This window comes from Micromonospora sp. NPDC049374, from assembly GCF_040677165.1.
Classification (GTDB): domain Bacteria; phylum Actinomycetota; class Actinomycetes; order Mycobacteriales; family Micromonosporaceae; genus Micromonospora.
On the sequence record NZ_JBFAQH010000001.1, the window covers coordinates 225844 to 282376 of the forward strand.

Genomic DNA, 56533 nt, shown 5'->3' on the forward strand with positions numbered 1-56533 from the left:
CTGCCCGGGGTGACCGGGTCGGTGCCCTCGGCGGCCCGGCTCGCGCTGGACGGCGTGATCGTGGGCACCGCGCTGTGGTTCGTCGGCTGGGTGTTGTTCTCCGAGCCGACCCGGCTGCTCGGCGACGCGACGCCGACGGCCTGCCCGTCGATCCTGCTCGCCTCGGTCAGCGCGGCGTTGAGCGCCGGCCTCTCCGCGATCATGGTGCTCCGGGCACCGGCGCCCCGAGGCTGCCTGGCCGTGCTGGGCACCGGCATCACCGCCGTGTCGGTGGGTGGGTTGGGTGTCGCGGCCGGGCTCTGCCAGGCCGGGCCGGCACTGGCGCTGACCGGCGCGGTCGTGATCGCCGTGGGGCTGCTGATCTCCGCGGTGGCGGCCTACCGCATCGACCCGCCGGGCCAGCTCGCCATCGACGTGATCCGCCACGACGGCGAGTACGCCTTCGTGCCGATGGGCGCCATGGCCGCCTCGGCGATGTACCACCTCTTCCAGGACGGCCGGTTCGACGGGTTGGCCATCGCGGCCGGCAGCGTCGAGGGGTTCGCCCTGGTCGCCCGGCAGTACCTCACCCTGCACGACGTGCGGGCCTACGCCCGCCGGCTGGCCGACCGCGAGGCGCATTTCCGGCAGCTCGCGCACACCGACGCACTCACCGGCCTGGCCAACCGTCGCGGCCTGCTCCGGGCCCTGCACCGCTGCGCCGAGGAGCGGGTGCCGTGCGTGCTGCTCGGGCTGGACCTGGACGGCTTCAAGAACGTCAACGACATGCGGGGCCACGACGTCGGCGACGCCGTGCTGGCCGAGGTGGGGCGGCGACTGCGTGGCAATCTGCGTCCCGGTGATCTCGCCGCCCGGCTCGGTGGTGACGAGTTCGCGGTGCTCATGCACGGCGGCCCGGCCGGGGCGGGGGTGGTCGCGGAGCGGCTGCTGAGGGTGCTCGGTGGCGCCTACGAGCAGCCCGAGGCTCCCGTCTTCCTCTCGGTCAGCATCGGCCTGGCCGGCTGGGCCGACGAACCCGACGTCGAGCTGCTGCTGCGGCACGCGGACCTGGCGCTGCGCTACGCCAAGCAACGCGGCAAGAACCGGATCGAGCGCTACGACGGTGCGTACGACCGGCTGCTGCGCCGGCGCACCACGCTGGAGCACGAGCTGCGCGGCGCGATCGAGCGCGACGAGTTGCGGCTGGTGTTCCAGCCGGTGGCCTCCCTGCCGTCGGTACGCCCGGTCGGCGCGGAGGCGCTGCTGCGGTGGCGTCACCCCGACCTGGGCAACGTCCGGCCGGACGAGTTCATCCCCCTCGCCGAGGAGAGCGGGATGATCGCCAAGCTCGGTGCCTGGGTGCTGCACCAGGCCTGCTATCAGCTGTCCCGCTGGCTGGCCGAGGGCCACGACGTCTGGGTGTCGGTAAACGTCTCCCCGCGTGAGCTGCACGCCCCCGAGTACGTCGTACAGGTCGCCGAGGCGCTGCGCGCCCATCACGTGCCGCCGCAGCGGCTGGTGCTGGAGGTCACCGAGCACGCGGTCGCCACCGACCTCGACGAGCTGATCCGGCGGCTGACCGCGCTGCGGCTGACCGGTGTGCGGATCGCCCTGGACGACTTCGGTGCCGGCTACTCCTCGCTCAACCAGCTCCGGCGGCTCCCGATCGACATCCTCAAGATCGATCATGGGCTGGTCGCCGAGCACGAACCGGTCCAGCCGGAAGGACGCGATGGCCCGGCCTTCGCCCCGATGGTCGACATCGTGATGCGGTTGGGCCACCAGTTCGGCCTGGAGGTGATCGCCGAGGGGGTCACCACGCCCACGGAGCTGGCCGCGGTGGTGGCCGCCGGTTGCCGGTTCGGTCAGGGCGCGTTGTTCGGCTGGGGCGTACCGGCCGAGCACCTGGAGGCGATGCTGGACGCGGCCACGTCGCCGGGTGCCCGTCCGGCCCGTCCAGCGGCTGCGGCCAGCCCAGCCCCGCGGCCCGTCGGGCCACCCGCCCAGCGTCGGGGCGAGGGCGTCCCCGGGCAGGTCACGCCCGGTCCGATCGGCGCGCCGGGTGGCGACGCGCCGACGTCCGTGAACCAAAATGTGGGATCAGTTGACTCATCGCATGAGATGCGTCAGTCTTGAGCCCATGTCGTCGTACCGGTCGCTGCGAGTACTTACCTGAGCGCACTCTCCCTGACTGAGAGTGCGCTGGCCCCGTGCATCTGGCACGTGGGCCTTTTTCTTGCCGTCGAACCAATCGAACGCCGGCCGCGCCCGCGTTCCACAGTGTGAGCAGCCCCACCCACTCCAGCCGAAGGCCAACCGCCATGACGAGACCCACGCCCGAGACGCTCGCCCACTCCGCCCGGCGCGCCCGCACCACCGCCGAGACGCCGGGTGACGCCGACCACACCCGCGCCGCCTCGCCGGCCGTCCCGGCGGCACGTCCCGCCCCGGCCCAGGTGTCCGGTGCCGGCTCGCTGGTGCGTTCCCTGGAGGCACTCGGCGTAGACGTCGTCTTCGGTATCCCGGGCGGCGCGATCCTGCCGGCGTACGACCCGCTCTACGACTCGACCGTGCGGCACATCCTGGTCCGGCACGAGCAGGGTGCCGGTCACGCCGCCACCGGCTACGCCCAGGCCACCGGCCGGGTCGGGGTGTGCATCGCCACCTCCGGTCCGGGCGCGACGAACCTGGTCACCCCGATCGCCGACGCGTACATGGACTCGGTGCCGCTGGTGGCGATCACCGGTCAGGTGGCCAGCCCGTCGATCGGCACCGACGCCTTCCAGGAGGCGGACATCCAGGGCATCACGCTGCCGATCACCAAGCACAACTTCCTGGTGCAGGAGGCCAGCGAGATTCCCCGGGTGCTGGCCGAGGCGTTCCACCTGGCCTCGACCGGGCGTCCCGGGCCGGTCCTGGTGGACATCCCCAAGGACATCCTCCAGGCGCCGACCACCTTCGCCTGGCCGCCCACCCTGGACCTGCCCGGTTACCGGCCGACGCTGCACCCGCACGGCAAGCAGATCCGCGAGGCGGCACGGCTGATCAGCGCCGCCCGCCGGCCGGTGCTCTACGTCGGCGGTGGCGTGCTGAAGGCCGGCGCCACCGAGGGGCTACGCAAGCTGGCCGAGCTGACCGGCATCCCGGTGATCACCACGCTGATGGCGCTCGGCGCGTTCCCCGACTCGCACCGGCAGCACCTGGGCATGCCCGGCATGCACGGCACCGTCGCCGCGGTCTACGGGCTGCAGAAGGCCGACCTGATCGTGGCGCTGGGTGCCCGGTTCGACGACCGGGTCACCGGAAAGCTGGACTCCTTCGCGCCGGACGCCACCGTCGTGCACGCCGACATCGACCCGGCGGAGATCGGCAAGAACCGGCACGCGGACGTGCCGATCGTCGGCGACGCCCGGCACGTCATCGACGAGTTGCTGGCCGCGGTCACCGCCGAACGCGCGGCGGGGCGGGGCGCCGACATCGCCGACTGGTGGACGCAGCTGGACGACCTGCGCGAGCGTTACCCGCTGGGCTACGAGGAGCCGTCCGACGGCACCCTCTCCCCGCAGTACGTGATCAAGCGACTGGGTGAGATCGCCGGTCCGGACACGATCTACGTCGCCGGTGTCGGCCAGCACCAGATGTGGGCCTCGCAGTTCATCTCGTACGAGAAGCCGCAGACCTGGCTCAACTCCGGCGGCCTCGGCACCATGGGCTACGCGGTGCCGGCGGCGATGGGCGCCAAGGTGGGCCGGCCGGACACGGTGGTCTGGGCCATCGACGGTGACGGCTGCTTCCAGATGACCAACCAGGAGCTGGCCACCTGCGCGTTGGAGGGCATCCCGGTCAAGATCGCCGTCATCAACAACGGCAACCTCGGCATGGTCCGCCAGTGGCAGACGCTCTTCTACGGCGAGCGGTACTCCAACACCGACCTCGGCACCCACAAGCACCGCATCCCCGATTTCGTCAAGCTGGCCGAGGCGCTCGGCTGCGTCGGGCTGCGCTGCGAGACCGCCGAGGAGGTGGACCGGACCATCGAGATGGCCATGTCCATCAACGACGCGCCGGTGGTCATCGACTTCGTGGTCGGCAAGGACGCCATGGTGTGGCCGATGGTTCCTGCCGGCACCAGCAACGACGAGATCATGTTCGCCCGCGGCGTCCGCCCGGCCTTCGACGAGGACGACATTTAATGACCATTCACACCCTCTCCGTTCTGGTGGAGAACAAGCCCGGCGTGCTGGCCCGGGTCTCCGGGCTGTTCTCCCGGCGCGGGTTCAACATCGACAGCCTCGCGGTCGGCGAGACCGAGAACCCGGACGTCTCGCGGATCACCATCGTGGTCAACGCGGAGTCCTCGCCGCTGGAACAGGTCACCAAGCAGCTCAACAAGCTGGTCAACGTACTCAAGATCGTCGAGCTGGATCCGAGCACCTCGGTGGCCCGCGAGCTGCTGCTGGTGAAGGTGCGGGCGGACCGGAACGCCCGCGGCCAGGTCCTGGAGACGGTGAACCTGTTCCGGGCCCGGGTGGTCGATGTGGCCGCCGACACCCTCACCGTCGAGGCGACCGGCACTCCGGACAAGCTCGACGCGCTGCTGCGCGACCTTGAGCCCTTCGGCATCAAGGAGATGGTCCAGTCGGGCCTGGTGGCGATCGGGCGCGGCTCGCGTGCGATCACCGCCGGTCCGGCCCTGCGGGCCGCCTGACCCCATTCCCGGCCCGGGTCCGCGTGACCGGGGCCGGCCACCAGCCACGACGGGCCGCTGCGGCCGCCGTACGAAAGGGAAGTCATGAGCGTTGAGGTGTACTACGACGACGACGCCGACCTGGGCCTGATCCAGGCGAAGAAGGTCGCCGTGATCGGTTACGGCAGCCAGGGGCACGCGCACGCGTTGTCGCTGCGTGATTCTGGTGTCGACGTGGTGATCGGTCTGCCGGAGGGCTCGAAGAGCCGGCCGAAGGCCGAGGAGCAGGGGCTGCGGGTGCTCACCCCGGCCGAGGCGGCGGCCGAGGCCGACGTGATCATGATCCTCGCCCCGGACACCGCGCAGCGCCACATCTACGCCGAGTCGATCGCGCCGAACCTGGCTCCCGGCAAGGCACTGTTCTTCGGGCACGGCTTCAACATCCGGTACGGGCTGATCAAGCCCCCGGCCGAGGTGGACGTGGCGATGGTCGCCCCGAAGGGCCCCGGTCACCTGGTTCGCCGGCAGTACGTCGACGGCAAGGGCGTGCCCTGCCTGGTCGCCGTCGAGCAGGACGGTAGCGGCAGCGCGTTCGCGCTGGCCCTGTCGTACGCCAAGGGCATCGGCGGCACCCGGGCCGGCGCGATCAAGACCACCTTCACCGAGGAGACCGAGACCGACCTCTTCGGTGAGCAGGCGGTGCTCTGCGGCGGTGCGGCTGCGCTTGTGCAGACCGGTTTCGAGGTGCTCACCGAGGCGGGCTACGCGCCCGAGGTGGCCTACTTCGAGTGCCTGCACGAGCTGAAGCTGATCGTGGACCTGATGTACGAGGGCGGCATCGCCCGGATGCGCTACAGCGTCTCCGACACCGCGGAGTACGGCGACCTCTCCCGTGGACCTCGGGTCATCGACGGCCGGGTCAAGGAGGAGATGCGCAAGATCCTCGGTGAGATCCAGAACGGCGAGTTCGCCCGCGAGTGGGTGGCCGAGGACGAGGCCGGCCGCCCCAACTACAACAAGTGGCGGACCGAGGGCGCGGCGCACCCGATCGAGGAGACCGGCGCGAAGCTGCGCGGCATGATGAGCTGGGTGGACCGGCCGATCACCGAGACCGCCTGAGCGCTTTCCCCAGCGGCACCCGGACCCGGCGTTCTCCCCGACGCCGGGTCCGGGTGCCGTGCTGTATCCGCGCGGCTAACGATCGTTAACACGCACGTCACGTCCGGTTTGTGAGGGCACTCACCCCACACTCCGGGGCACGCCGGGCGGCCCGCCCCCTACGATCGCGGGTAGGTGCTCCAGGCGGCACCTGACGGCCATGGCCCGGGAGCGCGCCGGGCGCAGCGCAGCGCCCAGCCTCCGGCCGACCGCTCTGACGACATCTACGAGGACCAATGACTCCTGTCGTACTGATCGCCGAAGAACTCGCCCCCGCCGCCATCGAGGTGCTCGCCCACGACTTCGACGTCCGGCACGTGGACGGCACCGACCGCCCGGCCCTGCTCTCGGCGCTCTCCGAGGCCGACGCCGTCATCGTCCGCAGCGCCACCCAGATCGACGCCGAGGCGATCGCCGCCGCCCCCCGACTCAAGGTCGTGGCCCGGGCCGGTGTCGGCCTGGACAACGTCGAGGTGCCGGCCGCCACCGCACGGGGCGTCATGGTCGTTAACGCACCCACCTCCAACATCGTCTCCGCCGCCGAGCAGGCCGTCGCGCTGCTGCTCGCGGTCGCCCGCAACACCGCCAGCGCCAGCGCAGCGCTCAAGGCGGGGGAGTGGAAGCGGTCGAAGTACACCGGGGTGGAGCTCCAGGGCAAGACCGTCGGCGTGGTCGGTCTCGGTCGCATCGGCGTGCTCTTCGCCTCCCGGATCGCCGCGTTCGGCACCCGGCTCATCGCGTACGACCCGTACATCCAGCCGGCCCGGGCCGCGCAGCTCGGCGTACGTCTGGTCGGTCTGGAGGAGCTGCTGCGGGAGAGCGACTTCATCTCGATCCACCTGCCGAAGACCCCCGAGACGGTGGGCCTGATCGGCGAGAAGGAGCTGTCCATCGTCAAGCCGGGCGTACGGATCGTCAACGCCGCCCGGGGTGGGCTGATCGACGAGCAGGCCCTCGCCGACGCGCTCGCCGAGGGCCGGGTCGCCGGTGCCGGGGTGGACGTCTACGCCAAGGAGCCGTGCACCTCCTCGCCGCTGTTCGCCTTCGACAACGTCGTGGCCACCCCGCACCTGGGCGCCTCCACCGCCGAGGCGCAGGACAAGGCCGGTTTGGCGGTCGCCAAGAGCGTGAAGCTCGCCCTGCAGGGTGAGTTCGTGCCGGACGCGGTAAACGTGCAGGCCGGTGGCGTGGTCGCCGAGGACGTCCGGCCGTTGCTGCCGCTGGCCGAGAAGCTCGGCCGCGCCTTCACCGCGGTGGCCGGTGGGGTCGCCGCCAGCGTCACCGTCGAGGTACGCGGTGAGATCGTCGACCACGACGTGACGGTGCTCAAGCTCGCCGCCACCAAGGGTCTGTTCAGCTCGGTGGTCGAGGAGCAGGTGACCTACGTCAACGCGCCGCACCTGGCCGCGCAGCGCGGGGTGGAGGTGTCGCTGGCCACCCAGACCGAGACCGTCGACCACCCGGTCCTGGTCACCGTACGTGGCGCGCTGCCGGACGGCCGCACGGTCAGTGTCTCCGGCACCGTCACCCAGGCCGGCGCCCGCGACGTCATCAAGTTGACCGAGGTGGACGGCTTCGACGTGGAGATCGGCGCCGAGGGCATCCTGCTCTTCCTCCGCTACGCCGACCGCCCGGGCGTGGTGGGCATCGTCGGCACCCTGCTCGGTCAGGCCGGCATCAACATCGCGGCGATGCAGGTGGCCCGCCGGGAGGCCGGCGGTGAGACGCTGATGACCCTCACCGTGGACCAGGCGCTCGGTGCCGATCTGCTCACCTCGGCCGCCGACTCGATCGGCGCCGTCTCGGCCAGCGCCGCCGACCTGCGCGACGAGTAGCCCGCGCGAACGCTCCAGGCACGCCACGACGGGGCCCGACCTATGGTCGGGCCCCTCGTCATCCGATCGCCGAGCAGGCGGCGGTCGGGTCACCGCGTCCGCCGTGGCGGCGAATTGCCGGACAGACCGGAAGCCGTCCGACCCGCGGCCAACCCGGCGACGCCGTCGCGGACCCGCCGCCCGCACCGGTGGATCGGTCAGCCGGGCAGCCGTACCCCGGGCGGCGGGTAGACCGAGCCGTCCTGGGCGTCGAACAGCATCAGCCGATGCTCGCCGGCCAGCCGCTCGATGTCGAGCAGCACCTGGTCGGGGCAGGCAGGGTCCAGGTTCAGCTCGATGTGATCGGCCGCCTTGTGCAGCGGCGCGACCGCCCAGGGAGTGTTCGGGCCGGCCGGCTGCTCGGGGTAGCTGGCGGTGATCGCCCGGTAAAAGGCCACACATCGTGGGTCCGGTTGACGCTCGTGGTGCCGGCCGCTGCGGCACTGCTGCACCGCCGCTCGTACATCCTCGGGCGTCGCCCCGTCCGCCAGGGCCCACACGCTCAGATCGAAACTCACGGCGGACAGCGTGCCATCTGCGGTTCACCTTGTCGAAAGGGCCCTGCGGGCGAGCCGTCGGGATATCGGGATTGCGCAGATGCTCCCCTGTGGAACCCTTGCCGCGAAACGCGTCAATTCGATAACGTACGGGTGCGGTCACCTGCCGAGCACGTGGCGCCGGCCCGTCTTCGGGTGGCGAGGTCGACGTCCGGCCGAGCGGCCCGCACCCCTCGATTGCGCGAGCCACGCGCACTCGTCGTCGACCGGCCTCCACGGTCGTTGCCGCGACCGTGGAGGCCGATCGCTGTTCCTGCCACGCGCGGCCCCCGACCCCTCCGCGAGTTCCGCCGGCGCGCGGGTCAGCGGGGTGCGGCGAAGAGCACCCGGTAGTCCGACCCGGAGCGGAACCAGGCCAACCCGGCCGGCCCGGCGGCGTACAAGGCGGTGGCGTAGGCGTCGGCGACGGCGAGGTCGGGCCCGATCACGGTCGCGGCGACCAGATGCCCGGCCGGCTCGCCCGTGTGCGGGTCCACCACGTGGCCCTGCCGTCCGGTCACCCCCGAGGTGCCGAGCGCGCCGGCCGTCATCTCCAGCAGCAGCGGTGCCCGGCCCCGGTCGGTGGGGTGGTGCACCGCGACCCGCCACGGGCCACCGTGTGCGGCCTGGCCGCGTACCACCAGGTCGGCGCCGGTGAGCACGGCGTAGTCGTGGATGCCGGCGTCGCGCAACCGGGCCGCGGCCCGCTCGACCGCCCACCCGCCGAGCAGACCGCCCGGGTCGAAGCCGCCGGGTACCGCCCAGGCGTCGAACCAGCCGTCCGTGGCCGCGCGCATCGCGGCGCACCGGTCCACCAGGTCGGTCAACGGTGGGTACGACTCGGGGCTGATCTCTCCCCGGCGCAGCCGGGACACCAGGCTGTCCGGGCGGTTCGGGCCGTACGTCAGGTCGATCGCCCGCAACTCGGCCACGGCGTCGCGCAGCGCTTCGCCGGTGCCGCGCCGGCCCAGCCACTCGGGGGCGTTCAGCAGCAGGGTGTACGCGGCAGTCGAGGTGCGGACGGTGTGCCGAACGGCGATCCGGTCCCCGGCTACCAGGTCGGCGCGGTCCGGCCGCTGCTCCCGGGCACCGAGTCGCAGGTCGGGCCGGCGGAAGCGAAAGACCGTTGGGTCCACCCAGCGGGTTCGTGGTTGCTCATCGGTCCACATCGCGTCCGTCCCCTCCTCGGCGTGTGCCGCCCCGTCGCGGCGCTCGCCCGGGCCCACGGCCCGTCCCGCTCAGGCTCACGCTAGGCAGCGGAGATGACCGAGCCATGAATGCCGCCTGGGAAGCTGCTGTGCGTCACTGAATTCCCGAAAAGTGGAACACTCGTACCGGGGGGCGGGACGGCGGCGTACCGTCGAGCCATTCGAGCGAAGGAGCTGACGGACGTGGCACGGATCGCGGTGGTGGCCGGGGACGGGATCGGCCCCGAGGTGGTCGCGGAGGCTCGCAAGGTCGTCGACGCGGTGCTGCCCGGTGTCGAAGTGACCGAGTACGACCTCGGTGCGGCACGTTACCACCGCACCGGCGAGGTCCTGCCCGACGCGGTGCTCAACGAGCTGGCCGGGCACGACGCGATCCTGCTCGGCGCGGTGGGTGACCCGACGGTGCCGCCCGGCGTGCTGGAACGCGGTCTGCTGCTGAAGCTGCGCTTCGCCTTCGACCAGTACGTCAACCTGCGTCCGTCGCGGCTCTGGCCGGGCGTGACCAGCCCGCTCGCGGCGGTCAAGCCGGGCGAGGTCGACCTGGTGGTCGTCCGCGAGGGCACCGAGGGCCTGTACGCCGGTGCCGGCGGCTCGCTGCACCGGGGCACCCCGGCCGAGATCGCCACCGAGGAGAGCCTGAACACCCGGCACGGTGTCGAGCGGGTGATCCGGGACGCCTTCGCTCGCGCGGCCCGGCGCGAGCGGCGCAAGGTGACGCTGGTGCACAAGACGAACGTGCTCACCCACGCCGGCTCGCTGTGGTCGCGCACCTTCGAGGCGGTCGCCGCCGAGCACCCCGACATCGCCACCGAGTACCAGCACGTCGACGCCGCGGCGATGTTCCTGGTCACCCAGCCGCAGCGGTACGACGTGGTGGTCACGGACAACCTCTTCGGTGACATCCTCACCGACATCGCCGCCGCGGTGACCGGCGGCATCGGGTTGGCCGCCAGCGGCTGCATCAACCCCGAGGGGGCGTACCCGTCGATGTTCGAGCCGGTGCACGGCTCCGCGCCGGACATCGCCGGCCGTGGCGTGGCCGACCCGGCCGCCGCCGTACTCTCGGCGGCGCTGCTGCTCGATCAGCTCGGGCACGCCGACGCCGCCGCCCGGATCACCGCCGCGGTCAGCGCGGAGCTGGCCGCCCGGAGCCCCGAGGTAACCGTACGTACCGCCGAGGTGGGCGACCGGATCGCGGCGCAGGCCGCCGGCTGAACCGGTCGGATCCCACCGGCCGCCGATGCTGCCCCGGTCCGGCCGGGCAGGGGCGGCGCGGCGGCCACGCACCGGTGGCGTGCCACCTGTCCACCGGTGGACCTATCCGCTGAACGACCGTTCGGGGTAGGTTTCTGGCACAAACATGTTTCCGGCGTGCGGTCGGCGCATGCCGTCGTCCCCCAGGGAGGTCAGCGCGATGAGCGGTGGTGACAAGATCGACTTCGAGATCCGTCCGAACCCCGCACCGGTATCCGCCGCCGACCGGGCTGCGCTGCTGGCAAACCCCGGGTTCGGCCGGGTGTTCACCGACCATATGGTCACCATCCGCTACGCCGACGGCAAGGGCTGGTACGACGCCCGGGTCGAGGCGCGCGCGCCGATCCCGATGGATCCCGCCAGTGCCGTGCTGCACTACGCCCAGGAGATCTTCGAGGGCATGAAGGCGTACCGCGCGGCCGACGGCGGAGTGACGATGTTCCGCCCGTACGCGAACGCGGCCCGGTTCAACACCTCGGCCGCCCGGATGGCCATGCCGGCGCTGCCGGAGCAGACCTTCGTGGACTCGCTGCACCGGCTGATCGAGATCGACCGGGAGTGGATTCCCGACGGCGACGACGGCGGCAGCCTCTACCTGCGGCCGTTCATGTTCGCCAGCGAGGTCTTCCTCGGCGTCCGTCCGGCAAACGAGTACCTCTACTCGGTGATCGCCTCACCCGTCGGGGCGTACTTCTCCGGCGGGGTCAAGCCGGTGACGGTCTGGGTTTCGCCCGACTACACCCGGGCGGCGCCCGGCGGCACCGGCGCGGCCAAGTGCGGCGGCAACTACGCCGCCTCGCTTGCCGCCCAGGCCGAGGCCCTCGAACACGGCTGCGACCAGGTGGTCTTCCTCGACGCCGTGGAGCGCCGGTTCGTCGACGAGCTGGGCGGTATGAACGTCTTCTTCGTCTACGACGACGGGTCGATCGCCACGCCGCCGCTGACCGGCACGATCCTGCCCGGCATCACCCGCGAGTCGGTGCTCACCCTGGCCGCGGCGGCCGGGCACCGGGTCGAGGAGCGGCCGGTGACCTTCGACGACTGGCGGGCGGACGCCGCCAGCGGCCGGCTGCGCGAGGTCTTCGCCTGCGGTACCGCGGCGGTGATCACCCCGATCGGGCAGGTCCGTTACCCGGACGGGGAGTTCGCTGTGGCCGGCGGGGAGCCGGGCACGGTCACCATGGCGCTGCGCCAACAGTTGGTGGATCTTCAGCGGGGCAAGGCGGAGGACCCGCACAACTGGGTCCACCGCGTGTTCTGAGGTGCGAAGGGCTCCGCGTCACGCCCGGCGTGACGCGGAGAGCCTTCAGCGCCTGGTGCGGGTCCTCGACAGGCTTCAGCCCAGCAGGTGGGTACGCAGCGCGGCGAGCTGGGCGTCGGTGACGCCCGCGTGGCGCAGGTAGTTGTCGACGGAGCCGTGACCCTCGCGGATCTCGGCGAGGAAGAGCAGCATCGTCTCGGCCGGTGAGGACAGGAACGGTGCCGGGATCTCGGGGGAGTCCGGGAAGGTGGCCGAGACCCAGGCGCTGAACCGCTGCGACGCCTCGGTGCTCAGCGCGTAGTCCGCCGCGATCTCGCCGTCGTCGACCCCGAGGACGGCGAGCGTCAGCCCGCAGACGATGCCGGTGCGATCCTTGCCGGCGACGCAGTGCACCACCACCGGCGCGTTCGCCCCGTCGGCGATCAAGCCGATCGCCTCGGCCAGCCCGGCGGTCCCGGTGCGGGCCAGGTCGGCGTACCGGTCGGCGAGGTAGCGGGCCAGGTCGCTGCCGGGCTGGTAGGGCCGCTTGCCCCATTCCGCGTGCTCCGGGTGGATGTGCCGGTAGGTCAGCCCGTCGAAGTCGGGGACCCGGCCGTCGCGTTCGACCTCCTGCGGCCGGCGCAGGTCGATGACGGTCCGTACGCCGAGTGCCGCGAAGGTGTCCCGGTCGTCGTCACCGATGCGGTGCAGCGAGTCGGATCGGTAGAGCCGGCCGGTGCGCACCGCGCGGCCGTCCTCGGTGCGGTAGCCGCCCACGTCCCGGAAATTGAAGGCGGTGGTGAACGGAATCCTGCGGTTGACCTCGATGGAATCCACCCTGACACGGTAAACGGCCGGTGGGTCGATGCCCACCGGCCGTTCAACCGGTTCGCGTTACCGCAGCCCGCCACCGGGCGGGGTGGCCGCGTACGTGTCGTTGTAGTAGCCGCCGAGCTTGTCCCGGTAGGCCGGGTCGGTGGCCGTCTCGTCGTACTCCGGCGCCGCCTTGATCTGGTCCTTGGTGCGGTCGACGAAGACCTTCTGCTCCTCGTGGTCGACGTGGTTCACCGTGCCAGCCGGCAGCATGACCTTCTTGCCGAAGATCCACGGCCCGGTGTCCACCACCAGGTAGCTGGCGTTGACCTCGCTGCTGTCACTGTCGATCTTGCCGATCGAGCCGTCGCTGGCCTCCACCTTGTAGCCGACCAGGTTTGCGCCGGCCACGCCGGCCTCGTTCCGGTAGCTCCAGGGGTCGAAGGCACCGGCGGGGGTGCCGCCCGCGACGACGCTCTGGTCGACGGCGCGCAGCTCCGGGTCGGGCGTGGCGTTAGTGGTGTTCGTGGTGTTCGGGTCGAGCCTGTCCATGGGATGTCTCCTGCCCCGGCCCCTCATCGGGCCGTCTCGGAGGAAGGTGTTTCGTTGTCCCGAAAGCTCCTACCCGTGGACCGGCGGTCTACACCAGGAAAACCATCCGGCACAGAGGTCACCGACTGTCCCGAGATGTGGATTGTGCCTCCCAAAAGCGATCCGGAGGTGGCAGAGTACCGATCGTGACCAGCACCGCCCGCATTATTGGCAACTAGCGCGCCGGCCTTCCCCTCGCCGAGCGCGCAGACCTCCCGCAGCCGCGGGGGGTCTTTTTGTTGCGCTGGCCGGTGCCTGACGAAGGGATCACCATGACGTTTCAGGTCTACGACACCACGCTGCGCGACGGCGCCCAGCGCGAGGGGCTCAGCTATTCGGTGGTCGACAAGCTCGCGGTGGCCCGGCTGCTCGACGAGTTCGGTGTCGGGTTCATCGAGGGCGGATGGCCGGGCGCGGTGCCGAAGGACACCGAGTTCTTCCGCCGGGCGCTCACCGAACTCGACCTCCGGCACGCGGTGCTTGTCGCGTTCGGCGCCACCCGCCGGGCCGGCGCGGTGGCCGCCGACGATCCGCAGGTGCGTGGTCTGCTCGACGCGCAGACCCCGGCGATCGCCCTGGTCGCCAAGGCCGACCTGCGGCACGTCGAGCGGGCGTTGCGCACCACCGCCAAGGAGAACCTGGCGATGATCCACGACACGGTGGCCCACCTGGTCGCCGAGGGTCGGCGGGTCTTCGTCGACGGCGAGCACAGCTTCGACGGCTACCGCCACGATCCGGCGTACACCGCGTCGGTGGTGGAGACCGCCCTCGCGGCGGGTGCCGAGCGGTTCGTACTCTGCGACACCAACGGCGGAATGCTGCCGTCCCAGGTGACCGCCGCCATCGTCGACCTCACCGACCGGATCGGCGTCGCGCCGGAACTGCTCGGCATGCACGCCCAGAACGACACCGCCTGCGCGGTGGCCAACACCATCGCCGCCGTCGAGGCCGGGGTCCGCCACGTGCAGGGCACCGCCAACGGGTACGGCGAGCGGCCCGGCAACGCCGACATCTTCGCGGTCGTCGCGAACCTCCAACTCAAGCTCGGGCTGCCGGTCCTACCGGATGGCTGCCTGGAGCAGATGGTGCGGGTCTCCCACGCCATCGCCGAGATCGCCAACATCGCCCCCGACACCCACCAGGCGTACGCCGGGGCTGCGGCCTTCGCCCACAAGGCGGGGCTGCACGCGAGTGCGATCAAGGTGGATCCGCTGCTCTACAACCACGTGGAGCCCGAGGTGGTCGGCAACGACATGCGGATCCTGGTCACCGAGATGGCCGGCCGGGCCAGCATCGAGCTGAAGAGCCGCGAGCTGGGGTTGGAGTTGGCCGGCCATCCGGAGACCCTGTCCCGGGTCACCAACCGGGTCAAGGAACTGGAGGCCGGCGGGTGGTCGTTCGAGGCCGCCGACGCCTCGTTCGAGCTGCTGGTCCGTTCCGAGCTGCCGGACGCCGCGCCGGTGCGGCCGTTCGCGTTGGAGTCGTACCGGGTGCTGGTCGAGCACCGCGAGGACGGCGCGGTCGTCTCCGAGGCGACCGTCAAGATCCGGGTACGCGGGGAACGGGTGATCGCCACGGCCGAGGGCAACGGGCCGGTGAACGCGTTGGACGAGGCGCTCCGCGTCGGCCTCGGCCGGCACTACCCGGAGTTGCGGGACTTCGAGTTGGCCGACTACAAGGTGCGGATCCTGGAGGGCAGTCACGGCACCGGCGCGGTGACCCGGGTACTTGTCGAGACGGCCGACGGGCGGGGCGGCGGTTGGACCACCGTCGGCGTGCACCCCAACGTGGTCGAGGCGAGCTGGCACGCCCTGGTCGACGCGCTGACCTACGGTCTGGACCGCGCCCGGGTGTAGCCGGCGCCGGAATGCAGGCCCGCGCCGGGGTGCGGGCGTGCCCTACCGGCTCTCGGCGGTGGGTAGCCGCAGCTCGGCGAGGACCATGCGGTGGTCGCTGCCGGGCAACGGGTGGACCGTCACGTCCCGCACGGCGATGCGACGGTCCACCAGCACGTGGTCGATCACCACGGGCGGGATGGGATCGCCGTCGTACGGCCCCCAGGTGCCGGTGAGCCCGGCGCCGACCGAGGCGGCGGCGTCGACATAGCCGGTGCCGAGCAGGGTGCGCAGCGGACCGTGGTCGAGGGTGGCGTTGAAGTCCCCGGCGAGGATGCTCAACGGTCCGTCGGGGGTGGCCGCCGGCTGGGCCGCCAGGTCGGCGCGCCAGAACTCCACCTGGTCGATCGCGTACGGGGCCGCCGGGTGCGCCGACTCGACGCGTACCGGGGGCGCGCCGGGCACCGCGACGGTCGCGTACGCCTGCGTGAAGCCCCAGGCGTTGCGTAGCCGGCGGATGCCGCCGTCGCTGAGCGGGTGACGGGCGTACAGCCCGGAACCGGGGGTGCCGACGACCGGGTTGAGCTGCCGGTGCGCCAGCAAGCGGTCGAGGCCGAGCCGATCCAGCTCCGCCTCGGCCGCCGGCGTGAGCTCCTGCACGAGCAGCAGGTCCACCTGCCGGGTGCGCACCAGCTCCAGCACCGCCTCCGGGTCGGCGGCACCGGCGAGCAGGTTGGCGGTGAGCACCCGCACGGTCGGCCCGGCGGCGTTCGGCTGCGGCGCGGGCAGGGCGCGGGGTGCGACAAGCGCGACCAGGGCCAGGGTGGTCAGCGCCGCGACGAACGCCGGGGCCCGGCGGCGCAGGGCGAGCGCGAGCACCAGTGGGGCCAGGCTCCCGAGCGTCACGTACGGCGTGAAGGCCAACGCCTGCACCAGCGGTCCCCGGTCCAGACCGATCGACCGCGCCAACGCCCACCCGGCACCCGGCACGACCGCCAGCCAGCAGAGCAGACCGACGCCTGACGGCCGCCATGTCCGGCGACCGATGGTGATCTCCACGGCAGGCAGGCTACTGAATCTCGCCCGGCGTGCACCGCCCGGCGTCGAAACGCCGGCCCGACCGTGCCTCGTACGACAGCCCGAAAAAGATCCGCAGCGGCTTCTCGAATCGATTTCGCGAATTGTTCACGGCTTCACTTTTCGCGATTGCTGGCGTTGATCCGACAACTCGCCGAGGGCATTTGCACTATTGACCCCCGGCATTTTTCGGTGCTAGGTTTCAGCTGCTCGGGAGGCCGCGCTCTGGCATGAATCCCCAGCTCAGGGTGCATGACAGTCGGCGAGCGGGATACGTCTGCGGGTGCGCTCCCGGACGGGGTGCGCAGGCGGTGATCGCTCATTGCCGCCCGAATCGAAAAAGGCAACAACCGCCCCGTGTGCCGCGGGCCGGCCGTATCTCCACGCCTGAAAAAGGGAGACCCGTCATGACCAGATTATTCCGACGTAAGACGGCTGCGGTGGCGATCGCGGCCCTGGCGCTGGCACTGGCCGGCGGCGGCATCGCCGCGGCGAAGCCGACCGCCGAGTCCGCCCAGCCCGCCGCCCGCACCGCCCAGCAGCCGGCCGTCACCACGGCCTCACTGAACAGCGCGAAGGCCGCCCTCGCGAAGGGCGACGGGATGAGCACCCAGGCCGTCGCCGGCTTCTACGCCACGGCCGTCAACGCCAACGGCACCAAGGCTCGCGGCGCCGGCGTCGTCATCAAGTACGGCGTCGGTGAGTACGAGGTGCAGTTCGGCAGCAACGTCACGAACGGCATCTACGTGGCGACGATCGGCCGGGCGACCTCGTGCTGCATCCCACCTGCCGGTGAGATCTCGGTCGCGCGGCGGCTGCTCACCCCGAACGCGGTCTTCATTCAGACCCGCGACTCCGCCGGCGTCCCCGCCGACCTCCCGTTCTACCTCCTCGTGCACCGCTGATCCGTCCACTGTCACCGGCCTCCGTCACGCGACGGAGGCCGGTGTCGTGCCGGGGCCGCTCCGGCAGGCCGGCGACCAGCCGCAGGTGCTGTCCGGTAACGGTGCCGATCGCGTGGTCTGGGTGGCCGAGGGTCGGAAATTCCGACGTTTGTCCGCCGGTCGCCTCGGGAAGCAAGCACCGTGACGGACATCTCGGACACCATGGCCAGCCTGCCCAGCCCGGCCGATCCGGACGCGACCGCGGCGCAGTTGGACCAGACGCTCTTCGAGGTCAAACGCGTGATCGTCGGGCAGGATCGGCTCGTCGAACGCCTCCTGGTCGCGCTGCTCGCCGACGGGCACTGCCTGCTGGAGGGCGTACCGGGGGTGGCCAAGACCCTCGCCGCGCAGACCCTCGCGACGGTGGTGGGTGGCAACTTCTCCCGCATCCAGTTCACCCCCGACCTCGTACCCTCCGACATCGTCGGCACCCGGATCTACCGTGCCTCGAAGGAGACCTTCGACGTCGAGCTGGGCCCGGTGATGGCGAACCTGGTGTTGGCGGACGAGATCAACCGCGCGCCGGCGAAGGTGCAGTCAGCGTTGCTGGAGGCGATGGCTGAGCGTCAGGTGTCGATCGGCGGGCGCAGCCACCCGGTACCGGAGCCGTTCCTGGTGCTGGCCACCCAGAACCCCATCGAATCGGAAGGGGTCTACCAGCTGCCGGAGGCGCAGCGGGACCGCTTCCTGATGAAGATCGTCGTCGACTACCCGGACGTCGCCGACGAGTTGGCCATTCTCTACCGGATGAGCGCCGACCGTCCCCGGGCCCACCGGGTGCTCGACCCGGACCGGCTGCGCGAGTTCCAGCGTCAGGCCAGGCAGGTGTTCGTTCATCACGCCATCGCCGAGTACGTGGTCCGGCTCATCCTCGCCACCCGTGATCCAGGCCGGTTCGGGTTGCCGGAGATGGCCGGGCTGCTCGCCTACGGTGCCAGTCCACGTGCCACCCTCGGCCTGGTCTCGGCCGCCCGCGCCCAGGCCCTGCTCCGGGGACGCGGCTACGTCCTGCCCGACGACGTCCGGGAACTCGCCGTGGACGTACTGGCCCACCGGCTGGTGCTCTCCTTCGACGCGGTCGCCGACGGGGTCAGCGCCGAGTGGGTCGTCCATCGGCTGGTCGACGCGGTCCCGCCGCCCCGGGTGGCCACCACCAGGCCGGAGTACGCGACCGACCTGGCGATCGCCTGATGGGCCGCCGGAACCCCACGCCGCCCGTGGCGGCCGACCCGGTGCTCGCCGACCTCACCCCCGACCAGCGGTTGCGGCGGCTGGAACTCACGGTGACCCGGCGTCTCGACGGCCTGCTGCACGGCGAGCGGCACGGCCTGCTGCCCGGTCCCGGCAGCGAACCAGCGGGCAGCCGCGAGTACCGGCCGGGTGAGGACGAGGTGCGTCGGATGGACTGGTCGGTGACGGCCCGCACCGCCGTGCCGCACGTGCGGGAGGTGGACGCCGACCGGGAGCTGACCACCTGGCTGCTTGTCGACGCCAGCCCCAGCATGGAGTACGGCACCGCCGAGTTGGACAAGCGGGAACTGGCGGTGGCTGCGGTCGCCACCATCGGTTTCCTCACCGCCGGAACGGGCAACCGGCTCGGCGCGCAGGTGCTCACGCCGTACGGGCTGCACCGGGTGCCGGCGCGCGGCGGGCGTACCCACCTGTTCGGGCTGCTGCGCGCGCTGCTGGCCGCCCCCCGGGCCGGCGACCACCCGGACACCGCGCCCCGGGCGGCGCCCGGCGCCGGGCTGGCCGACGCGCTGGCCGAGGTGCGCCGGGTCGCCCACCGGCGTGGTCTGGTGGTGGTGGTCTCCGATTTCCTCGACGGCCTGCCCGACGATCCGCGGCTGCCGGCCCTGTGGGAGCGTCCGCTACGCCGGCTCGCGGTGCGCCACCAGGTGCTCACGGTCGAGGTCACCGACCCCCGCGAGCTGGAGCTGCCAGACGTCGGACTGATCACCCTGGTCGACCCGGAGACCGGCGAACGCCGCGAGGTGTGGACCGGCGACCGCCACCTGCGCGAGCGCTACGCGGCGGCGGCGACCGCCCAACGTGAACAGGTCCGGCACGCCCTGCGCCGGGCCGGTGCGACCCACCTGGCGCTGCGTACCGACCGGGACTGGACCGTCGACATCGTCCGGCACGTGCACGCGCAGCGTCGGCTGGCGACCGCGGCGGCCCCGGCGCATCGGGGAGGTGCGGCGTGATCTGGCAGTCACCTGTCCGGCTCTGGCTGCTGCTCGGCGTGCTCGCACTGACGGCGGCGTATCTGGTGGCGCAGCGGCGGCACAGCCGGTACGCGGTCCGCTTCACCAACCTGCGGTTGCTCGACCGGGTGGCACCCCGGCGCCCGACCTGGCGCCGGCACCTGCCGGCCGGCCTCTTCCTCGCGATGCTGGCCCTGCTCGTGGTCGGTTTCGCCCGTCCCACCGCCGAGGTCCGGGTGCCCCGGGAACGCGCCACCGTGATGGTGGCGGTGGACGTCTCCACCTCGATGCTCGCCGGTGACGTCGAGCCGGACCGGCTCAGCGCGGCCAAGAGCGCCGCCCGGCGGTTCGCCGACGGACTGCCCCGGGAGTTCAACGTGGGACTTGTCGCGTTCGCCGGCAGCGCGGCGGTGCTGGTGCCACCGGGCACCGACCGGGAAGCGCTGCACGACGGGATCGAGCGGCTGGCCGAGGGGGCGACGGGTGTGCAGGGCACCGCGATCGGCGAGGCGATCAGCACCTCGCTGGGTGCCGTGAAAGCGCTCGACGACAAGGCCGCGACCGAGCCGCCACCGGCCCGGATCATCCTGCTCTCCGACGGGGCGAACACCTCGGGCATGGATCCGATGGAGGCCGCCGCCGAGGCGCTGGCCCTCGACGTACCGGTGCACAGCATCTCGTTCGGCACCCCGGGCGGCTTCGTCGATCGGGGCGGGCGGCCGATCCAGGTGCCGGTCGACGGGGAGACGCTGCGGGCCGTGGCCGAGGAGACCGGGGGCGGCTTCCACGAGGCCGGTACGAGCGCCGAACTGCGGGCCGTCTACGACGACATCGGCAGCTCGGTGGGTTGGCGCAAGGTGCGGCAGGACGTCTCGGCCCGGTTCATCGGGCTCGGGTTGGTCTTCGCGATGGGCGCGGCGGTCGGTTCGATGCGCTGGTTCTCCCGCCTGCCCTGAATCCGACCCCCCGATCCGCGACAGCGGCCGCAGCCGGCCGCACACGTGAGGAGCGTACGTATGGCAGTGCAGACCGGACTGGGCGAGCCGCGCGGGCCCTGGTTCGTCTCGCCCGATCTCGACCCGGACGGACGGGGTGGGTCGGACGCGGCGTCGCAGGCACGGGAGCGGTTGCTGGGCGGCTGGCGTCGGCGACTGCTGGCCGCGCTGGCGATGGTGTCGATCTCCGCCGGGTCGGGAGCGCTGGCCGGTGGGTGGGTGGCCGGTCGGGACGGTGTCACCGGCCCGGCCGCCGCGTCCGCGGCCGCGGTGCCGGCCGAGTTGGTGACCGCCGCCGAGAAGACCGTGCCCGGCGTGGTGTCGGTGCTGGTGGGCGGCACGCGCGGCTCGGCGAGCGGTTCGGGCTTCGCGGTCGACTCCGAGCAGCACATCATCACCAACGACCACATCATCGCCAAGGGCCGGGGCGGCCCGGTGACCGTCGAACTGCCGGACGGGCGGCGGTTCGCGGCGGAGGTGGTGGGCCGGGAGCCGGGCAGTGATCTCGCGGTGCTCAAGGTGCCGTCGTCGGCCGGTCTGGCGGCGCTGCCGTTGGCCAAGCCGGGTTCGACCCGGGTGGGCGAACCGGTGCTGGCGGTCGGGTCGCCGCTGGGGCTGCCCGGCACGGTCACCGCCGGCATCGTCAGCGCGTTGGACCGCCAGGTGCGTCTCGGTGACAACCGGCACCGGGCGGTGCAGACCGATGCCTCGATCAACCCCGGCAACTCGGGCGGACCACTTGTCAACGCCCGGGGCGAGGTGGTCGGGGTGAACACCGCGATCGCGACCATCGACGGCAACGGTTCCATCGGTATCGGATTCGCCATCCCGATCGAGCAGGTGCAGCAGACCGCCGACACGATCATTGGAAAGGGGGGCTGATCACTGAAAGTGACTGTCCGATTACGGGGAGATCGGGGCAACTGTCGGATTCCGGCGCTCGATGATCGGAGAATGGAAATATTACGCTCGGTATGAATACTGGCGTGGGTGGAGCGTCCTCTCATCGCGGCCCTCCTGCTGGTGGGCCTCATCATCGGAAGTGGCGTCGGGTCGTCGTACGCGCGCGCCCGGCGGGGCTGGAACGACTACCAGGCGGCGAAGAAGACCGTGCCCGGTGCGCGTCGCGCCGCCTGGATGCTGATCAAAGTGGTCACCACGAAGGTGGGCGTCATCGCTCTGCTCCTGATCGGAGCGGTCGCGTACGCCGCCGCCGGTGGCAGTGACGATCCGGCACCGGCGGTGCCGACGCCGAGCAGCAGCGCGGAGGAGCGACCCGCCCGCTGACACCCGGAGGTCGAGCTGGATGTGCGCTCGCGGCGTTGGTGCGAACGCGTTCCGGACGCCGCGCTAGCCTCAGGGCGTGGACGACGGACTGCGGGTGACCGACCGGTGGGTGGTTCCCGCCGGTGAACTGCGGGAGCGGTTCTCCCGGTCATCCGGACCGGGCGGGCAGGGCGTCAACACCGCCGACTCGCGGGTCGAGCTGAGCTTCGACCTGGCCGGCTCACCGAGCATCCCCGAGTCGCTGCGCACCCGGGCACTGGACCGGCTCGCCGGACGCCTGGTCGACGGCGTGCTGACGATCGCCGCCAGCGAGCACCGGGCCCAGTTGGCCAACCGTGAAGCGGCCCGGGAACGGCTGGTGTCGTTGCTGCGCGAGGCGGTCGCCCCGCCACCGCCGCCGCGCCGTCCGACCCGCCCGTCGCGGGCGGCCAAGGAGCGGCGGCTGGCCGAGAAGAAGCGTCGAGGGCAGCGCAAGCGCGACCGTCGAGTGGACGGCGAGTAGTTCGGTCTCACCGGGCGTGGCCTGGATCACGCCTCGGCTCGTGCCGCCGGTCCGGCCAGGTCCAGCAGCGTCGAGCAGACCTCGATCAGTCGGGCCCGCAGTTGGCTGGCGCGCTGCGCGAACTCGCGTTGCCGCGCCACGTACTCGGACTTGCCCTCCGGCGTCTCGATCGCCACCGGCGGTTGACCGTACGAGGAAAAGTCGTACGGCGACGCCCGCATGTCGAGCAGCCGGATGTCACCGGCCAGCTCGAAGCAGTCGAGGGCCAGCTCACCCGGGACGGCGGGGCCCAGCTTGGTGGCCCACTTGTGGCAGTCCATGGAGGCGTGCAGACAGCCCGGCTGGTCGAGGTCCACCTGACTGGCCCGGGTCGGTCGGAGGTGGTTGAGCTCGACCGCGTCGGGGGTGAAGAACCGGTACGCGTCGAAGTGTGTGCACCGGATCTGGTGCGACTCGACCACCGCGTCGGTGCCCCGCTGACCGAGTCGGAGGGGAAGCGGATGCCGGTGCTCACGCTGGCGGTACACCATCGCCCACTCGTGCAGGCCGAAACAGCCGGTGAAGGCCGGTCGGGACGCGATCGCGGTCAGCAGCCGGTGGATGAAGCGCACCGAGTCGTGCCGGTCGGTGAGGAAAGCTTCGACGTCGAGACGTACCGCGCCGTCGGCGTCCGTCGCGTACCAGCGCCACCGGTGCTGCGGTGCCGGACCGTCCGGGCCGGCTTCCAGCCGGACACCGACGCCCGGGTGCCAACGTCGTAGCACCGACGGCCGGGTGCCGTAGTAGTCGTACAGGAAATCGTCGATGGCGTGGCGTTCCCCGGTGGCCCGGCGGGCCCGGTGTCCCGCGGTGAGTGAGTCGGCGCGTCGTTCGTGACCCACCAGCAGGGGCCGCCAGGTGGCGGCGGGAAGACTGGCCACCCGCCGCCCGCCCGGCGCGCGGACCCGCCCGTCGACCCCACCGGCGACGGCGGGCGTGGCGGGGGCGGGGACGGCGGTCACGGCACCAAGGGTACGACCGCCGTCGGGCCGCCGGTCAGGGCACGTCGACCCGTACACCTGCGGAGAAGACGCCGCTGCGCAGCTCCAGCCGCTGCGGCGCCTCCCGCCCGTTGATCGTGAAGACCAGCGGCAGCACCACCCGGCTGCCGGCGGCCACCGGGTCGGCGAACACGTCGCGTCCCTGGTTCGCCTGGCGGGTGGCCGGCTCGTCGGTGGTGACCCAGTTGCCGTTCGCCAGGTACGCCCGTTGCAGCTTGCCGTGCCAGCTCTGGTGCTCCGGGGTGAGGTTGCGGACCCCGACGGTCGCCTGACACTGCCGCGCGCCCCGGCCAGGTTCGCAGGTCATCCGGTAGACGGTGAACTCGAACGCGTCCTCGCGCAGCGGCATCCCCAGCATGCCGCTGGCCCCGGTGCCCTTCCAGGCGCCGCTGGTCGGTTGGCTGTCCGTGTCGATCGCGGTGACCCGGCGGGTCGCGGACCACGCGGCGGCACCCGCCGTGCCGGCCAGCACCATCGCGGCCACCGGCACCACGATCCAGACCGGTGGCTTGCGGCGCCGGGCCGGCGGTCGGGGAGCGGCCGGGCGTGGATAGATCGTGCCCGGCCCGTCCGAGGCCAGTGCCGCGGCCACCGGCCGTCGGCGGCGTCGCCAGGTGAGCAGTCCCACCACGCCCAGCACCAGCAGCGCGGTCCCGGCGACCAGTAGCGCGGGCGTCTGGCGACGCCAGCCCGTGGACTCCGGCGACTGGGACGCCGCCATCCCCGGCGCTGTCCAGGTGGCGCTCGCGCAGTCGTACGGCTGCCGGCCGTCGCTGGCGAAGGCGCACGTCGGCGCGGTCACCGGCTGTCGGGAGGCGGTCGTGGTGAGCGAGGTGCCCAGCGTGGTGGTGCTGCCCGGCGGCAGCTTCAGTCGCCAGGTCACCTCGGTGGCCGGCGACCCGCCGGGGCGTACCACCCGACCTCCGTCACTGACCGTCGTCGCCGAGACGCCCTGGGGCAGCTCCTGGCGGACGGTGGTCTCCACCGGGGTGCGGCCGGCGTTACGGACCTCGATCCGGTACCCGGGCGCGGCGCTCTGCTCCGGCGCGACCCGTACGCTCACCTTCGGCCTGGCGGCGGGCGAGGCCACCCGGGTCGGCGTCGGTACCGCCGGTGGTGCCGCCGGCATGCTGGGATCGGGTGCGGCCGCCGCCGGCTGGAGTCGTCCGGCCGTCGGAGCGCCGGTGGCGGTGGCCGTCAGAGTGTCCGGGACGGTTGCCGCCGGCAGCACCGGCAGGGCGGTCAGCAGGCCGACGCAGTGCACGATCGCCGCGAGGGCCCTGTGGTGTCGTGTCGATGCAGGCATACGAACGAACCTCCGCAGCCGACGCTAGGTGCGGGCGCGCGTCGTGCGGGTACGAAGCGGCGAATCCGACCCCGTCGGTGGGCGGCGGGGGTAAGCTGCGGCGATCGTTCGCCGGCCGCACTACATTGGCCTGGTGCGTATCGCTCGTTTCGCTCATGCCAAGGGAATGTCGTTCGGCGTCGTCGAGGGGGAGCCGGAGGCGGGCCCGCAGGGGCTCACCATCGCCGAGATCTCCGGCCACCCGTTCGGCCAGATCACGTTCAGCGGGGTCCGCTGGGCGTTGTCCGACGTCCGGCTGCTCTCGCCGATCCTGCCCAGCAAGGTGGTCTGCGTCGGCCGCAATTACGCCGAGCACGCCGCCGAACACGGCGCGGAGGTGCCGAAGGAGCCGCTGTTGTTCCTGAAGCCCTCGACCTCGGTCATCGGCCCCCGGGACGCGATCCGGCTACCGGAGTTCAGCAAGCAGGTCGAGCACGAGGCCGAGCTGGCGGTGGTGATCGGCGCGCCGGGCGCCCGCCGGGCGGACCGGGCCGCGGCGGAACGGGCCATCTTCGGCTACACCTGCGCCAACGACGTCACGGCCCGGGACCTCCAGCGCTCCGACAGCCAGTGGACGCGAGCCAAGGGGTTCGACTCGTTCTGCCCGATCGGGCCGTGGATCACCACCGGGCTGGACGTCACCGACCTGGAGATCCGCTGCGAGGTCGGTCGCGACCCGGAGGAGATGGAGGTGCGGCAGCTGGGCCGCACCGGGGACATGGTCTTCGACGCGCCGGCTCTGGTGTCGTACGTCTCACACGTGATGACGCTACTGCCCGGTGACGTTGTGTTGACCGGTACGCCGGCGGGGGTTAGCCCACTCACGGACGGGGATACGGTGAGCGTCCGGATCGAGGGGATCGGCGAGCTGACGAACCCGGTCGTGTCAGCGACCTGATCGCCGTTTTGGCAGCTCAGGGGCGCTTTGGGGAAGTCGATTTGGCCTGTCGGTGCCGGGAGGGTAGAGTTTGTTCCCGGCGCCGCAAGGGGCCAATGGGGTATGGGGTAATTGGCAGCCCGACTGATTCTGGTTCAGTTAGTCTAGGTTCGAGTCCTGGTACCCCAGCGCAGCCGAGATTCGCCACGAATCGAGGCCGCTGGATTCTGGTGGAGTTCGGCACCGATGCACCGCGAGGGGCTCCGGTAGCGAGGTCTGGTAGAGTTCGGCGGCACCACCGTGAAGGTGGTGCCGCGATGTGTTCTGGCCCCGTCGTCTAGCGGCCCAGGACGCCGCCCTCTCAAGGCGGTAGCGCCGGTTCGAATCCGGTCGGGGCTACAGGTGTTCACGGCTCGTTCCGCTGCTGCGGAGCGGGTCGTTTCGCTTTCCCGCGGCTGCCGCCTCGGCCCGCCTGCCCCGCCACCCCTGTGCGGCACCGTGCTGCGGCGCCGCTAGACTACTGCCGCACCGCCCACAAGGGCTGGTGAATCTGGAAAGTACCTGGCCCCGTCGTCTAGCGGCCCAGGACGCCGCCCTCTCAAGGCGGTAGCGCCGGTTCGAATCCGGTCGGGGCTACACATCGAAAGGCCCGTCCCACCCCGGGACGGGCCTTTCCCCACCCACCCCAACCCACCCACCTTGTTGATCATGAGGTTAGCGGCAGTTAGAAGATCCACAACTGCCGCTAACCTCATGATCAACAAGGTGGGTGGGTTGGGGTGGGTGGGGTGGGTTAGAGGCCGGAGAGGCGTTGGCCGGCGCGGACCACGGCCATGGCGTGGCGTTCGCCGGGGCGGCGGCCGAGGCGTTCGATGGGGCCGGAGATGCTGATGGCGGCGATCACGCGACCGGTGCGGTCGCGGATGGGCGCTGAGACGCTTGCCACACCGGCCTCGCGTTCGGCAACGCTCTGCGCCCAGCCTCGGCGGCGCACCTCGGCGAGGGTGCGACCGGTGAACTTCGACCGGGGCAGCAGTGGCATCACCGCCTCAGGCGGCTCCCAGGCGAGCAGGATCTGCGCCGCCGATCCGGCGATCATCGGCAGCACCGAGCCGACCGGCACGGTGTCGCGCAGCCCGCTGGCCCGCTCGGCGGCGGCCACGCAGATCCGCTCGTCCGCCCGGCGCAGGTAGAGCTGGGCGCTCTCGCCGGTGGCGTCCCGCAGCGCGGCCAGCAGCGGCTCGGCAGCGGTCAGCAGCACATCCGGCGCCGCGTTCGCCAACTCGCCCAGGCGTGGACCGGGGCGCCAGCGACCCTGAGTGTCCCGGACCAGCATCCGGTGGATCTCCAGCGCCTGGGCCAGCCGGTGCGCGGTGGCTCGGGGCAGCTTGGTGCGTTCAACGAGTTCGGCCAGGCTGGCGCCGTCGACACAGGCGGCCAGGATGACCACCGCCTTGTCGAGAACGCCGACACCGCTCATACTGTGTCCCACAAGCCGAAATTTACCTCCCAGAATTTAGGATGTCCAGATGGTGGGAGTCACTCCTGAGCCGAGGACCCTGGCCGAGAAGGTCTGGGACGCACACGTCGTCCGGTCCGCCGATGGTGAGCCCGATCTGCTCTTCATCGACCTGCACCTGCTGCACGAGGTGACCAGCCCGCAGGCGTTCGACGGTCTGCGCATGGCTGGCCGCCGGGTGCGGCGCACCGACCTCACGCTGGCCACCGAGGATCACAACACCCCGACCGGGTACGCCGATCCCTCGTTCCAGCAGCGCCGTGGCGACCTGCTCACCATCGCCGACCCCACCTCCCGCACCCAGATCGAGACGCTGCGCCGCAACTGCGCCGAGTTCGGCGTGAAGCTCCATCCGCTGGGCGACGAGAACCAGGGGATCGTGCACGTCATCGGCCCGCAGCTCGGCCTCACCCAGCCCGGCATGACAATCGTCTGCGGCGACTCGCACACGGCCACGCACGGCGCGTTCGGTGCGCTGGCGTTCGGCATCGGCACCAGCGAGGTCGAGCACGTGCTGGCCACCCAGACGCTGCCGCAGGCCCGACCCAAGACGATGGCGGTCACCGTCGACGGCCAACTCGGCCCCGGCGTCACCGCCAAGGACCTGGTGCTCGCCCTGATCGCCAAGGTCGGCACCGGCGGCGGGCGCGGGCACATCGTGGAGTACCGGGGCGAGGCGATCCGAGCGCTGTCCATGGAAGGGCGGATGACGATCGCCAACATGTCCATCGAGTGGGGCGCCAAGGCCGGCATGATCGCGCCGGACGAGACCACCTTCGCGTACCTGAAGGGGCGCCCCAACGCTCCCAGCGGCGCCGACTGGGACACGGCCTTGGAGTACTGGCGGACGCTGCCCACCGACGAGGGGGCGACCTTCGACGCCGAGGTGACGCTGGACGCCGCTGAGATCACGCCGTTCGTCACCTGGGGCACCAACCCGGGGCAGGGTGCGCCGCTGGGCGCGGTCGTGCCGGACCCGGAGGAGTTCGTCACCGAGCCGGAGCGGGCCGCCGCCCGCCGGGCCCTGGCCTACATGGATCTCAGCCCCGGCACCGCGCTGCGTGACCTCGCCGTCGACGTGGTCTTCGTCGGTTCGTGCACCAACGGGCGCCTGGAGGATCTCCGAGCCGCCGCCGACGTGCTGCGCGGCCAGCGGGTGGCTGACGGGGTACGGATGCTCGTGGTACCCGGCTCGGCCGCGGTACGGGAGGCCGCCGAGGCGGAGGGGCTGGACAAGGTCTTCACCGACGCCGGGGCCGAATGGCGCTTCGCCGGCTGCTCCATGTGTCTGGGCATGAACCCGGACACGCTCTCCCCGGGGCAGCGTGCCGCCTCGACCTCCAACCGGAACTTCGAGGGCCGCCAGGGCCGCGGTGGGCGTACCCACCTGGTCAGCCCGCCGGTGGCCGCCGCCACCGCCGTCGTCGGCCGGCTGGCCGCTCCCGCCGACCTGTAGAAGGGCTGCGACAGATGGACAAGTTCACCGTGCACACCGGCACCGCCCTGCCGCTCCGTCGGTCCGACGTGGACACCGACCAGATCATCCCCGCCGTGTACCTCAAGCGGGTGACCCGTACCGGATTCGCCGACGGGCTCTTCAGCGCGTGGCGCGAGGATCCGGGATTCGTGCTCAACGATCAAGCTTATTCGGGGGCGTCGATTCTGGTGGCCGGCCCCGAGTTCGGCACCGGATCATCGCGGGAGCACGCCGTGTGGGCGTTGCGTGACTACGGCTTCCGAGTGGTGATCTCGCCGCGCTTCGGTGACATCTTCCGCGGGAACGCCCTCAAGGAAGGGCTGCTTCCGGTAGAGCTCGAATTGAAAGCCGTCGAAGAAATCTGGAGCCTGGTCGAGGAGAATCCGACCACCCCGGTGGTCGTCGACCTGACCGCTCGCGAGGTGCGGGTCGACACCGCCACCTGGTCGTTCCCGCTCGACGACTTCAGCCGGTGGCGGCTGATGGAGGGCTTGGACGACATTGGACTCACCCTCCGCCACGAGGACCGGATCAGCGTCTTCGAGGCCGGTCGGCCGGCCTTCCTGCCCCGGGTCGCGTAGCCGAACACCCCGATCCGCAGCCGATTTCGCCCCCACCGGTGCCACCGGTGGGGGCGAATCCGTTACGACACAAGGGCTTTTTTCCGCCGAATGTTTGTGTCCCGCCAGCACAGGGCATACCGTGCGCGCAGAATGGCTCGCGTCGAGTCAGTTGCACAATCAGGAGGAAGTCGTGAACAAGGCCGAGCTCATCGAGGCGCTCGCCGTTCGCCTGGGGGACCGGAAAACGGCGACGACCGCGCTCGACGCGGTCCTCGCTGAGGTCCAGGCGGCGGTCACCAAGGGCGAGAAAGTGGCGATCACCGGTTTCGGAGCGTTCGAGAAGCGTGTACGGGGCGCGCGAACAGCCCGCAACCCGCGTACGGGGGAGGCGGTGAAGGTCAAGAAGACCTCGGTGCCGTCGTTCCGCCCCGGCGCCGGGTTCAAGGAGATGGTGGCCAGCGGCAAGGTGCCGAAGGCCACGGCTGCGGCGAAGAAGACCGCCGGAGCCACCGCCAAGACCACCGGTGCCAAGGCGACCGCGGCGAAGAAGACGACCGCGGCGAAGAGCACCGCCGCCAAGAAGACCACGGCGAGCAAGACCGCGGCGGCCAAGAAGACCACCGCGACCAAGACGACCGCCAAGGCCGCTCCGGCCAAGAAGGCTGCCACCAAGAAGGCCGCCCCGGCGAAGAAGACCGCCGCGGCGACCAAGGCGACGGCGGCCCGGAAGACCGCGGCGGCCAAGAAGGCACCGGCGAAGAAGGCGCCGGCCAGGAAGGCTGCGACCCGGCGCTGAGCCGGTCGTACGACGAGGGCGCCCGCCGGTACGGTGGGCGCCCTCGCCATGTCCACCCTGACGGTCCACCGCCACGGCGCGCGGGGAACCGTTGACCGGCCCGGGACCCGGCCAGCAGAATCGCCGCACCACCCCTCGCCGGAAAGAGAACCGTGTTGAGTCAGCGTCGTCTCGGCACCGCCACCCTGGCCCTGGGACTCGTCGTCCTGACCGACGTGCTGCGGGTCTTCCTGCCGTCGGTCATCACCATCTTCGGTCAGGCCGCGTCGACCCCGGCCGAGCTGCTCGGCGCGTTCGCGGTCGGCTGGTTCGTGCTGGCGCTCGCCGCGCCGGCCCTCGTCGTGCGGGTCGGCCCCGCCACCGTCGGTGTCACGGCGGTGCTGGTGCTCGGCGCCGCCCGGCTCGCCCTGACCGCCGCGCCAGGTGGCCGGGCTCAACTCTGGCTGGCCAGCGCCGGCCTGCTCGCCGGTCTGGTCTGGCTGGCCGCCACCGCCGCCCGGGTCGGGAATCCGGTGCCCGGGCTGGTGCTGGGGCTGACCGCGAGCGCGCTGGGTCACGCCCTGGTCGGCACGTACGACCTGGTGTGGTGGGAGCGGTGGCCGGCGTGGGCGGCCAGCGTGGCGGTGGTGGCGGCGCTGCTGGCCGCCGAGACGGCGTTCGGTCGCCGCCGCGACGCCGCCCAGCCGGTCGACGATGCGCCGCCGGCCCGCCGGGCCTGGCTGCTCGTCGGGCCGGCGCTGCTGCTCGGCGGCATGGTGGCGCTGTCACCCGCGGTCGCGATCTCCGCCATGTCCTACTGGTACGGCGAGGCGGGCACCGCCGCGCCGCCGCCGTTCGCGCTGGCGCCGTTGGGTGTCGCGGCGCCACTGTTCCTGCTCGGTGCGTTGACCCCGTGGCACCCACGGTGGCGGGCGTTGCCGCCGGTGCTGCTGCTGGCCGGCGCCCTGCTGTTCGGCTACGGCCCGCCGACGCTGCTCACCGTCGCCATCCTGGTCAGCGCGGCGGGACTGGGCGGCTGCCTCGGCCTGGCCGGTGGCGGACCGTCACCGCAGCGGGCCGTACGGAGCACCGGTCCGGCGTACGCGGCGGTGGGCGGGATGCTCGGTTTCGCCGTCGCCGCGCTGCTGTACTACGCCGCCTACGACCTCGGCTACCCCAACGAGTGGGTGCCGGCCGTGGTGGCCGCCCTGACCGGGGTGGTCGCGATGCGCGGCGCGGCCGCGTCCGACGGGCTATCGGAGGCGGAACCCGAATCAGGGCTTCCCCGGTGGCGGCTCGCGGTGCTGGCCGCCGTCGTCGCCCTCGCCGCCGCCTGGCTGCACGGGCCGTGGCTGGTGGCCAGCAACCGGGACGGGCCGCCGGAGCGGGTGCGGCTGGTGGCGTACAACATCCGGATGGGCTTCGGCCTCGACGGCCGCTTCGACCTCACCGCCCTGGACCGGGCGGTCGGCCGGGCCGACGTGGTGGTGCTCAGCGAGGTCGACCGGGGCTGGCTGCTCAACGGTGGCCACGACACGCTGGGCCTGCTCGCCGCGCGGCTGGGGATGCCCTACGTCTTCGCGCCCGCCGCCGACCCGCTGTGGGGGGACGCGGTGCTCAGCCGCTGGCCGGTGCAACGGGCCCGTACCCGTCCGCTGCCGGCGGTGGGCGCGCCCACCGGGGCGCAGGCGCTCGGCGTCACCGTGGACCTCAGCGCCGGCGTGCGGCTGGCCGTGGTGAGCACCCACCTGCAACCGCCACCCGGAGCGGACCCGGTGGTCCAGGCCCGCGCCGTCGCGGACTTCGCCACCGGGTACGCCGACGGTGCGCCGCTGGTGGTCGCCGGTGACCTCAACACCGAGCCGGGCGATCCGGCCTTCACCGCGTTCACCAGCGCCGGCCTGGTCGATTCGCTCGCTTCCGCCCGCCCGCTGCCGACCAGCCCGGCGGACGATCCGCACGAGCAGATCGACCACGTCTTCGTCTCACCCGACCTGGTGGCCACGGATGCGGTCGCGGTGCCGGGCGTCGCCAGCGATCACCTGCCGGTGGCCGTCACCCTCACCCTGCCCAGCCGCTGAGCGACGGTCTGCGGCGGGACACCCGGTCAGAGGCGGTCGGCGGCGACGAGGCGGTCATCGGTGAAGGCCAGCAGCCAGCCGCCCCCCTTGCCGGTGGTGTAGTCGCCGCACCGTCCGGCCAGCCGCTCCAGTGCGCCCGGGATCACCTTGCCCTGGCTGCACACCGCCGCCGGTTCTCCGGCGGCGGCCAGCGCGGCCAGGCGTGCGGCGGCGGCCAACACGCACTCGTCGGGCTGCTGGCCGGCGCTCGGCTCGTCCAGGTCGCCGCAGATCTCGATCGGCAGGTCCAACGACGCGGCGGCCGGATCGAGGGTCTGCACGCACCGGCGTGCCGACGCGGAGAGCAGCCGTGCCGGGCGGATCAGCCCGATCAGCGGTGCCAACGCCTGCGCCTCGGACCACCCCCGGGCGTCCAGCGGTCGCCCGGTGTCCGGGCCGGGCCAGGCCAGCCGCTTACCCGCGTGGCCGTGCCGCACCAGCACCAGGGCCGCGGTGACCGGCGGCAGCGCCGCGAACGCAGCCAGCACCTCCACGTCGTGCGGATAGCTCACCAGGGTCATCGCGTCGTCGACAGTCAGCCAACGGACCTCGTCGACCTCGGTGTCCGGTTGGAATCCGCCGGTGCCCACCGCCCGCATCGACCAGTAGTCGACCACCTTGAGCCGGCCTTCGCTGCGGTACCGCACCGACGGCAGCCGCAGCTGCGGCGCGGCCTGTGCGTCGGCCTCCTCGGCAACCTCCCGGGCGGCGGCGAGCAGCGGATGCTCGCCCGGCTCCAACTTGCCCTTCGGCAGAGTCCAGTCCCCGTACCGGGGTCGGTGCACCAGGCACACCTCGACGTGGTCGACCCCCGCCGGACGCCACACCACGCCGCCGGCCGCCCGGATCTCGGTCATGCCAGCCACCGGGTCCGACGCCGCCGGCTGGCTCGCCGCCAGGCGTACGGGAAGTCCGCCCGCGCCCGTCGCACGGCCGCCCGCTCGCGCTCCAGCAGCCGGCCCGCGGCCACCGCCAACTGATGGTCGTCGGGCCGAGCCTCGGCCACCGCCCGCCAGGTCTCGGCGGCCACCGCCGCGTCCTGGTGCTCACCGAGCAGGTTCTGCACCTTCGTCAGCGCTCGGGCCAGCTTCGCCGCGTCCGCGCCGAGCACCGGCGCCACCGCCGTCACCGCCGAACGGGCCTGCTTGCCCTGCTTGCGTACGGTGTGCCACTGCTCGTCTGGACCGGCCGGTTGCAGCATCGCGACGCCGCCCGGCTTCTTCGTCGTACCGGCCAGCCGTCGCCACGGATGGGCCACGAGTCGAGGCAGCACCCGCCGGGCCGGCGTGTTCGCGCGGGGTGTGAGTCGCGGCGACCGGGCGGCCAGCACCAGCGCGTCGACCAGGGCGAGGTACCGCGATGAGCGCAACGCCTCGTCGACCCCGGTCAGCGCCTCCTCCTGCCAATCGGCGAGTACGGCGTCCAGCCGGTCGACCGCCGCCGGATCCACCGGGCTGACCGGGTCGGCGGCGGCGGTGCGGCGCAGCCGCTCCCGCAGCACCTCCGCGTCCCGGGCGGCACCCAGGGCGTCCGCCAGCCATTTCAACTCGGTACGCAGCGGCCGGGCCCACGCGGGGCGGACCAGTGGGCCGAAGGTCTTCAGGTCGCTACGCAACCGCCGGCAGGCCACCCGCATCTGGTGCACGGCGGTGTCGTCGTCGCCGACCGGTGCGCGCAGCCGAACCAGCGGGTCGTGTGCCAACAGCCGAGCCACCTCGCGGCGTACCGCCTCGGTGACCACCGCCGCGGCACTCGGATCGGCCGGCAGCTCGTCCGGAGCGACCAGGTCCGGTTCGGCGGTGGCCGCCCGGCCGAGCGCGCGTACGTGCTTGGGGGTGAAGTCGCCACCCTGGACACCGGCGGCACACAGCAGCTCGGTGAGCCCGTCGAGCAGTGCGACGTCACCGGCCTTGCGCTCCACCTCCACCTCGCGGAAGGTGCCGGTGGTGGCGCCCTCGGCGTCGAGCACGGTGACCTGGTCGTCGACCACCTCGGCCAACACCCGGCCGGCGTCGTCGACGATCTCCTGGGCGTGCCGGACGGTCCGCACCACCGCCGCCGGGGTCAGCGCGGCACCCCGGTGGAACACGGTGACCAGCTCGACCAGTTCCGCCGGCATCGCGTCGGCCGCGCCGGGGCGGGAGATCTCGTGGCGGAGGCCGGGGCTGCCGGTCGGCAACTTCACCGTCCACGGCACCTGGTCACCCTCGCGGTACCGCAGCGAGACACCCGCCCGGGCCAGCCGCAGGTCCACGGTGTCGTGGTAGGTGGCGACGAGGGTCGCCGGTGTCAGCGTCCGGACGCTCCCCGAGGCCGGCACGGCGGGGGAGAGATCGGGTAGCAGCCACCCGGCCGCCACCGTGAACTTCCGTTCCTCCTCGACCATCTGCTCACCCTATTCCGATCCGGTCAACCGGCCGTGCTGCCGACGCGACGCAGCAGCAGGTGCTGAAGGTGGCTCAGGGGCGCCTCCGGCCGGCCCGCGCGGCGGCTCCAGGTGCCGTCACCGGCCAGCTCGAACGCGTCCACGTCCGGGCTCATCGCGGCACCGAGCACATGGTCCAGCTCGGCCCGGGCCACCGGGTCGGTGACCTGGACCAGTGCCTCCACCCGCCGGTCCAGGTTGCGGTGCATCAGGTCGGCGGAGCCGATCCAGAACTCCGCGTCGCCGTTGTTGCCGAAGCGGAAGACCCGGGAGTGTTCCAGGAAACGGCCGAGGATCGAGTGCACCCGGATGTTCTCCGACAGCCCGGGCACCCCCGGTCGTAGCGTGCACATCCCCCGGATGATCAGATCGACGTGTACGCCGGCCTGGGAGGCCCGGTACAGCGCGTCGGTGATCTCCTCGTCGACAAGCGAGTTCACCTTGAACTGGACGAGTCCCGGCATGCCCAGCCGGACGTGGTTGATCTCCCGTTCGATCCGCTCGATCAGGCCGCTGCGGATGCCCTGCGGTGCCACCAGCAGCCGCCGGTACGCGGTCTGCCGGCTGTACCCGGTGAGCACGTTGAACAGGTCGGTCAGGTCGGCGCCGATCTCCGGGTCGGCGGTGAGCATGCCGAAGTCCTCGTAGAGCCGGGCGGTCTTCGGGTGGTAGTTGCCGGTGCCAATGTGGCAGTAGCGGCGGATCTGGTTGCCCTCCTGGCGTACCACCAGGGCGGTCTTGCAGTGGGTCTTGAGACCGACCAGGCCGTACACCACGTGGCAGCCGGCCCGTTCCAGGGTGCGGGCCCAGCCGATGTTCGCCACCTCGTCGAAGCGGGCCTTCAACTCGACAAGCACCACCACCTGCTTGCCGGCGGCGGCGGCTTCGACAAGCGCGTCCACGATCGGTGAGTCACCGCTGGTGCGGTAGAGCGTCTGCTTGATGGCCAGCACGTTCGGGTCGGCGGCGGCCTGCTCGATGAACCGTTGCACGCTTGTCGCGAAGGAGTGGTACGGGTGATGCACCAGCACGTCGCCGTCGCGCAGGGTGGCGAAGACGCTGCGCGGCACCTCGCCCTCGGCGAGCCGGGGATGGGTGGCCGGTACGAACGGCGGGTCCTTCAGGTCGGGCCGGTCGGCCTCGCCGTACAGCTGCCACAGCGCGGAGAGATCCAGCAGGCCACGGACCCGCAGCACGTCCTGGGTATCCATGTCCAGTTCCCGGACGAGCAGTTCCAGCATGTGATCGGAGATCGAGGCGGCCACCTCAAGCCGTACCGGCGGGCCGAAGCGGCGGCGGGCCAGTTCCCGCTCCAGCGCCTGGAGCAGGTCCTCGTCCCGGTCCTCGTCGACCTCCACCTCGGCGTTGCGGGTGACCCGGAACAGGTGGCACTCGACCACCTGCATGCCGGAGAAGAGTTGACCGAGGTGAACCGAGATGAGGTCTTCCACCGGCAGCATGCGGACACCGGGCTGGTCCCGGTCGACCCGGACGAACCGGGGCACGTTGTTTGGCACCTTCACCCGGGCGAAGAGCTCCGGCCCGCCGTCCGGGTCGCGTACCGCGACGGCCAGGTTGAGGGAGCGGCCCGAGATGTACGGGAAAGGGTGCGCGGGGTCGACCGCCAGCGGGGTGAGCACCGGGAAGATCTTCTCGCGGAAGTAGGTGCGCAGCCGTTCCCGCTCGGCGTCACCGAGGTCGGACCAGCGCAGCACCCGGATGTCCTCGGCGGCGAGCTTGGGCACCAGGTCGTCGACGTAGCAGGCGGCCTGCCGGGCCACCAGCGCAGCGGCCTTCTCGGAGATCAGCGCCAGTTGGGTACGCAGCGGCAGCCCGTCGCCGCCCCGCACGGGTAGGCCGGCGGAGAGCCGGCGCTGGAGCCCGGCCACCCGCACCATGTAGAACTCGTCGAGGTTGCTGGCGAAGATGGCCAGGAACTTGGCCCGTTCCAGCAGTGGGGTGTTCGGGTCCTCGGCCAGGGCGAGCACCCGGGCGTTGAAGTCGAGCCAGGACAGCTCCCGGTTGAGGAACCGGTCCTCGGGCAGCGGATTGGCGGGCGTCGGGTCGTCGGCGGGCTGAGGCAGGCCCGGCTCCGAGACCGGGTCCAGCACCTCCTCCAGGCCGGCGGAGGCCGCCGCCGGGTCTGGCTCCGGGACGTCGTCGCGGTTCGGACGGGTGCTGCGGTACCGCCCGTCGGTCCCCCGGGGGCGACCTCCGTTGCGGCTGGTGGTGTCGTCGGTGGCGGCGGGGCTGGCGGGGCGTTCGCGAGGGGTGCTCACCCGCCCATAATCACCCGAACTCGGTTAACGCAAAATGAACTTGCGGCGGGTTGTCAGGACATCGTCGGCAGCGTCACGCGTACGACGTCGCCGGAGGCGTCGGTCTCCACGCGTACCCGCTGGCCGAGGCGAAGCAGGCGCAGCCCGGAGGCGTCGAACGCCCGGGCCGGGAAGGGCAGCTCGCTGCCGTCGTCCAGCAGCAGCAGCCCGCTGCGGGTCGCCGCGTCGAAGGTCGCCACCGTGCCCTGCATGCCAGCACCGTACCGAACCCTCGGGCGCGGTGGGTGGAACGCCGGCGCCGTCAGGGCGAGAAGGATTCGGTGAGGCAGCCGGCGGTCAGCGCCGTGGTGCGCGGGCCCAGCCCGAGCCGTGCCGCGGTGGCCAGGTCGTCGGCGGTGTCCACGTCGCGCCGCAGGCTCGGCCAGTCGCCGGTGAGCGGGTGGGCGCCGCTGGCCGCGTGTGCGGCGGCCGAGTCGGGCCCGAAGCGCGGGTCCAGGGGTACGCCCGGCGGGGCCGCCAGCAGCACGGTGCCGGTGCCCGGGGCGTCGGCCACGAACCGGCGTACCCCCGCCGGCCCGGTCAGCGCCGTGTGCAGCGCCGCCGCCAGCTCAGCCGGGCGCAGGGCGGGCAGATCGGCGGTGAGCCCGGCCACCCAGCCGGCGACGCCCGCCGCGCCGTGCCGGAACGCGGCGTTGAGCCCGGCGTCCGCGACGTCCGGCACTACCCGGGCACCACCGGCCCGGGCCGTGTCGGCGACCCGGGCGTCGTCGGTGACCACGAGTATTTCGGCGACCCCCGGGCAGGCCCGCACCGCCGCCAGGGTGTCCGCGGCCAGCGCCAGGGCCAGCTCCTGATGGGGTACGCCCGGCAGCCCGCCACGCAGCCGGGTCTTCGCGGCTGCCAGGCGTTTGACCGGCACCACCACCGTCCAGGGCTGTGTCACACCTGCCATCCTGCCAGCCGGGCGGCGGTACCCTCACTGGCCGTACCCGGGGCGAGCAGGCATGATTTCGGCTGCGGACCTCACCGGGCTTCTCCGGTGGGCGGGTCGGGGCGGGCACGAGGAGGCACGGTGGGTCGGCGGAGGCTGGGATTCTGGCAATGGTTCGCCGTGGTGCTGGTGAAACCGGTGATGACCGTCTGGACCCGGCGTACCTGGCGGGGCATGGAACACCTGGACCAGGACGGTCCCGTGATCATCGTGCCGAACCACATCTCGCACGCCGATCCGTTGGTCTCCGCGCACTTCGTCTACGACGCCGGGCGGTGGCCGCAGTTCCTCGGCAAGGCGAGCGTGTTCAAGGTGCCGGTGATCGGCTGGATCCTGCACCGGTGCCGGCAGATTCCGGTCGAGCGGGGCTCGGTAGACGCGGTGAAGTCGCTGGACGCCCTGGTCCGGGCGCTCGACGAGGGCGGAGCCGTGATCATCTACCCGGAGGGGACCACCAGCCGGGAGCCGGACCTGTGGCCGATGAAGGGCAAGACCGGTGCGGCAAGGCTGGCGTTGGCCACCGGCGCCCCGGTGGTGCCGCTGGCGATGTGGGGACCGGAGCGGATCTTCGATCCGCGTCGGGCCCGGATCAACCTGCGCCCCCGGATCCCGGTGACCGTGGTCGCCGGGCCGCCGATCGACCTGAGTCGTTGGGCCGGCGCCAACCCGAGCCGCCAGGTGCTGGAGGAGATGACCGACGTGATCATGCTGTGCCTGCGGGACATGCTCGCCGACATCCGGGGCGGGACACCGCCGCCGCTGTGGCAGCGCACCCCCCGCCCGCAGCCGGACCGCCAACGCCCGGAGACGGCGGCATGAGCGCGAATCGTCGGTGCAGCGCAGTGGTGCCTGGCGACCGGGCCGACCGTAGGGGGGCGGCGGCGTGAGTGGGCAGGTGGCGGTGCTGGGGGCGGGATCGTGGGGTACGGCGTTCGCGAAGATTCTCGCCGACGCCGGCCGGGAGGTGACGCTCTGGGCGCGGCGACAGTCGATCGCCGACGTGATCCGCGCCGAGCGGCGTAATCCGGAGTACCTGCCCGGGGTGGTGCTGCCGGACCGGGTCACCGGAACCGGCGACCCCGTCGAGGCGATCAAGGGTGCCGAGATGGTGGTGCTGGCGGTGCCGTCGCAGACCCTGCGCGGCAACCTCGCCGAGTGGGTGGAGCACCTGCACCCCGAGGCGACCCTGGTGTCGCTGATGAAGGGCATCGAACTTGGCACCACCAAGCGGATGAGCGAGGTGATCGTCGAGACCGCGCAGGTCGCGGCGGACCGGGTGGTGGTGGTCTCCGGCCCCAACCTGGCACCGGAGATCGCCGCGGAGCAACCCGCCGCCACCGTGGTCGCCTGCACCGATTCCGACCGGGCCACCCTGGTGCAGCGGTCGATCACCACGCCCTACTTCCGCCCGTACACAAACGACGACGTGATCGGCTGCGAGTTGGGCGGGGCGGTCAAGAACGTGATCGCGTTGGCGTACGGCATCGCCACCGCGATGGGCTTCGGCCACAACACCCGGGCGATGCTTGTCACCCGGGGGCTGGCCGAGACCGCCCGGCTCGGGGTCGCCCTCGGCGCGGATCCGCTCACCTTCGCGGGTCTGGCCGGGATGGGTGATCTGGTGGCCTCCTGCTCGTCACCGTCGGCCCGCAACCGCACCTTCGGCGAGCACCTCGGTCGGGGTGCCACCCTGGAGGAGGCGCGGGTGGCCACCCGGCAGACCGCCGAGGGGGTCAAGAGCGCGCTGGCGATCCGGGATCTGGCCCGCGCGCACGGGGTGGAGATGCCGATCACCGAGCAGGTCGAGCTGGTCTGCCACGAGGGGGTGGACCCACGGCTGGCGGTCCAGGCCCTGATGAGCCGCACCACGAAACCGGAGTGAGCAGCACCGTGAGCGAGCGTGGCGTCGCTTCGCAGCCGCACGACCACCCGTCGCAGGGGGACGGCACCCGATGCGTGCACGCCGGCCTGCCCGACCCCACCCCCGGGGCGCCGTTCCTGCCCGGGCCGGTGTTCGCCGCGCCGTACCACCTCGACCCGTGGCAGGGCCCGTCGGCGGCCCCGAACGGGTACGGGCGTCCGGACAACCCGACCCGCCGGCTGCTGGAGGCTGCGGTCGGCGAGTTGGAGGGCGGCGACTGCCGGGTCTTCGCCACCGGGCAGGCAGCGATAACCGGGTTGCTGCTGGCGGTGCTCCGGGCAGGTGACACGGTGGTCCTCCCCGCCGACGGGTACTTCCCGGTGCGCGCGTTCGCCACCGACACCCTCGCCGGCAACGGCGTACGGGTGCTGTTCGCCCCGACCGTCGGGCCGTACCCGGACCTCGACGGGGTACGGCTGGTGCTGGTGGAGACGCCGGCGAACCCGGGGCTCGACGTCGTTGACCTGCCGGCGCTGGCCGAGCGGGCGCACGCCGCCGGTGCCCTGCTGGCCGTGGACAACACCACCGCCACCCCGCTCGGGCAGCGGCCGTTGGACCTCGGTGCCGACGTGGTCGTGGCCTCCGGCACCAAGGCGTTGACCGGGCACTCCGACCTGTTGCTCGGCTACATCGCCACCCGGTCGGCGGAACTGCTGTCGACGGTCACCGCCTGGCGTACCGCGACCGGTTCCGTGCCGGGCGCGTTCGACGCCTGGCTGGCCCACCGGTCGCTGGCCACCCTCGACCTGCGTCTGGCCCGGCAGACGGCGAACGCGGAGGCGCTGGCCCGGCTGCTGGCCGACCGCACCGACGTCTCCGGCCTGCGCTGGCCCGGCCTGCCGGAGGACCCGGCGCATCCGGTGGCGGTGCGGCAACTGCGGCGGATGCCGGGGGTGCTCTCCTTCGATCTCGGTAGCGCCGAACGGGTCGCCCGCTTCCTCGACGCGGCCCGGCTGGTCGTCGCGGCGACCTCCTTCGGTGGCCTGCACACCACCGCGGACCGCCGGGCACAGTGGGGCGACGACACCGCGCCCGGTTTCGTCCGGCTCTCCTGCGGGGTGGAGGACACCCCCGATCTGGTCGCCGATGTCACGGCCGCGCTGGACGCAGCCGTCTGATGGGAGCGCCGGTCTCCCCGGGCGCGTACGAAGTCCTGGTCGCCCGCTTGCGGCGAGCCGGCTGCGTGTGGGCCGAGGAGGAGGCCCGGCTGCTGATGGCGGCGGGCGCCGACCCGCAGTCGCTGGCGGAGCTGGTCGACCGGCGGGTCGCCGGTGAGCCGCTGGAGTACCTGCTGGGCTGGGCGGAGTTCTGCGGTGAGCGGATCGACGTCGACCCGGCCGTCTTCGTGCCCCGGGCGCGTACCGCCCTGCTGGTCTCGGCGGCGGTGCGGGTTACCGGACCGGCGGCGACCGTGGTGGAGCTGTGCTGTGGCTCCGGTGCGTTGAGTCGGGTGCTGGCGCGTCGGCTCGCCACGCCCCGGCTGCTGGCCGCGGTCGACGTGGACCCGGCGGCGGTGGCCTGCGCGCGCCGGAACCTGACCGCCGTGGGTGTGCCGGTCCTTGCCGGTGACCTCTTCGATCCGCTGCCGGCGGCGTGGCGTGGCCGCCTCGATCTGGTGGTGGCCAACGCCCCGTACGTGCCGACGGCGGCGATGGCGCTGCTACCGCCGGAGGCCCGCCGGTACGAGTCCGCCGCGGCGCTCGACGGTGGGCCGGACGGGCTGGCCGTGCTGCGCCGACTGGCCGCCGCCGCGCCGAACTGGCTCGCGCCGGGCGGGCACCTGGTGGTGGAGGTCGGCCAGGGGCAGGTCGAGCGGTTCCGGGCGGTGTTGACCGAGGTCGGACTGGTGCCGTCGGTGGTACGCGACGACGCCTACGACGCCACCGTGATGCTGGGCCGCTGCCCGGACGACGTGGCGGTCGGGCGATACGAGAACTAGCCTCACGTCAGGTGTGACGGCGGGAGGCGGAACTCGGGTGGACAGCGCAACGGTGGTCGTCGGGATCGACAACGGTGGCACGACCAACAACGCCACCGTGCTCACGCTTGACGGACGGTTCCTGGTCGACCGCCTGGTGGAGACGCCGAGCCGGGTGCAGGAGGGCCCGGTGGCGGCGGTGGCGGCGATGGCGGACGCCGTCGACGGCGTACTGGCCCTCACCGGGGTGCCTCGCGGACAGGTCGGTGCGGTCGGTCTGGACACGCCCGGTCCGGCCAGCGCCAGCGGTGTCATCTCGTCGAAGGGCTCCACGAACTTCTCCCAGCCGGCCTGGCGTGGCTACGACGTGCGGGTCGCCCTCGAACGTCGGCTGGGGCTGCCGGTGGTTTACCACAACGACGGCAACGCCGCCGCGCTCTACGCCCATCACGTCCACTTCGGGGTCGACGCGATGCAGCGCTCGTCGGTGTCGGCGATCGTCGGCACCGGACTGGGTGGCGGCCTGGTCGAGCACGGCCGGGTGATCTCCGGCGCGGCGGGGATGGCCGGCGAGCTGGGGCACGTGCACATTCCGTTGACCACCGTGTTGGCGCCGGGGCAGCCGGTACCGACCTGCGCCTGCGGCTTCGCCGGTGACGTCGAGAGCGTGGTGTCGCTGACCGCGATCGAGCACAACCTGTTGCCGTACTGGTTGACCCGTTATCCGCGGCACCCTCTGGTCGGTGAGTCGCCGGAGCGGGCGGCGAAGCTGGTACGCGGCTACGGCGAGCGGGGCGACGAACTGGCCCGGGAGATCTTCGCCCAGCAGGCGAGGGCGCTCGGCGCACTGTTCACCATCGCGTCGAACTTCACCGATCCGCACGCGTACTTCGTCGGCGGTGGGGTGGTGGAGACGGATCCGGAGTTTCGCGACTGGTTCCTGGCCGCCGTGCGGGAGCACACTCTGCTCCGGGCGGAGCAGGCCGCCCTCGCCACCTTCGCCCTGGTGCCGGACCGCGACATGGCCGGTGCGCGGGGCGTGGCGTTGGCGGCGCTGGAGGCCGTCCGGGCGCTGCCCTCGCCGCCGCCGTTGGTCGGGGAATGAGGCGACGACAGCGGAGGGGCTGACCGGGCCGGCGGTGCCCTTACCGGCCCGGTCAGCGGCTCTGGGGTGCGGTCCCTCCGGGGCTCAGGGGGTCGGCGGAGCCTGGGCGAAGGCGGTCCACGCCGACGGCCGGAAGATCAGCAACGGGCCGTGCGGGTCCTTGGAGTCGCGTACGGCGACCGTGCCGGGGACGACCGCCATCTCGACGCAGGCTCCCTCGTCACCGCTGTGGCTGCTCTTGCGCCAGCCCGTCACGGCCTCCGCGGCATTGGTCGTCGGTGTCATCGCATTACCGTCCCTTCAGAAGTTTGAAAATTGCCTCGCGACTGTCCGCCGGGCTGAGCGCGACGGTGCGCAGGTGCTCCATGATCTTGGTGCAGGTACGCAGGTCACCGGGACGGTCGAGGATCATCTGCCCGGCGACCGTCTCCACGGAGGCGATGATCGGGTCCTCCGGGTCGGCGAATTCGAGGATGTGCAGGGAGCCCCGGGTGCCCCGGTGGTAGCCGGCGACCAACGGGATCATCTGCACGGTTATGTTCGGCAGCTCGCTCATCTTGAGCAGGTGACTCAACTGGCCCTGCTGCGCGGAGTCGTCACCCACCGGACGTAGCAGCGCGGCCTCGTCGAGAATCGCGTCGAAGATCGGCGGGTCTTCCTCGAAGATCCGCTGCTGGCGGTCGAGCCGCATGCGTACCCGCTCCTCGACGTCGCTGTCGCTGAGGGTGTGCGGCCCGCCCCGCATCACGCCGCGGATGTAGTCGGCGGTCTGCAACAGCCCCGGCACCACCGACGGCTCGAAGTTCGCGATGGCGACGGCCTCGGCCTCCAGCGCGATGAAGTCGATGGTGCGTCGGTCGAGCAGGTACGAGTAGGACACCCACCAACCCGGCTTGCGCGCGTCCTTGGCGAGCTGGACGGCGGCCGCGACCTCCTCCGCGCCGACCCCGTAGAGGGTGAGCAGTGCGCGCACGGTGGCCGGGCTGACCAGGGTCTGCGCGTTCTCGTAGCGGGAGAGCGTGCTGCGGGTGCTGTTGATCTCGTCAGCCGCGGTCTCCAGGGTGAGGCCGGCGGCCTCCCGATGGTGGCGCAGAGCGATGCCCAATCGACGGGCGCGTGCGGTCTTCGGAGCCATGTATAGATGGTCGCACGTATTTGGGAAGCTGTACATGAGAGAACGCCAGTGAGAGTTGCATTCATGCCCGTGGAGCTGTCAATCTGTTAGCGCGTCCTCACCGCCGGTTGTCGTGGCGACGGTGGTGGTGAGCGACCGGAGGGGATGGGGCGCGCGGCGGTCGGGTTTTCCCCCGTACCCGACCGCCGCGTGCCACGCCAGTTGGTCGGCCACCGGAAGGGAATCGACGTGCAGACTGGTCAGCGGGTTTTCGGCGAGCGCCGGGGCGGCCGGCGATGACACGTTTCCTGGTGGTGCTGACCGACGTCCGCCCGTACGAGGTGGACGGTCGTAACGAGCGACTGGCCCCCGAGCGCCGCCGCCAGGTGGTCGGCGCGAACAGCCGCGAGGCGGCCGACCGGATCGCCGGCGCCTTCATGGCACTGGGCATGGTGCGGGCCGGCCGGCAACGGGTCAAGGTGCTCGCCATCGGCCGCCGACACGCGTACGGCGAGCGCGAGATGGCCGGCTGACCTCGGCCGCCCAGTTACGTTCCGTATATCACCAGTTGACCGTTTGCGGCCGGGCCGCGTTCCCGCAGGGTATCGGCTACCCCCATCCGCCACGCACAGTAAGGTCATCCGGGAGAGCGCCAGCAGTGCGTCCCGGAAAGGTGATCACAGTGACCACCCCAGGCAAGACCCGCGTGGCGATCGTCTTCGGCGGCCGCAGCCCGGAACACGGCATCTCGTGCGTCAGCGCCGGCAGTGTGCTCGGCGCGCTGGACCCGGACGAGTTCGAGGTCGTGCCGGTCGGTATCACCCGGGCCGGTCAGTGGGTACTCACCAGCGGCGACCCCGGGCAGTTGGCGATCAACGCCCGCCGGCTGCCGGAGATCACCGCGGAGTCCGGCACCGACATCGTGCTGCGCACCGACCCCACCGGCGGCGGGCTGCTCGTCCTCGACCCGACCGAAGGGCCCCGGGCACTCGCCGACGTGGACGTGGTCTTCCCCGTGCTGCACGGCGCCTACGGCGAGGACGGCACCATCCAGGGCATGCTGGAAATGGCCGGCATCCCGTACGTCGGGGCGAAGGTCTTCGCCTCGGCCGCCGCGATGGACAAGGAATTCACCAAGAAGCTCTGCGCCGCCGAGGGCATCCCGGTCGGCCCGTACGCGGTGCTGCGCAGCGGAACGACGCTGAGCGAGGCGGACAAGCAGCGGCTGGGCCTGCCGGTCTTCGTCAAGCCCTCCCGGGCCGGCTCCTCCTTCGGCATCACCAAGGTCAACGACTGGGCCGACCTGGACGCGGCCCTCGCCACCGCCCGGGAGATCGACAGCAAGGTGCTTGTGGAGGGCGCCATCGTCGGTCGGGAAATCGAGTGTGGCGTGCTGGAGGGCGAGGCCGGCGGCGCGCCGGAGGCGTCCGTGCTGGCCGAGGTCCGGGTGGTCGGCGACTACGACTTCTACGACTTCGAGGCCAAGTACATCGACGCGGAGTCCGCCTGCGAGTACGACATCCCGGCCGACCTGCCGGAGCGGGTCACCCGGCAGGTGCGCGACTACGCCGTGCGCGCCTTCACCGCGCTGGACTGCGCCGGGCTGGCCCGCGTCGACTTCTTCGTCACACCCGAACTCGACGTCTACCTCAACGAGATCAACACGATGCCCGGCTTCACGCCGACGTCGATGTTCCCCCGGATGTGGGCGGCAGCCGGCCTGGAGTACCCGAAGCTGGTCGACCGGCTCATCCGCACCGCGTTGACCCGGGGGCCGGGGCAGCACTGAACCCGCCCCGGCGGCGGGCGCGGGACGGACCTCGACCTGGTGGTCAGGAGGTGCAGCCGGACGGTGCCTCGCCGGACGACCGGATCGACTCGACGATGGTGGCGGAGACCGGGGAGGCCCACTGCAACGCCTCGCCGTAGAAGTGCGGCACCCGCAGGGTCACCGCGGTCTCCCGGTCGACGGTGGTCAGCTCCGTAGCGTCGGGCCCCTCCACCGCGTACCAGCAGACCGAGTTGACCAGGTAGAGGTGGTCGTCGGGCTGCACCTCCGGCTGGTCGCCGCCGCAGGCGACCGTGAGCGCCGGGTCGCCGTACGCGGCGTTCTGCTCCGGCCCGGCGCTGACCGGCCGTTGCGGCAGGTCGCGGTATGAGTCGGGCAGTTGGGACACCAGGGCGCGGCAGACGACGGTCGGGCGCTCGCCGAGCTGAGGGGCGGCCATCTCGACCGGCGCGGTGGAGACCGGAGCGGGTGTGGTCGCCGACGGCTGCGGCGCGGCGGCCGGCTCGTCCGGCGAGAGGTTGCCCAGCGCGAGCGCACCCACCAGCAGGGCCACCGGCACCGCCACCGCCGTGGCGATCAGCGCCGCACTGCGGTTGGTCCGGTCGGGTGCCTTCGCGTCCGGGCGGTCGGCCTGGGCGACGGGGGATTCAGCGTGCTCGTCCACCTACAGGTGCACCACCGAACACGTGAGGGTGCGGGTGATGCCGGGCACCATCTGCACCTTGCTGACGATGAGCTTGCCGAGCTCGTCGACGGTGTTCGCCTCGGTGAGCACGACCACGTCGTACGGCCCGGTCACCGCGTCGACGCGGACCACGCCAGCGAGATCCGCGATGAGACCGGCCACGTCACGTGCCCGGCCGACCTCTGTCTGGATGAGGATGTACGCCTGTACCACGACTCGACCTCCCTCCGTCGCCGCCTGCCAGGCGGCCCGAAGGGAGAAAGTACCTTACGGACCAGGGCAGACCCCGATCGGTGGCCAAGGAGAAGCAATGAGCGAGCGCAGCGAGCGAGCCATCAGGCTCAGGGCGGTGGTGCCTCACGGCGGCACGCAGCGCAGCGGAGTGCCGTCGTGAGCGAGCGCAGCGGAGTGCCGTCGTGAGCGTCGCGGGTGTCGGCGAGTTCGGGTTGATCGACCGGGTGACCGCCCGGCTGTCGTACGGCCCCACGGTGCTGCTCGGCCCCGGTGACGACGCCGCAGTGGTCGCCGCGCCGGACGCCCGGGTGGTCGCCACCACCGACGTCCTGGTCGAGGGGCGGCACTTCCGCCGGGACTGGTCCGGTGCACACGACATCGGCCGGCGGGCGGCGGCGGCGAACCTCGCCGACGTGGCAGCCATGGGTGCCGAGCCGACCGCCCTGCTGGTCGCGCTCTGCGTACCGGCGGACGTCGACACCAGTTGGATGGAGCAACTCGCCGACGGGCTCGGCGCCGAGGCGGCCGGTGTGGGGGCCAGCGTGGTGGGCGGAGACATGTCGGCCAGCCCCACGCTTACCATCGCGGTCACCGCGCTCGGCGACCTGGGTGGTCGGTCACCGGTGACCCGGGCCGGTGCCCGACCCGGTGACCTGCTCGCCCTGGCCGGTCGCACCGGGTACGCGGCGGCCGGGTTCACCGTGCTCTCCCGTGGCTTCCGGACGCCCCGGCTGCTGGTCGAGGCGTACCGGCGACCGGAGGTGCCCTACCCGGCCGGACCGCAGGCCGCCCGGCTCGGTGCCACCGCCATGATCGATGTCTCGGACGGGCTGCTCGCCGACCTCGGGCACGTGGCGAAGGCCAGCGGAGTGGCCATCGACATCAGCCGGGACGCCTTCGAGGTGCCGCCGCAGATGCGCGACGCCGCGCAGGCGCTCGGCGTCGACCCGTACGCCTGGCTGCTGGCCGGTGGCGATGACCATGCGCTGGCCGCGACCTTCCCCCCGGCGACGGCCCTGCCACCGGGCTGGCGGGCGATCGGCCGGGTCGCCGAGGGCTCCGGTGTGACGGTGGACGGCCGACCGTTCGACGGCCCGGCCGGATGGGATCATTTTCGCTGACCACCGGCCACCCGGCGGTGCGCCGCCAGCCGGGTCGTACCCTGCACGGGTGCAGGAAATCGAGATCCACACGGTGCCGTTCGACTCTCCGGTGGCCCAGCGGTTGATCACCGCGACCCTGGCCGACCTGGGCGCCCGCTACGGCGGCAGCGGCGACGAGACCCCGATCGACGCGAGCGAGTTCGCACCGCCGACCGGGGCGTTCCTGGTCGCCCGGATCGACGGGGTGCCGGTGGGCTGCGGCGGCTGGCGCAGCCACGGCGAGGAGATCGCCGAGTTGAAGCGGATGTACACCGCGCCGGAGGCCCGGGGACGGGGCGTGGCCCGTACCGTGCTGGCGGCCATCGAACGCTCGGCCCGTGAGCACGGCCGTCGGCGGATCATCCTGGAGTGTGGTGACCGGCAGCCCGAGGCGATCGCGTTGTACAAGGCGGCCGGCTACGAGCGGATCCCCAACTTCGGTTTCTACGCCGACGAGCCCGGCTGCCTGTCGTTCGGCCGCACGCTCTGAGCATCCGGCTCCCTGCGGACACGACAACACCGGCGGGCCCGCTGGGGCCCGCCGGTGATGACAGTCGTGATGTCCCTGGTGCTACCGCGTCAGGCGCGGGCGACCTTGCCCGCCTTGATGCAGGACGTGCAGACCTTCAGCTTCTTGGTCGTGCCGCCACCGGCCGGGGTACGCACCGACTGGATGTTCGGGTTCCAGCGGCGGTTGGTCCGCCGGTGCGAGTGGGACACGTTGTGGCCGAAGCCCGGCCCCTTGCCACAGACGTCACACACGCTAGCCACGGGATACTCCTGGGATTGAAACGTTCATGAAGTCGGCACCAGGCGCAGCCCGGGCAACCTGGCCAGGGTACCCGATGGGAAGTCGCCCGCCCAACCGGGCTCGGCCACCGACAGGCGCAGCAGGCGAACCGGACAGCAGGGTGCCCGCGAAACCCGAAATGGGCCGGACCCACCCGGTGTCGGGCAAGTGTCAGCGTACGCCAGTAGGCTGCCACCGTGCTGGACACCCTCGACGCCGCCGCCGTGCGCCGCTGGTGCGCCAGCGGCCTGGCCGCGCTCAAGCGGCACCAGGGTGAAATCGACGAGCTGAACGTCTACCCGGTGCCCGACGGTGACACCGGCACCAACCTGGTGCTCACCCTCACCTCCGCGCAGCAGGCGCTGGCGATGGATCTCGACACCCACGCCGACGGCATCTCGACCGCGCACGGGCACGCGTTGCGCCTGATGGCGCGGGGTGCCCTGCTCGGCGCGCGGGGCAACTCCGGGGTGATCCTGTCGCAGATCCTGCGGGGTCTCGCCGACACGCTGGCCGCCGCCCCGAAGGTGCGGGGCCGGGAGCTGGCCGCCGCCCTGCGCGAGGCCACCGACGCGGCGTACACGGCGGTGGCCCGCCCGGTCGAGGGCACCCTGCTCTCCGTGGTCTCGGCCGCCGCCGACGCGGCCGAGCAGGCGGGCAGCGACGAGCTGCGCGTGGTGGCCCGGGCGGCGGCCAACGCTGCGGCCGGCGCCCTGGCCCGCACCCCCGAACAGTTGCCGGCGCTGGCCCGGGCCGGGGTGGTCGACGCCGGTGGGCAGGGGCTGTGCCTGCTGCTCGACGCCCTGGTCGAGGTGGTGACGGGGGAGCGCCCGGAGCGGCCGGCGCCCAGTCTTCCCCCGGTGCGTCCGCCGGTCACCGTCGCCCGGGAGACCGGCTCGCCGGAGTACGCCTACGAGGTGCAGTTCCTGCTCGACGCCGAGCCGACTGCGGTGGAGCGGATGCGGGAGACACTGGCCACGATCGGCGACTCCCTGGTGGTCGTCGGCGACCAGGGCACCTGGCAGGTCCACGTGCACGTCAACGATGCCGGCGCGGCGATCGAGGCGGGGGTGGTGGCCGGCCGCCCGCACCAGATCGCGGTGACCCGCTTCGCCGACCACCTGGAGCCCGCACCGCCCCGACTGCCCGACGGGCGGGCCGCCGTGGTGGTGGCCGCCGGTGCCGGGATCGCCGAGCTGCTCGCCGCCGAGGGAGCGGTGGTGGTGCCCGGCAACCCCTCGACCGGGGAGCTGCTCGATGCGGTACGCGCCACCGGCGCGGCCCGCGTGGTGGTGCTGCCCAACGACCCGGACGCCCAGGCGGTGGCGAACCAGGTCGCCGAGGAGGCGCACCGGCTGGGGGTGGAGGTGGCGGTGGTACCGACCCGGTCACCGGTGCAGGCGCTGGCGGCGCTGGCCGTGCGCGATCCGCAGCGCCGCTTCGCCGACGACGTGATCGCGATGGCCGAGGCCGCCGGGGCCTGCCGGTACGCCGAGGTGTGCCGGGCCGGCCGCGAGGCGCTCACCGTCGCCGGCCCGTGCCGCGCCGGTGACGTGCTCGCCCTGGTCGAGGGAGAGGTGAACCTGATCGGCGCCGACCTGGTGGACACCTGCGTCGCGCTTGTCGACCGGATGCTCGGCGGTGGCGGCGAACTGGTCACCCTGCTCGTCGGTGCCAACGCGCCCGACGGGCTGGTCGACGCGGTGCGGGCGCACATCACGGCGCGCTGGCCCTTCGTGGAGGTGCAGGCGTACCCGGGCGGGCAACCACACCATCCCCTGCTGGTCGGTGTCGAATGACCGCCGATCCGTCCGACCTGGACACTCCGCTGAAGAAGCTGGTCGGTGAGAAGACCGCCAAGGCGCTCGCCGGCCACCTCGACCTGCACACCGCCGGTGACCTCGTCTACCACTTCCCCCGTCGCTACGACGAGCGTGGCGAGCACACCGACATCCGCGCGTTGGACGTCGGCGAGCAGGTCACCGTGCTGGCCCAGGTGCAGCGCACCGCCGTACGCCCGATGCGTCAGCGGCGGGGCAACCTGCTGGAGGTCACCGTCGGCGACGGCTCCGGGGGCAGCCTCACCCTCACCTTCTTCGGCAACCAGGCGTGGCGCGAACGCGAACTGCGGCCCGGCCGGTGGGGGCTGTTCGCCGGAAAGGTCACCGAGTTCCGCGGCCGGCGGCAGCTCAACGGCCCGGAGTACGTCCTGCTGGGGGAGCAGACCGACACCGAGGTCGCGGCCAGCGAGCAGATCGAGGAGTTCGCCGGGGCGCTCATTCCGGTCTACCCGGCCGCTGCGGCGGTGCCCACCTGGGTGATCGCCCGCTGCGTGCGGGTGGTGCTGGACACGGTGGCCCCGCCGGAGGATTCGTTGCCCGCGACGGTGCGGGCCAGCCGGAACCTGGTCGGCCTGGGCACCGCCCTCCGGGAGATCCACCGGCCGTCCAGCCGGGAGGAGCTGTACCGGGCCCGTCGGCGGCTGAAGTGGGACGAGGCGTTCGCCGTGCAGGTGACCCTGGTCCGACGCAAGCGTGACGCCGCCGCGTCGCCCGCGCGTCCCCGGCCCGGGCGATCGGGTGGTCTGCTCGACGCGTTCGACGCCCGGCTGCCGTACGAGCTGACCGCCGGTCAACGTGACGTCGGCGTGGAGATCGCCGCCGACCTCGCCACCGGTCATCCGATGCACCGCCTGTTGCAGGGTGAGGTCGGCTCCGGCAAGACCGTGGTGGCGCTGCGGGCGATGCTCCAGGTGGTCGACGCGGGCGGGCAGGCCGCGCTGCTGGCCCCGACCGAGGTGCTCGCCGCCCAGCACCACCGGGGCATGCTCGACCTGCTCGGCCCGCTCGCCCAGGCCGGTGAGCTGGGTGCCGCCGAGCACGCCACTCGGGTGGAACTGGTCACCGGCTCGCTGGGCGCGGCGGCTCGGCGTCGGGCGCTGGCCGAGGTCGCCAGTGGTGCGGCCGGCATCGTGCTCGGCACCCACGCCCTGCTCTACGAGGGGGTCGACTTCGCCGATCTCGGTCTGGTCGTGGTCGACGAGCAGCACCGGTTCGGCGTCGAGCAGCGGGACGCGTTGCGGGCCAAGGCGGATCAGCCGCCGCACGTACTGGTGATGACCGCCACCCCGATCCCTCGTACGGTGGCCATGACGGTCTACGGCGACCTGGAGATCTCCACCCTGTCCCAACTGCCGCGCGGTCGGTCACCGATCGCCTCGCACGTCGTACCGGCCGCGGAGAAGCCGGCCTTCCTCGATCGTGCCTGGCGTCGGCTGCGGGAGGAGGTGGCCGCCGGCCACCAGGCTTACGTGGTCTGTCCCCGGATCGGGGATTCGACGTCCGGCGCCGAGGAGGAGCCGCCGCCGGTCGACGACTCGGAACGGCGTCCGCCGCTGGCGGTGACCGAGGTCGCGCCGTTGCTGGCCGACGGGCCGCTGCACGGTCTGCGGATCGGGGTCCTGCACGGCCGGCTGCCGGCCGACGAGAAGGATGCGGTGATGCGGTCCTTCGCCGCTGGCGAGCTGGACGTGCTGGTGGCCACCACGGTGGTCGAGGTGGGGGTGGACGTACCCAACGCGACGATGATGGTGGTGCTGGACGCCGACCGGTTCGGCGTCTCGCAGCTGCACCAGTTGCGCGGTCGGGTGGGCCGGGGCAGCGCGCCCGGGCTCTGCCTGCTGGTGACCGAGGCGGCCGAGGGCAGCGGGGCGCGCGAGCGACTGGACGCGGTCGCCTCCACGACGGACGGTTTCAAGTTGGCCGAGCTGGACCTGGAGCAACGGCGGGAGGGGGACGTGCTGGGTGCCACCCAGTCCGGCCGCCGTTCCCACCTGCGCCTGCTGTCGTTGCTGCGCGACGCGGAACTGATCCGGGACGCGCGGGCGGAGGCGATCGCGTTGGTCGAGGAGGATCCGGAACTGGCCCGGCATCCGGCGCTGGCCGCCTCGGTCGCCGCGCTTGTCGACGCCGACCGCGCCGAGTATCTCGAAAAGGGCTGACCGGGTTCCGAGCCGCTGGCTGCTCCGATCCCCCGCGCCCGGGTCGCCGGGGCGGACATGCCCTGATCGTCCAGGTCAGAGCGACATGAGCATGTCATCTCGACATCGACGACGACGCGGGAGCCTGTCCCGCCAGGTTCCCCGCTGCACGGGCGGTCGGGACAAGCGAACCGCCCCGGTCACCCGTGGAACGGGGTGACCGGGGCGGGCACGCTCAGCTTGGCTCAGGCGGTGAAGTGGATCCGCCGCCGCCGCGCCATCACGAACAGGACCGCGCCCAGCGCCAGCAGGGCGATCGCGCCCGCGGCGATGCCGCCGGCCGCAGCACCGGTCACCGGCAGGCCCGGCTCCTCGCCGCCGCCACCGCCACCGCAGCCCTCGGGCGCGTAGACGACCTCAAGCTCCAGGCCCAGCTCCGGCAGGACGACCAGCGCCGCCTCCTCTTCACCGGCCGGGAAGGTGACCTTCTCCGACGAGCCCGGCGCGACGGTACGGGTCTCGGTCTTGTCGCCGTAGGTGAACTCCACCTTGACCGGCATGCCACCCTCCGGGTTCGACGCGGTCAGCCCGAAGGTCTCGCAGTCCGCGTCGGTGGTGACCGTCGGCAGCGGGCAGTCCTCGGGACGCTCCCAGGAGTAGGTGCCGTTCTCGATGACCTTGCCGTCGACCAGCACCTCGATCTTGCCGGCGTTCTCGGCGGGCACCACGGTCTCGTTGTCGGCTTTGCCCGGCGCGACCGTGACGGTCTTGGACCAGCCGTTCTCGCCCCGGACCTCGAACTCGACCGGGTACTTGGAGATCGAACCGTCGTTGCTCAGCGAGACGGTGACGCTGCCGTCGCAGGCGGAGGAGAAGGTGGACGCCGGGGTGGTGCAGTTCTTGCTGCCGCCGTTGTACCAGCCCTGCGGACCCGACGAACGGTTGCCGGGAGCAGCCTTCTCGCCCAGCTTCTTGGAGCCGTAGCGCGGGCCGTCCTCGACCAGCGGGTCGATGACCTCGTCGACGCCGCCCCAGATCAGGTCGACCTGGGTGTGGCAGTCCGGGACACCGACGTTCAGCTCGATCTCGTTCTGGCCGGCGCCGAGGAAGTCGCTGTCCGGCTCGCCGTAGACGTACTGCGGGGTGGCGAACTGCGGGCGCGGCGCGAAGTACGACACCAGGGTGAAGTACTGCTTCTCGTCACCGCACAGCGGCAGGTCACCCTCCAGCTTGACCGTCGCCGTGCCCTTCGGACCGTCGAAGGTGTGGCTGTACTTCGCCTCGCTGGCGTCGACGCACTTCGGCGCCGGGGTGCACGCACCGTCCGCGGTGAGGTCGATGGTCTTCGAGTCCGACGACCGCGGCGCCTTCTTCTTCCAGGGGTCGCCCTTCATGAACCAGGCGGCGTCGACCGTCAGCGTGGCGCTTGTGGTGTCGCCGGGCACCCGCTGGACGGCCTCGACGGAGCCGCCCTTCTGGATCACCGCGTCCTTGAGGTGGGTGGTCCCGTCGCTCAGGAGCAGGACGTCGGTCTCCGGGTTGGCCTTCACACCGGTGATGGTGGCCGTCTTCCGCTTCTCGCTGTTGACCACCGTCCACGTGATGACCCGCTCACCACTGAGCTGGTCGCAGGCGACGATGGCGGAGATGGTGGTGTGGTGAGCGCTGGCGGGGGTGGCCACCGCCGCTGCTCCGGTCAGGCCGATGAGGGCGGCTGCCAGGACAGCCAGCGGCCGCCGCAGCGACAGCTTGGGTCGGATCACGCGTACTCCCGGGGTGAAGAAGCGTCAAGGTCGGCGCGGGCGGGACGGACGGCGCTGGCGGCACGTGCCGCGCCTGAGAGTGGTGCCTCCCGTGCCGATGACCGGCGGCGAAGCGCCGGCACCGGGCAGACCCTAGCGAGATCGTGAGAAACGAAACAGCCCTCAGGCAAGCTTAAGTGAGATGTTATGAATGTGAGATTATTGATATACCCGCAGTGATCATGTGAGGGCTGCACGCTCCGATTGCCGCCTCGCGTAGCGTCAGGAAGGTGAGCAGGAGCGAGCGATGACCCGCATCGTCGCGGGCAGCCTCGGTGGCCGGCGGATCACCGCCCCGCCCGGTGCCGGCACCCGACCCACCTCCGATCGGGTACGCGAGGCGTTGTTCAGCGCGGTCGAAGCCGAGGTGGACCTCGACGGGATCCGCTTCGCCGACCTCTACGCCGGCTCGGGTGCCGTCGGCCTGGAGGCGCTGTCGCGGGGCGCCGCGCACGCGCTGCTGGTCGAGTCCGACCCGCGTGCCGCCCGGGTGATCCGGGAGAACCTGGCGGCGCTGCGGGTCGGTACCTCGGCCCGACTGGTCACCGGCAAGGTCGCCACCGTGCTGGCCGCCGGTGCGGAGGATGGCCCGTATGACGTCGTCTTCGCCGATCCGCCGTACGCCCTGCCGGACGACGGCGTCCGCGCGATGCTCGCCGCTCTGGTGGGCGGGGGGTGGCTGGCGCCGGAGGCATTGGTGGTGGTCGAGCGGTCCAGCCGCGGCGGACCGGTCGAGTGGGTGGAAGGCATCACTGGCCAGCGCAGTCGCCGGTACGGCGAGACCACCCTTTGGTACGGTCGCCGATCATGAGACGTGCGGTGTGTCCCGGATCGTTCGACCCGGTCACCAACGGTCACCTCGACATCGTCGGCCGGGCCAGCCGGCTGTTCGACGAGGTGATCGTCGGCGTACTGGTCAACCAGTCGAAGAGTGGCCTGTTCACCGTCGAGGAGCGCATCGACATGCTCCGCGAGGTGACCGCCTCCTACGGCAACGTGCGGGTGGAGTCCTTCCGGGGTCTGCTGGTGGACTTCTGCCGGGCGCAGCGGGCGACCGTGCTCATCAAGGGCCTGCGGGCGGTCAGCGACTTCGACTACGAGTTGCAGATGGCCCAGATGAACATCGGCCTCGCCGGGGTCGAGACGCTGTTCATGCCGACCAACCCGCTCTACTCCTTCCTCTCCTCAAGTCTGGTCAAGGACGTGGCCAAGTGGGGCGGCGACGTCACCCCCCACGTACCCGACGTGGTCCGCGACGCCCTCAAGGCCCGCCTGGTCCCCCCACTACCCTGACGCGCGACCTGTGTCCCACTTCCGCGATCTTGCAGTTCTGGTCGCCTTTCTGTCGCTTTCGGCGTGGTTTGCGGGGACGGAAAGTGCAAGATCGCGAGATGGGGCGGGGCGACACGCCCGAGGAGGGGTCGGTGCGGGGTTGGTGGCGGACGACATCATGGGTGAAGCGGGAAACCGGCCGCAGCCCGCATGATGTAGGTCGGCCCGACGAACGACAGGAGTGAGGTACCGGTGGACCCGCTCGACCGCATCGACGAACTGATCACCATCGTGGAGCAGGCGCGCTCCGTGCCGATGTCGCGCAACAACTGCATGGTCGACCGGGGCGAGATGATCGCGGCCCTCGACGAACTACGTGCCGAACTCCCCGCCGACCTGCGCCGCGCCGCCGCTCTGCTGGAGGAGCGGGACAAGATCATGGAGGCCGGCAAGCGGGAGGCCGACCGCATCATCAACGAGGGTGAGGCGGAACACGCCCGTCTGGTCTCGGTGAACGAGATCACCGTCTCCGCCGAGCACGAGGGTGCCCGGATCATCGCCGAGGCGCGGGCGGAGGCGCAGCGGCTGCGCGAGGAGGTCGACGACTACGTCGACACCGCGTTGGCCAACTTCGAGCAGTTCCTCACTCGGGCGCTGGCCTCGATAGAGCGCGGCCGGGACAAGATGCACGCGCTGCGGGAGATCGGCACCTTCGCCGGCGACGAGGCGGAGCGCCCACTGCCCTTCTGACCACCGGCGCGTGTCTCCCGGAAGGTCCGCCGCCTCTCCGGGAGATCCCGCCGTCGGTCGGAACGTCCGCCATCGGCCGGGCTGTCCGGCGTTCCCGGATCGCCGACCCGGGAACGCGGCGGGCCGCTGGTCACCCCGGTTCGACGCTGGGGCGTCCGTCCAGGTAACCTCGTTTGTCGGCCTCTCACCGGCCGGAGTCTAACTATGCCCAAGAACTCACCCACTTCACTCGACCCCAGGTCGCCGCTGGTCCTCGACACGAGGGAGCTGCCGCGCCGACCTGGTGCTCTGCGTACCGTCGAACGGGTGGTCCCGGCACCGTCGGACCTCGGCGTGGAGTTGATCGGCGTGCCGGAGGGCGCGGGCCTCGACCTCGATCTGCGGATGGAGTCGGTGTCCGAGGGCGTGCTCGTCTCGGGGACCGTCAGCGGTCC

At 72.1% G+C, this 56533-nt stretch carries 54 protein-coding genes and 3 tRNA genes (2 of these 57 running past the window's edge); 38 read left to right on the forward strand and 19 right to left on the reverse strand.

What is annotated here, in order from left to right:
- From AB0J93_RS01090 to serA, 5 genes are all read left to right on the forward strand, one after another.
- On the forward strand, positions 1-2115 hold the 3' portion of the coding sequence (locus AB0J93_RS01090) for a bifunctional diguanylate cyclase/phosphodiesterase (RefSeq protein WP_363916878.1). Its footprint begins 297 nt before the window's first position; 2115 of the gene's 2412 nt are visible here — the last part of the coding sequence; its start codon lies beyond the left edge, outside the window; the stop codon is at positions 2113-2115.
- Between the two features lie 185 nt (positions 2116-2300).
- On the forward strand, positions 2301-4172 hold the full coding sequence (locus AB0J93_RS01095) for an acetolactate synthase large subunit (protein WP_363916880.1): 1872 nt from the start codon (positions 2301-2303) through the stop codon (positions 4170-4172).
- The gene (gene ilvN / locus AB0J93_RS01100) at positions 4172-4687 is read left to right on the forward strand and encodes an acetolactate synthase small subunit (protein ID WP_210830076.1); all 516 of its coding nucleotides are present in this window, start codon (positions 4172-4174) and stop codon (positions 4685-4687) included. The genes AB0J93_RS01095 and ilvN overlap by 1 nt, the downstream gene beginning before the upstream one ends.
- Positions 4688-4771: 84 nt before the next feature.
- Positions 4772-5785 (forward strand): ketol-acid reductoisomerase, encoded by a 1014-nt coding sequence (gene ilvC, locus AB0J93_RS01105; protein ID WP_363916882.1) that lies wholly within the window; start codon positions 4772-4774, stop codon positions 5783-5785.
- Positions 5786-6060: 275 nt separating this feature from the next.
- Positions 6061-7659 (forward strand): phosphoglycerate dehydrogenase, encoded by a 1599-nt coding sequence (gene serA / locus AB0J93_RS01110; protein WP_363916884.1) that lies wholly within the window; start codon positions 6061-6063, stop codon positions 7657-7659.
- A 197-nt stretch (positions 7660-7856) separates the two neighbouring features.
- Here serA and AB0J93_RS01115 read toward each other — a convergent pair whose 3' ends face one another.
- The gene (locus AB0J93_RS01115) at positions 7857-8216 is read right to left on the reverse strand and encodes a hypothetical protein (RefSeq protein ID WP_363916886.1); all 360 of its coding nucleotides are present in this window, start codon (positions 8214-8216) and stop codon (positions 7857-7859) included.
- 341 nt (positions 8217-8557) lie between these two features.
- Positions 8558-9403 carry an FAD:protein FMN transferase gene (locus tag AB0J93_RS01120; RefSeq protein ID WP_363917664.1) on the reverse strand — a complete coding sequence of 282 codons (846 nt, stop codon included), beginning with the start codon at positions 9401-9403 and terminating at the stop codon, positions 8558-8560.
- 222 nt (positions 9404-9625) lie between these two features.
- Between AB0J93_RS01120 and AB0J93_RS01125 the strand changes: the two genes are divergently transcribed.
- Both AB0J93_RS01125 and AB0J93_RS01130 read left to right on the forward strand, forming a co-directional pair.
- Positions 9626-10657 carry a 3-isopropylmalate dehydrogenase gene (locus tag AB0J93_RS01125; RefSeq protein WP_363916888.1) on the forward strand — a complete coding sequence of 344 codons (1032 nt, stop codon included), beginning with the start codon at positions 9626-9628 and terminating at the stop codon, positions 10655-10657.
- A 199-nt stretch (positions 10658-10856) separates the two neighbouring features.
- Positions 10857-11957, forward strand: a complete 1101-nt coding sequence (locus AB0J93_RS01130) for a branched-chain amino acid aminotransferase (RefSeq protein ID WP_363916890.1) — start codon at positions 10857-10859, stop codon at positions 11955-11957.
- A gap of 75 nt (positions 11958-12032) precedes the next feature.
- On the opposite strand, the gene AB0J93_RS01135 is transcribed toward AB0J93_RS01130, so the two are convergent.
- Together AB0J93_RS01135 and AB0J93_RS01140 are read right to left on the reverse strand one after the other, a co-directional pair.
- Positions 12033-12773 carry a tyrosine-protein phosphatase gene (locus AB0J93_RS01135; protein WP_363916892.1) on the reverse strand — a complete coding sequence of 247 codons (741 nt, stop codon included), beginning with the start codon at positions 12771-12773 and terminating at the stop codon, positions 12033-12035.
- Between the two features lie 57 nt (positions 12774-12830).
- Positions 12831-13301 carry a PRC-barrel domain-containing protein gene (locus AB0J93_RS01140; protein WP_363916893.1) on the reverse strand — a complete coding sequence of 157 codons (471 nt, stop codon included), beginning with the start codon at positions 13299-13301 and terminating at the stop codon, positions 12831-12833.
- 311 nt (positions 13302-13612) lie between these two features.
- On the opposite strand from AB0J93_RS01140, the gene cimA reads away from it, so the two are divergent.
- Positions 13613-15196 (forward strand): citramalate synthase, encoded by a 1584-nt coding sequence (cimA, locus tag AB0J93_RS01145; protein ID WP_363916895.1) that lies wholly within the window; start codon positions 13613-13615, stop codon positions 15194-15196.
- A gap of 42 nt (positions 15197-15238) precedes the next feature.
- On the opposite strand, the gene AB0J93_RS01150 is transcribed toward cimA, so the two are convergent.
- Positions 15239-16186, reverse strand: a complete 948-nt coding sequence (locus tag AB0J93_RS01150) for an endonuclease/exonuclease/phosphatase family protein (RefSeq protein WP_363917666.1) — start codon at positions 16184-16186, stop codon at positions 15239-15241.
- A 473-nt stretch (positions 16187-16659) separates the two neighbouring features.
- Here AB0J93_RS01150 and AB0J93_RS01155 point away from each other — a divergent pair, with 473 nt between their 5' ends.
- From AB0J93_RS01155 to arfB, 7 genes are all read left to right on the forward strand, one after another.
- Positions 16660-17157 carry a hypothetical protein gene (locus tag AB0J93_RS01155; RefSeq protein ID WP_363916897.1) on the forward strand — a complete coding sequence of 166 codons (498 nt, stop codon included), beginning with the start codon at positions 16660-16662 and terminating at the stop codon, positions 17155-17157.
- Between the two features lie 180 nt (positions 17158-17337).
- Positions 17338-18387 (forward strand): MoxR family ATPase, encoded by a 1050-nt coding sequence (locus AB0J93_RS01160; RefSeq protein WP_363916899.1) that lies wholly within the window; start codon positions 17338-17340, stop codon positions 18385-18387.
- Complete coding sequence (locus AB0J93_RS01165; RefSeq protein ID WP_363916901.1) at positions 18387-19403, forward strand: DUF58 domain-containing protein; 1017 nt, start codon at positions 18387-18389, stop codon at positions 19401-19403. The genes AB0J93_RS01160 and AB0J93_RS01165 overlap by 1 nt, the downstream gene beginning before the upstream one ends.
- On the forward strand, positions 19400-20359 hold the full coding sequence (locus tag AB0J93_RS01170; RefSeq protein WP_363916903.1) for a VWA domain-containing protein: 960 nt from the start codon (positions 19400-19402) through the stop codon (positions 20357-20359). Before AB0J93_RS01165 ends, AB0J93_RS01170 begins: the two co-directional genes overlap by 4 nt.
- Before the next feature lie 60 nt (positions 20360-20419).
- Complete coding sequence (locus AB0J93_RS01175; RefSeq protein ID WP_363916905.1) at positions 20420-21280, forward strand: trypsin-like peptidase domain-containing protein; 861 nt, start codon at positions 20420-20422, stop codon at positions 21278-21280.
- A gap of 108 nt (positions 21281-21388) precedes the next feature.
- A complete protein-coding gene (locus AB0J93_RS01180; protein ID WP_363916907.1) occupies positions 21389-21685 on the forward strand; it encodes a hypothetical protein in 297 nt (98 codons plus the stop codon).
- Between the two features lie 76 nt (positions 21686-21761).
- Positions 21762-22187 carry an alternative ribosome rescue aminoacyl-tRNA hydrolase ArfB gene (gene arfB, locus AB0J93_RS01185; RefSeq protein ID WP_210938751.1) on the forward strand — a complete coding sequence of 142 codons (426 nt, stop codon included), beginning with the start codon at positions 21762-21764 and terminating at the stop codon, positions 22185-22187.
- A 26-nt stretch (positions 22188-22213) separates the two neighbouring features.
- On the opposite strand, the gene AB0J93_RS01190 is transcribed toward arfB, so the two are convergent.
- Together AB0J93_RS01190 and AB0J93_RS01195 are read right to left on the reverse strand one after the other, a co-directional pair.
- Positions 22214-23188 (reverse strand): 3-methyladenine DNA glycosylase, encoded by a 975-nt coding sequence (locus tag AB0J93_RS01190; RefSeq protein WP_363916909.1) that lies wholly within the window; start codon positions 23186-23188, stop codon positions 22214-22216.
- A gap of 34 nt (positions 23189-23222) precedes the next feature.
- Positions 23223-24533 carry a hypothetical protein gene (locus AB0J93_RS01195; RefSeq protein WP_363916911.1) on the reverse strand — a complete coding sequence of 437 codons (1311 nt, stop codon included), beginning with the start codon at positions 24531-24533 and terminating at the stop codon, positions 23223-23225.
- 133 nt (positions 24534-24666) lie between these two features.
- Between AB0J93_RS01195 and AB0J93_RS01200 the strand changes: the two genes are divergently transcribed.
- The 4 genes from AB0J93_RS01200 to AB0J93_RS01215 all read left to right on the forward strand — a co-directional run bounded on the left by AB0J93_RS01200 (position 24667) and on the right by AB0J93_RS01215 (position 26085).
- Positions 24667-25470 (forward strand): fumarylacetoacetate hydrolase family protein, encoded by an 804-nt coding sequence (locus AB0J93_RS01200; protein WP_210830059.1) that lies wholly within the window; start codon positions 24667-24669, stop codon positions 25468-25470.
- Positions 25471-25566: 96 nt separating this feature from the next.
- A tRNA-Gln gene (locus AB0J93_RS01205) sits at positions 25567-25638 on the forward strand.
- Positions 25639-25775: 137 nt separating this feature from the next.
- Positions 25776-25848, forward strand: a tRNA-Glu gene (locus AB0J93_RS01210).
- 164 nt (positions 25849-26012) lie between these two features.
- Positions 26013-26085: transfer RNA gene (locus tag AB0J93_RS01215), tRNA-Glu, on the forward strand.
- 157 nt (positions 26086-26242) lie between these two features.
- Here the strand turns inward: AB0J93_RS01215 and AB0J93_RS01220 are convergent.
- A complete protein-coding gene (locus tag AB0J93_RS01220; RefSeq protein ID WP_092373513.1) occupies positions 26243-26929 on the reverse strand; it encodes an IclR family transcriptional regulator in 687 nt (228 codons plus the stop codon).
- A 49-nt stretch (positions 26930-26978) separates the two neighbouring features.
- On the opposite strand from AB0J93_RS01220, the gene leuC reads away from it, so the two are divergent.
- The 4 genes from leuC (at position 26979) to AB0J93_RS01240 (ending at position 31864) form a co-directional block, all read left to right on the forward strand.
- The gene (leuC, locus tag AB0J93_RS01225; RefSeq protein WP_363916914.1) at positions 26979-28424 is read left to right on the forward strand and encodes a 3-isopropylmalate dehydratase large subunit; all 1446 of its coding nucleotides are present in this window, start codon (positions 26979-26981) and stop codon (positions 28422-28424) included.
- A 14-nt stretch (positions 28425-28438) separates the two neighbouring features.
- Positions 28439-29026: a 3-isopropylmalate dehydratase small subunit gene (leuD, locus tag AB0J93_RS01230; protein WP_363916916.1), complete on the forward strand. Its 588-nt coding sequence runs from the start codon at positions 28439-28441 to the stop codon at positions 29024-29026.
- 172 nt (positions 29027-29198) lie between these two features.
- Complete coding sequence (locus tag AB0J93_RS01235) at positions 29199-29804, forward strand: HU family DNA-binding protein (protein ID WP_363916918.1); 606 nt, start codon at positions 29199-29201, stop codon at positions 29802-29804.
- A 152-nt stretch (positions 29805-29956) separates the two neighbouring features.
- Positions 29957-31864: an endonuclease/exonuclease/phosphatase family protein gene (locus tag AB0J93_RS01240; RefSeq protein WP_363916920.1), complete on the forward strand. Its 1908-nt coding sequence runs from the start codon at positions 29957-29959 to the stop codon at positions 31862-31864.
- 26 nt (positions 31865-31890) lie between these two features.
- Here AB0J93_RS01240 and AB0J93_RS01245 read toward each other — a convergent pair whose 3' ends face one another.
- From AB0J93_RS01245 to cofC, 5 genes are read right to left on the reverse strand one after another with little or no spacing between them, the layout of a single operon-like run.
- Complete coding sequence (locus tag AB0J93_RS01245; RefSeq protein ID WP_363916922.1) at positions 31891-32760, reverse strand: NUDIX hydrolase; 870 nt, start codon at positions 32758-32760, stop codon at positions 31891-31893.
- Positions 32757-34289: a CYTH and CHAD domain-containing protein gene (locus AB0J93_RS01250; RefSeq protein WP_363916924.1), complete on the reverse strand. Its 1533-nt coding sequence runs from the start codon at positions 34287-34289 to the stop codon at positions 32757-32759. The genes AB0J93_RS01245 and AB0J93_RS01250 overlap by 4 nt, the downstream gene beginning before the upstream one ends.
- A gap of 23 nt (positions 34290-34312) precedes the next feature.
- Complete coding sequence (locus tag AB0J93_RS01255; RefSeq protein WP_363916926.1) at positions 34313-36607, reverse strand: RNA degradosome polyphosphate kinase; 2295 nt, start codon at positions 36605-36607, stop codon at positions 34313-34315.
- A gap of 53 nt (positions 36608-36660) precedes the next feature.
- The gene (locus AB0J93_RS01260; protein ID WP_363916928.1) at positions 36661-36858 is read right to left on the reverse strand and encodes a cold-shock protein; all 198 of its coding nucleotides are present in this window, start codon (positions 36856-36858) and stop codon (positions 36661-36663) included.
- Between the two features lie 50 nt (positions 36859-36908).
- The gene (gene cofC, locus AB0J93_RS01265; RefSeq protein ID WP_363916930.1) at positions 36909-37550 is read right to left on the reverse strand and encodes a 2-phospho-L-lactate guanylyltransferase; all 642 of its coding nucleotides are present in this window, start codon (positions 37548-37550) and stop codon (positions 36909-36911) included.
- Between the two features lie 129 nt (positions 37551-37679).
- Here cofC and AB0J93_RS01270 point away from each other — a divergent pair, with 129 nt between their 5' ends.
- From AB0J93_RS01270 to AB0J93_RS01290, 5 genes are all read left to right on the forward strand, one after another.
- A complete protein-coding gene (locus AB0J93_RS01270; protein ID WP_363916932.1) occupies positions 37680-38417 on the forward strand; it encodes a lysophospholipid acyltransferase family protein in 738 nt (245 codons plus the stop codon).
- 64 nt (positions 38418-38481) lie between these two features.
- On the forward strand, positions 38482-39480 hold the full coding sequence (locus AB0J93_RS01275; protein ID WP_363916934.1) for an NAD(P)H-dependent glycerol-3-phosphate dehydrogenase: 999 nt from the start codon (positions 38482-38484) through the stop codon (positions 39478-39480).
- A gap of 8 nt (positions 39481-39488) precedes the next feature.
- Positions 39489-40637 carry a cystathionine gamma-lyase gene (locus AB0J93_RS01280; RefSeq protein WP_363917668.1) on the forward strand — a complete coding sequence of 383 codons (1149 nt, stop codon included), beginning with the start codon at positions 39489-39491 and terminating at the stop codon, positions 40635-40637.
- A complete protein-coding gene (locus AB0J93_RS01285) occupies positions 40637-41458 on the forward strand; it encodes a putative protein N(5)-glutamine methyltransferase (RefSeq protein ID WP_363916936.1) in 822 nt (273 codons plus the stop codon). Before AB0J93_RS01280 ends, AB0J93_RS01285 begins: the two co-directional genes overlap by 1 nt.
- Positions 41459-41495: 37 nt before the next feature.
- Positions 41496-42542, forward strand: a complete 1047-nt coding sequence (locus tag AB0J93_RS01290; RefSeq protein ID WP_363916938.1) for an ROK family protein — start codon at positions 41496-41498, stop codon at positions 42540-42542.
- Positions 42543-42626: 84 nt separating this feature from the next.
- Here the strand turns inward: AB0J93_RS01290 and AB0J93_RS01295 are convergent, their stop codons facing one another.
- A complete protein-coding gene (locus AB0J93_RS01295; protein ID WP_363916940.1) occupies positions 42627-42827 on the reverse strand; it encodes a DUF397 domain-containing protein in 201 nt (66 codons plus the stop codon).
- Between the two features lie 4 nt (positions 42828-42831).
- Positions 42832-43677, reverse strand: a complete 846-nt coding sequence (locus AB0J93_RS01300) for a helix-turn-helix transcriptional regulator (protein WP_363916942.1) — start codon at positions 43675-43677, stop codon at positions 42832-42834.
- Between the two features lie 275 nt (positions 43678-43952).
- On the opposite strand from AB0J93_RS01300, the gene AB0J93_RS01305 reads away from it, so the two are divergent.
- Positions 43953-44189 carry a hypothetical protein gene (locus AB0J93_RS01305; RefSeq protein ID WP_363916944.1) on the forward strand — a complete coding sequence of 79 codons (237 nt, stop codon included), beginning with the start codon at positions 43953-43955 and terminating at the stop codon, positions 44187-44189.
- A gap of 149 nt (positions 44190-44338) precedes the next feature.
- Positions 44339-45445: a D-alanine--D-alanine ligase family protein gene (locus AB0J93_RS01310; RefSeq protein WP_363916946.1), complete on the forward strand. Its 1107-nt coding sequence runs from the start codon at positions 44339-44341 to the stop codon at positions 45443-45445.
- A 43-nt stretch (positions 45446-45488) separates the two neighbouring features.
- On the opposite strand, the gene AB0J93_RS01315 is transcribed toward AB0J93_RS01310, so the two are convergent.
- Positions 45489-46109: a DUF3515 family protein gene (locus tag AB0J93_RS01315; protein WP_363916948.1), complete on the reverse strand. Its 621-nt coding sequence runs from the start codon at positions 46107-46109 to the stop codon at positions 45489-45491.
- Positions 46110-46343, reverse strand: a complete 234-nt coding sequence (locus AB0J93_RS01320; protein WP_111134411.1) for an Lrp/AsnC ligand binding domain-containing protein — start codon at positions 46341-46343, stop codon at positions 46110-46112. It lies immediately after the preceding gene.
- A gap of 203 nt (positions 46344-46546) precedes the next feature.
- Between AB0J93_RS01320 and AB0J93_RS01325 the strand changes: the two genes are divergently transcribed.
- Both AB0J93_RS01325 and AB0J93_RS01330 read left to right on the forward strand, forming a co-directional pair.
- Positions 46547-47485 carry a thiamine-phosphate kinase gene (locus tag AB0J93_RS01325; protein ID WP_363916950.1) on the forward strand — a complete coding sequence of 313 codons (939 nt, stop codon included), beginning with the start codon at positions 46547-46549 and terminating at the stop codon, positions 47483-47485.
- Positions 47486-47534: 49 nt separating this feature from the next.
- Positions 47535-47996, forward strand: a complete 462-nt coding sequence (locus AB0J93_RS01330) for a GNAT family N-acetyltransferase (RefSeq protein ID WP_363916952.1) — start codon at positions 47535-47537, stop codon at positions 47994-47996.
- Between the two features lie 89 nt (positions 47997-48085).
- Here AB0J93_RS01330 and rpmB read toward each other — a convergent pair whose 3' ends face one another.
- A complete protein-coding gene (gene rpmB, locus AB0J93_RS01335; RefSeq protein WP_093401721.1) occupies positions 48086-48277 on the reverse strand; it encodes a 50S ribosomal protein L28 in 192 nt (63 codons plus the stop codon).
- Between the two features lie 216 nt (positions 48278-48493).
- Between rpmB and AB0J93_RS01340 the strand changes: the two genes are divergently transcribed.
- Together AB0J93_RS01340 and recG are read left to right on the forward strand one after the other, a co-directional pair.
- Complete coding sequence (locus tag AB0J93_RS01340; RefSeq protein WP_363916954.1) at positions 48494-50095, forward strand: DAK2 domain-containing protein; 1602 nt, start codon at positions 48494-48496, stop codon at positions 50093-50095.
- On the forward strand, positions 50092-52296 hold the full coding sequence (recG, locus tag AB0J93_RS01345) for an ATP-dependent DNA helicase RecG (RefSeq protein ID WP_363916956.1): 2205 nt from the start codon (positions 50092-50094) through the stop codon (positions 52294-52296). The genes AB0J93_RS01340 and recG overlap by 4 nt, the downstream gene beginning before the upstream one ends.
- 224 nt (positions 52297-52520) lie before the next feature.
- On the opposite strand, the gene AB0J93_RS01350 is transcribed toward recG, so the two are convergent.
- The gene (locus AB0J93_RS01350; RefSeq protein ID WP_363916958.1) at positions 52521-54038 is read right to left on the reverse strand and encodes a cell wall anchor protein; all 1518 of its coding nucleotides are present in this window, start codon (positions 54036-54038) and stop codon (positions 52521-52523) included.
- Positions 54039-54324: 286 nt separating this feature from the next.
- On the opposite strand from AB0J93_RS01350, the gene rsmD reads away from it, so the two are divergent.
- The 4 genes from rsmD to AB0J93_RS01370 form a co-directional block, all read left to right on the forward strand.
- Complete coding sequence (gene rsmD, locus AB0J93_RS01355) at positions 54325-54888, forward strand: 16S rRNA (guanine(966)-N(2))-methyltransferase RsmD (RefSeq protein WP_363916960.1); 564 nt, start codon at positions 54325-54327, stop codon at positions 54886-54888.
- Complete coding sequence (gene coaD, locus AB0J93_RS01360) at positions 54885-55370, forward strand: pantetheine-phosphate adenylyltransferase (protein WP_363916962.1); 486 nt, start codon at positions 54885-54887, stop codon at positions 55368-55370. The genes rsmD and coaD overlap by 4 nt, the downstream gene beginning before the upstream one ends.
- Before the next feature lie 231 nt (positions 55371-55601).
- A complete protein-coding gene (locus AB0J93_RS01365) occupies positions 55602-56099 on the forward strand; it encodes a hypothetical protein (protein WP_363916964.1) in 498 nt (165 codons plus the stop codon).
- Between the two features lie 204 nt (positions 56100-56303).
- A protein-coding gene (locus tag AB0J93_RS01370) for a YceD family protein (RefSeq protein WP_363916966.1) crosses the window boundary here: on the forward strand, positions 56304-56533 show its 5' portion. 334 nt of this gene lie beyond the right edge of the window; 230 of the gene's 564 nt are visible here — the first part of the coding sequence; it begins with the start codon at positions 56304-56306; its stop codon lies beyond the right edge, outside the window.

Coding starts and splice junctions, on each gene's coding strand:
- AB0J93_RS01095 (WP_363916880.1), top strand. CDS start 2,301: ATGACGAGACCCACGCCCGAGACGCTCGCCCACTCCGCCCGGCGCGCC.
- ilvN (WP_210830076.1), top strand. CDS start 4,172: ATGACCATTCACACCCTCTCCGTTCTGGTGGAGAACAAGCCCGGCGTG.
- ilvC (WP_363916882.1), top strand. CDS start 4,772: ATGAGCGTTGAGGTGTACTACGACGACGACGCCGACCTGGGCCTGATC.
- serA (WP_363916884.1), top strand. CDS start 6,061: ATGACTCCTGTCGTACTGATCGCCGAAGAACTCGCCCCCGCCGCCATC.
- AB0J93_RS01120 (WP_363917664.1), bottom strand. CDS start 9,403: ATGTGGACCGATGAGCAACCACGAACCCGCTGGGTGGACCCAACGGTC.
- AB0J93_RS01130 (WP_363916890.1), top strand. CDS start 10,857: ATGAGCGGTGGTGACAAGATCGACTTCGAGATCCGTCCGAACCCCGCA.
- AB0J93_RS01140 (WP_363916893.1), bottom strand. CDS start 13,301: ATGGACAGGCTCGACCCGAACACCACGAACACCACTAACGCCACGCCC.
- cimA (WP_363916895.1), top strand. CDS start 13,613: ATGACGTTTCAGGTCTACGACACCACGCTGCGCGACGGCGCCCAGCGC.
- AB0J93_RS01155 (WP_363916897.1), top strand. CDS start 16,660: ATGACCAGATTATTCCGACGTAAGACGGCTGCGGTGGCGATCGCGGCC.
- AB0J93_RS01165 (WP_363916901.1), top strand. CDS start 18,387: ATGGGCCGCCGGAACCCCACGCCGCCCGTGGCGGCCGACCCGGTGCTC.
- AB0J93_RS01175 (WP_363916905.1), top strand. CDS start 20,420: ATGGCAGTGCAGACCGGACTGGGCGAGCCGCGCGGGCCCTGGTTCGTC.
- AB0J93_RS01195 (WP_363916911.1), bottom strand. CDS start 24,533: ATGCCTGCATCGACACGACACCACAGGGCCCTCGCGGCGATCGTGCAC.
- AB0J93_RS01220 (WP_092373513.1), bottom strand. CDS start 26,929: ATGAGCGGTGTCGGCGTTCTCGACAAGGCGGTGGTCATCCTGGCCGCC.
- leuC (WP_363916914.1), top strand. CDS start 26,979: ATGGTGGGAGTCACTCCTGAGCCGAGGACCCTGGCCGAGAAGGTCTGG.
- leuD (WP_363916916.1), top strand. CDS start 28,439: ATGGACAAGTTCACCGTGCACACCGGCACCGCCCTGCCGCTCCGTCGG.
- AB0J93_RS01245 (WP_363916922.1), bottom strand. CDS start 32,760: ATGACCGAGATCCGGGCGGCCGGCGGCGTGGTGTGGCGTCCGGCGGGG.
- AB0J93_RS01250 (WP_363916924.1), bottom strand. CDS start 34,289: ATGGTCGAGGAGGAACGGAAGTTCACGGTGGCGGCCGGGTGGCTGCTA.
- AB0J93_RS01260 (WP_363916928.1), bottom strand. CDS start 36,858: ATGCAGGGCACGGTGGCGACCTTCGACGCGGCGACCCGCAGCGGGCTG.
- AB0J93_RS01285 (WP_363916936.1), top strand. CDS start 40,637: ATGGGAGCGCCGGTCTCCCCGGGCGCGTACGAAGTCCTGGTCGCCCGC.
- AB0J93_RS01295 (WP_363916940.1), bottom strand. CDS start 42,827: ATGACACCGACGACCAATGCCGCGGAGGCCGTGACGGGCTGGCGCAAG.
- AB0J93_RS01300 (WP_363916942.1), bottom strand. CDS start 43,677: ATGGCTCCGAAGACCGCACGCGCCCGTCGATTGGGCATCGCTCTGCGC.
- AB0J93_RS01305 (WP_363916944.1), top strand. CDS start 43,953: ATGACACGTTTCCTGGTGGTGCTGACCGACGTCCGCCCGTACGAGGTG.
- recG (WP_363916956.1), top strand. CDS start 50,092: ATGACCGCCGATCCGTCCGACCTGGACACTCCGCTGAAGAAGCTGGTC.
- rsmD (WP_363916960.1), top strand. CDS start 54,325: ATGACCCGCATCGTCGCGGGCAGCCTCGGTGGCCGGCGGATCACCGCC.
- coaD (WP_363916962.1), top strand. CDS start 54,885: ATGAGACGTGCGGTGTGTCCCGGATCGTTCGACCCGGTCACCAACGGT.